Source organism: Pseudomonas sp. TAE6080 (assembly GCF_018732265.1).
GTDB classification, from domain to species: Bacteria; Pseudomonadota; Gammaproteobacteria; order Pseudomonadales; family Pseudomonadaceae; genus Aquipseudomonas; species Aquipseudomonas brenneri.
In genome coordinates, this window is sequence record NZ_JAHIDY010000026.1 from 55,621 (window position 1) to 96,306 (window position 40,686).

Below are 40,686 nucleotides of genomic sequence, written 5' to 3' on the forward strand. Positions count from 1 at the left end.
ACGGCAGGGGCTGCATGACAGCCTTGGGCGAGCAGGGCTTCGATATCTGCCTGCAAGCCGGCGCCACCACTGGGATCATGGCCGGAGAGACAGAGGACAACAGGGCGAGAGCTGTAGATATTCATGGTGCGCGAGCTTACCACCAAACGCTTTTTGCGTGGCTGTCGGGCAGTGCTTGTATTTTGCTTCGGAGTATCAAGAAAAATGGCTATAAGCCATCATTTATTTCTGACGGTTATCGCGCTGAAAGCCCCGGTCTAGAGCCTTTCAAAAAATTATTTCAATGGTGTCTTTTGGCCTTTACCGGCTATGCTAGAGTGGATCCAAACAACTTAATGTATCGCCGGTGTACGTCTTCTCAAAAGGAATGGGGGGCTTTTGACATAACCGGACAGGCCACGCTGGGGCTCTATGCGCTATTTGCTGATGTTTCTCTTGTGCGGGCTGCCGATGCTGGCCGGCGCCGTCGAGTTCGATGAAACCACCCGCAGCCTTCCTCTGGGCCGGGTCATGCAAGTGCTCGAAGACCCAAGTGGCAGCGTCACTCTCGCCGATGCCCGTTCCGTCGCATTGGCCAGTCGCTACACCACCCATGATAAAGACACCCTCAATGCCGGCTATTCGCGCTCGGCGTTCTGGCTCAAGGTCGACCTGCATTACCTGCCCAAGGATCCGCAGGCCCTGCGCACCTGGTTACTGGAGCTGGCCTATCCGCCCCTTGATCATCTGGAGTTGTACGTCCCTGATGATACCGGCGCCTACCGACTGGCCGGGCGCACCGGTGATGCATTGCCGTTTGCCAGCCGCGAGATTCGCCAGAACAACTACCTGTTCAATGTCGATTTCAAGGCCGGTGAACAGAAAACCCTCTATTTGCGCCTGCAAAGCGAAGGCTCGATCCAGGCGCCGCTGACCCTGTGGTCGAGTACCGCGTACCTGGAAGATCAGCCGCTGCGCCTGTATGTGCTGGGCCTGATCTACGGCGTGTTGCTGGGCATGCTGGTGTACAACCTGTTCATCTACCTCAGCGTGCGCGACACCAGCTACCTCTATTACATCCTCTATATCGCCTCGTTCGGCATGTACCAGCTCTCGGTGAATGGCGCGGCAGTGGAGTATTTCTGGCCCGACAACCCCTGGTGGGCGAATGCGGCGACGCCGTTCCTGATCGGCGCGTCGGCGTTGTTTGGTAGCCTGTTTGCCCGCAGCTTCCTGCACACGGCCCTCTATAGTCGCTGGCTGGACCGGCTGCTGCGGGTGCTGGTGGGCACGGGGGCGGTGGTGATGTTGTTGTCGCTGATGACCAGCTACGCGCTGGCCCTGCGCCTGGCGACTGCGCTGGCATTGATTTTTACCGTGACCATTTTTGTCGCCGGGATCAAGGCCTGGTGTTGCGGCCAGCGCGTGGCGCGCTATTTCATCATCGCCTGGTCGGCGTTCCTGATCGGCGGGGTGGTCAATACGATGATGGTGCTGGGCTACCTGCCCAATGTGTTTCTCACCATGTATTCCAGCCAGATCGGCTCGGCCATTGAAGTCGCCCTGTTGTCCCTGGCCCTGGCCGACCGCATCAACGCAATGCGCGAACAACAGGCGCAGATCCTGTTCGAGGCCAGCCAGAAACTGGAAGTGCTCAACCAGCAACTGGCCCACAGCAACCAGTTGAAAGACGAATTCCTTGCGACCTTGACCCATGAACTGCGCACGCCGATGAATGGGGTGATTGGATCGTTAGAGTTGATGCAGACCGTACCCCTGGCCGGGGACCTGGCGCAGTACCAGCACACCGCTGCCGGTTCGGCGCGGGACATGATGCGCATGGTCAACGGCATCCTCACCCTTACCGAGCTTCAGGCCGGTCGCCTTGGCGCGCAGCCGCAGGTGTTCAGCCTGCGCGGGGTGCTCGACACCTTGCGCCAGCAGTTCCTGGGCAATGCCCAGGGCAAGGGGCTGGCGTTTTCCATCGACGTGGCGGGCGAGTTGCCAGATCGCCTGGAGGGCGATGCTGGCAAACTGATGCAGTGCCTGGAGTGCCTGCTGGACAATGCGTTCAAGTTTACCCACGAAGGCGCGGTGCGCGTGCGTGTGGTGGGCTTGCCCCGGGCCGATGGCCATTTGCATCTGACGTTTATCGTCACCGATACCGGGATCGGGTTTGCCCACTTGGATGAGGCGACTTTGTATCAGCGTTTCTTCCAGGTGGACGGCTCGACTACCCGTGAATATGGCGGCCTGGGCATTGGCCTGGCGATCTGCCGGCAGTTGATCGAATTGCTCGGTGGGCGCCTGACCCATCATTCCGAACCACGCAAAGGCAGTCGCTTCCAGTTGGAAGTGGCCGTGATTGCAGTGCCTCCCGAGCCGGCGCGGGTGGTTGATTGGCAGCGCTCGCCCCAGGACTGCACGGTATTGCTGGTGGATGACAACAGCGTCACGCAGTTGGTCTTGCGCGGGATGTTGCTCAAGCTGGGTTACCGGGTGAAAGTGGCAGGCAGCGGCCCGGTGGCGTTGGCGATGTTGCAGGACGAGGCATTTGATGCGGTGCTGCTGGATGTGCCCGAGGATGGTTTCTCCCTGTGCTGCCAGGTCCGGGCCTTGCCAGGCTGTGGCGAACTGCCGGTGATTGCCTTGAGCGACTCACTGCAAGGCAGTGCGCGCCAGCATTGCCACGGCGTCGGCCTTACCGAACAGTTGGTCAAGCCGGTGCGTTTTGAGCTGTTGCAAGCGGTATTGCAGCGGCGCCTGCTGTGTCCGTTAGAGGGTGAAAGCGCCGGCAGTTAGGCGTATATGCCACTTTTTTAAGCGCGGTGACGATGCTTAACTGAAATGAAGGCCTCACTGAAGCTGGCCTTTTATCAGGAGGCCCGTCATGAATCTGCACCCGTTCGCCGAAACCCACGACGTTACCAACCAGCCGCCGTCATTGGATGGCGCCAACCTGTATCGCCTCGACCTGCCCCTGCAGGAATGGTCGCGGCGCTTTGGCGCGGGCTGGGCCGAGGCGCGGATTGATGCTTACGGCGCCCTGGCAGGCGGGCCGCTGATGGCGGCGGGGTTCCTGGCGAATCAGAACAAGCCGGTGTTCAACAGTCATGATCGTTATGGCCACCGGATTGACCTGGTGGAGTTCCACCCGGCCTATCACGAACTGATGCGCACGGCCGTTGAACATGGCTTGCCGTCGTTGCCCTGGGCCCATCCCCAGGCTGGCGCCCATGTCGCCCGCGCCGCCATGACCTACCTGCACAGCCAGGCGGAAGCCGGCACCGGTTGCCCGCTGACCATGACCTTCGCCTGCGTGCCGGCCCTGCGCCTGCAACCGGACCTGGCTGACACCTGGCTGCCGAAAATTCTCAACACCGAATATGACCCGCGCAACGTCGGCATTGCCCATAAGGCCGGCGCAACCATCGGCATGGCCATGACCGAGAAGCAGGGCGGTACCGATGTGCGTGCCAACACCACCCGCGCTTACCCCGTGGGTGCCGGTGGCCCTGGCCAGCCCTATGAGTTGGTGGGGCACAAGTGGTTCTGCTCGGCGCCGATGTGCGACGCCTTCCTGACCCTGGCCCAGACTGACAAGGGCCTGACCTGTTTCCTGCTGCCCCGGCACCGCCCGGATGACACACGTAACCAGTTCTATATCCAGCGCCTGAAAAACAAACTCGGCAATTGCTCCAACGCCTCCAGCGAAGTCGAGTTTCGTGGCGCCCTGGCCTGGATGGTCGGAGAAGAAGGCCGAGGTGTGCCGACTATCATCGAAATGGTCGCCATGACCCGTTTCGATTGCATGGTCGGTTCCAGCGCCTTGATGCGCCAGGCGCTGACCCAGGCCAGCCATCATTGTGCCCATCGTACGGTCGGTGGCCGCGTGCTCAGTGAACAACCCTTGATGCAAAACGTGCTGGCCGATCTCGCCCTGGAGAGCGAGGCGGCCCTGGCCTTGAGCCTGCGCATGGGCCGGGCGCTGGACCATCTGGGCGATGAGCAGGAAGCCAAGTTCGCACGGCTGGTGACGGCAGTGGGCAAGTATTGGATCTGCAAGCGCGCGCCAGCCATGATCAACGAAGCCGCCGAATGCATGGGCGGCGCCGGGTATGTCGAAGACAGCATCCTGCCGCGCCTGTACCGTGAGGCGCCGGTCAACTCGACGTGGGAAGGTTCTGGCAACGTGCAATGCCTGGACGTGCTGCGGGCCTTGTCGAAAGAGCCTGGGGTGCTGGAGACATTGTTTGTCGAATTGGGCGATGGGCATGGCGATAAACGCCTGGCGCGGCATATCGAACAATTGAAATCGGCGTTCATGGACACCCAGGACATCCAGTACCGGGCGCGGCAACTGACCGAAGATATCGCCGTGGCGTTGCAGGCCAAGTTGTTGCTGGAGGCGGGCAACGCCAGTGTCAGCGATGGGTTTATGGCCAGCCGCTTGGGTGAGTCATCAGGGCGGGTGTACGGCACCTTGCCGCGTGGTGTGGATGTGCAGGCCATCGTCGCCCGCTCAACCCCTGTGTAAACGCGATCCCCTGTAGGAGCTGGCAAGCCAGCTCCTACCCTGAATCCCATGCCAATTCAGATTTTGCGTCTGGCGGCGATGCAGGCAAGATGAAGGCCTGCACGTCAGAACACAGGATGCTTACCGTGACCGAAGCTTTTGTTGTCGTCCAAACCGCCGAAGAGGCCGTGGACCGGCTGGCGGCCCTGCATGAGCGGGCCACCGGCGCGCTCAATCAGGCCCTCAAGCAATACCTCAAGGATCGCGTCGAACCCGACGCCGCACAACGTGCACTGTTTCGCTACCCGGAACTGCGCCTGACCTACCACTGCCACGGCGAAGTCCCACAGACCACGCGGGCGTATGCCAAGGTCCAGTTGCCGGGCACCTACAGTGTCACCGTCACCCATCCGGCGGCGTTCCGCAAATACCTGCTGGAGCAACTGGTGCCGCTGATGCACGACTTCACCGTGACGGTAGAAGTGGGCGTCAGCCAGCAGAACATCCCATACCCGTACGTGGTGGAGCAGGGTGACGAGTTGGCCGGCTCCGGCGTGACCGCAGCGACCCTGGCGCGGGTGTTCCCGAGCACCGACCTGTCCGCCGCCACCGATGGCATCGCCGATGGCCTTTATGATTGGGAAAACACCGATCCACTGCCCCTGGCGCTGTTCGATGCGGCCCGCGTGGATTTCTCCCTGCGCCGCCTGGTGCACTACACAGGCAGCGACTGGCGCCATGTGCAGCCGTGGATTCTGCTGACCAACTACCACCGCTATGTCGACCAGTTCATCGTCCATGGCCTGGAGCAGTTGCGCAGTGACCCACGTTTTATCCGCATGGTGTTGCCGGGCAACGTGATCATCGACAAGAACATGGACCATGGCGAAGCGTCTGCCATTGCCGCAGGCGTGGTCTGGCACCGTTACCAGATGCCGGCCTACCACTTGCAGGCCAGCGACGGCCACGGCGTAACCCTGGTCAACATCGGTGTCGGCCCGTCCAACGCCAAGAACATCACCGACCACCTGGCAGTATTGCGTCCACATTGCTGGCTGATGATTGGTCACTGCGGCGGCCTGCGCCAATCCCAGACCATCGGCGACTATGTGCTGGCCCACGCTTATATGCGGCGCGACGGGATTCTCGACCGCGTGGTACCGCCGAACATCCCGATCCCGGCCCTGGCCGAAGTACAGATGGCGTTGCAGCAAGCGGCGGCCAACGTCACGGGCGAGAAGGGCGAAGAGCTGAAAAAGCGCCTGCGTACCGGCACCGTGCTGACCTACGACGACCGCAACTGGGAGCTGCGCTGGGCCCAGGAACGCCCGTTGATCAACCTGTCCCGTGCCGTAGCGGTGGATATGGAAAGCGGCACCATCGCAGCCCAAGGCTACCGTTTGCGAGTGCCTTACGGCACGTTGTTGTGCGTCTCGGACAAACCGCTGCACAGTGAGATCAAGTTGCCAGGTTCGGCCAACGCGTTCTATGAGCGGGCCGTGAGCCAACACTTGAAGATCGGTATCGAGGCGGTGGACTTGTTGCGCACCGAGCTCAACTCGTTGCATTCACGCAAACTGCGCAGCTTTGACGAGCCGCCGTTCCGCTAAATAGCGGGGTGGTTATTTAACGGTCAGGCCACTAGCATGGTCGGTCCTGACCGTTAGATGTTTTGTTGCCATGTCCCGTCCTGCCCGTCCCGATTCGCGCCGCCCTGGCGTGAAACCTCCCCATGCCGCTGCTCGCCGTGTTGCCAAGGCGCCGCCGGCCGAGCCGAAGTTGATCCTGTTCAACAAACCCTTCGACGTGCTGACTCAGTTCAGTGATGAAGGCGGGCGCGCGACCCTCAAGGATTTCATCGACATTCCGGGGATCTATCCGGCCGGGCGCCTGGATCGGGACAGTGAGGGCCTATTGCTGTTGACCAATGATGGCCAGTTGCAGGCGCGGATTGCCGACCCCAAGCACAAGCTGGCGAAAACCTATTGGGTGCAAGTGGAAGGCGAGCCCACCGAGGAGCATCTGCAACGCCTGCGCGCGGGCGTTGAGTTGAATGACGGTATGACGTTGCCGGCTGAAGCCCGGCGACTGGATGAGCCAGAACTATGGCCGCGCAACCCGCCGGTGCGGTTTCGTAAAAACCTGCCGACCTATTGGCTGGAACTGGTGATTCGCGAGGGGCGCAACCGCCAGGTACGGCGCATGACCGCTGCCGTGGGCTTGCCGACCTTGCGCCTGGTGCGGGTAAAAATCGGCGATTGGTCGATTGAAGGCCTGGGCCAAGGCCAGTACCGCGAAGTGCCGGCGCGCTTATAAAGCCCCGGATTCGATCAGGCCGATCACCACGCTCTTGATGATGAACGCGGCCACGCCCAGGCCCAGCACGAAGAACAGAATCATCGAGCCAAAGCGCCCGGCCTTGGATTTCTTCGCCAGGTCCCAGACGATAAAGCCCATGAAAATGATCAGGATGGTGACCAGGCCGGTCATCATCCACTCTTCAAACAGCACGGGGTCAATCGAATTCATTGGGCAGTTTCCGACAAAGGCAGGCGCGAAGTATAAGGCAGCGAGGCACGCTCAAAGTTGACCTGCGTCGGTACGTCGCACCCGGGTGTCACTGCCTGAACACGGTCAAAAAGTGGGAGCTGGTGGTGAGTCTTAGGTCCGCAGATGAGTCAACGGCAACTCCGTGCTGTTAAGTACCTGGTTGAGCACAAAACTTGAGCGCACGCTGGTCACCCCTTCAATCCGGGTCAGGTGGCCCAGCAGCAGTTTTTGATAGTGATCCATATCCGGCACCACCACCTTCAACTGATAGTCGGCATCCATCCCGGTGACCAGGCTGCATTCCAGCACCTGCGGCAAGGTGCGGATGGCCGCTTCGAAGTTCTCGAAGCGCTCGGGTGTGTGTCGGTCCATGCCGATCAGCACGTAGGCCGTGAGGCTCAGGCCGAGCATCTTGCGGTCGAGCAGGGCGACCTGTCGTGAGATGTAGCCGTCGTCCTCCAATTGCTTGACCCGGCGTGAGCAGGGCGAAGGCGACAGGCCGATGCGCTCGGCCAGCTCCTGGTTGGAGATCCTCGCGTCGCGCTGTAATTCCGCCAAAATACTCAGGTCGTATCGGTCAAGTTTGCTCATTGAGATGGCCTTTATCGTAACTATTGCTGCGAATTATCTATCCAGGGTTAAAAATTGCGCAAGCACTGTTTATTGACGCAATCTTCGCAATCATCTATCGGGGCTTCACGCCTATGATTACCAACAGAATCACTGCCCGGACATACAGTCCACAGCAGCCCGCCGAATCAGGCCGGCTGCGGCCCGCCAACCCCACCGGGTTGTGCCGGCCCCCGGGCTACACACTGTCCACAAGACGGCGTGAGGTGAGCCAACGTCATAAGCGTTGAGCCAGGACGAAGTTCTCAAGGGGTGGCCGACGGGCTACCCCTTTTCTTTTGCCGACGAAAAATGTTCGGCTGGCTGATAACCTGTGGCAGAACCGGGCCCGGCTTTTCCAGTCTCATGCATAGGCCCTAATCCGCAGTGAGGAATAGCATGAAGCGCATCTGGCGTTTGGCAGGTGTAGGTGTGTTGATGGTCACCTTGGGTACGCAGGTGATGGCTGACGAGCGAGACAACTCACCCCGCCAGGGGCAAGGCCTGCAGGGCGGTGGTGGCGGGCAGCGAGAGCGTGGCCCCCAAGGCCACGAACCTTCGCGCCCGGCGCCCCAGGCCGGGAGCAATCTGCCGATCCAGGCCCGCCCCGACTCCGTGAACCAGACCCAGGAGCCGCGCCAGGGTAACTACCGTGACATTCCCCGGCGTAACGATGGCAACCCGCACTGGGAAGCCGGCGGTCCCGGTTCGCGCCCTGGCTACAATGGCCACCCCAATGACAACCGCTGGCCGGGCCGCCCCGACGGGCACGGCAATGGCTGGGGCCCCGGCCCGCAATATCGGCCGGGCTACACGGTGGACCGCTTCCCCGAGCGCAATTACCGCGTGCCCTATCGTGGCCAGGATTATTTCTTCTCCGGGGGTTATTGGTATCGGCCCCAGGGCCCGCGCTACGTAGTTGTCACACCGCCCTACGGGATTCGTGTGCATTACCTGCCGGACTATGCGCGGGAAGTGTGGGTGGGCAGCGCGCTGTTTTTCCTCGCCGCCGGCGCCTATTACAGCTATGAGACCAGCACCCAGCAGTACGTGGTGGTGCAACCGCCAGTCGCCAGCCTGCCGCCACAGCCGGCGCCTCAGGGCAATGGGTATGACGTGGTGGCCTATCCCGCCAACGGTCAATCACCCGCCCAGGTGCAGCAGGACGGTTACGATTGCTATCGCTGGGCGGTGCAGCAGAGTGGCTTCGACCCGCAGACCGTCACCTACGCGCCTGCGCCAGCGGTGGTGCAAACCTACCGCCAGGCCCAGGGCAACTGCCTGGGCAGCCGCGGCTATCAGGTGACCTACTAAGCCTTGTTGCCGGTGACCACTTCCAGCGGGTCGGCGTGCACCAGCACCTCGGCCCGTGGGTAGGCCTGATGGATGGCATCGGCGGCCTGGTCGCTGATGCCATGGGCCACCAACAGGCTCAACTCCCCCGGTAATTCCAGGTGCAACTGCACAAACCAGTGATTGCCGGAAATCCGCGTGCGCAAGTCATGGGCGCCCAACACGCCGGGCACGCCACGGGCCAGTTCCAGCATATGCTGGCTGACGTCGGCCGGTAGTTCCTCGTCCATCAGCACGGCAAAACTTTCCCGGGCGATCTGGATCGCGCTCCACAGGATGTAGACGGCGATCCCAAGCCCGAACCAGGCATCGACCTGATGCAAGCCAAAGGCCGCCAGCACCAGCGCCAATAGAATGCTGCCATTGAGCAGCAGGTCCGAGCGGTAGTGCAGCGAGTCGGCACGCACCGCGTTCGAGCCGGTTTCGCGAATCACCCGATGTTGCAGGATCAGCAGCGCCACGGTCAGTGCCAGCGACAGCACAATCACCGCGATGCTCAGCCAGGGTGCGCCCACAGGCTCGGGGTGCTGCAAACGCTGGTAAGCCTGGAAGGCGATCAATACTGCACTGCCGGCGATAAACAGCGCCTGGGCCATGCCCGCCAGGGATTCCGCCTTGCCATGCCCATAACGGTGGTCGTCATCGGCCGGGCGCAGCGCGTAATGCACCGCCAGCAGGTTGAGCAACGACGTCACGCCGTCGAGCAGCGAGTCGGTCAACCCGGCGAGCATGCTCACCGAGCCGCTGTACCACCAGGCGACGGCTTTGCCGATAATCAGAATACTGGCCACGCCGACCGAGGCGCGGGTGGCCAGGCGCAATAGCCGAGCGTGTTCGGTGCTGGTGGTCATGGGGCGATCAAGTCCTTACGCAGCCGGTTGCAGGCCCAGGGTCGCGAGTTGTTGCACGCTACCCTTGAACTGGATCAGGCGCGGGTCGTCCAGCGGTAGGCTGCGGCCGGTTTCGTGCTCGATGATGGTTTGCAGCTTGGTGTTATCCACCTTGCCGTCGGCGCCGATGGCTTGTTGCAGTTTTTCTGGCGCGACCTGGGCGGTCTTGCCGGGTTCGAAATAGATGGCGCCGGTGGCGAAGTCCACACCAAAGGCGATCAGGCCGGGGATGACATAGAACAGCAGGCCGAGCGCATCGAGTACGGCAATCGTCGGGTCGATCTTGCCGTCGATCTGGCCACGGCGGTCAGGATAGAAAATCGAACCGCAGGCGGTCAGTTGGCTCAACAAGGTGACGGCCAGAACACCGCCGATGACACGGGAAGCAATACGCATGGGACTCTCCTGAACACTTTATGGCGTGACTATAAAACATATCTACCGGGTGCCACCGCTCTAATGTAGGAGCATTCCAATCGGAGACGGCACTCCACCGATATCCAGCAGTTCGCCGTTATACTCGCCGCTCTGCTTTGGAGCCAGTATGAATTCGTTGCCAATCGATGATGTTTTACCCGCCCTGCGTGAAGCCTTGGCGACGCGCCATGAAGCCGTGCTCGAAGCACCGCCCGGCGCCGGTAAAACCACGCGGGTGCCGTTGGCGCTGTTGAATGAAAGCTGGCTGGCCGGGCAAACCATCCTGATGCTTGAACCGCGTCGGCTAGCGGCCCGCGCCGCCGCCGAGCGACTGGCCAGCGAGCTGGGGGAAAAGGTCGGGGAAACCGTCGGCTATCGGATCCGCCTGGACAGCAAGGTCGGCCCCAACACCCGTATCGAAGTGGTCACCGAAGGCATCCTCACGCGCCGCTTGCAGGATGACCCGGCGCTGGATGGCGTAGGCCTGTTGATCTTCGACGAGTTCCACGAGCGCAGTCTCGACGCCGACCTGGCGCTGGCCCTGAGCCTCAATGGCCGCGAGCTGTTTCGCGACGAACAACCGCTGAAAATCCTCCTGATGTCCGCCACCCTTGAAGGCGAACGCCTGTCGGGCCTGCTCGACGACGCACCGATCCTGCGCAGTGAAGGGCGCATGTACCCGGTGCAGATGCGCTGGGGCCGACCGTTCCAGCCTGGTGAATTTATCGAGCCACGGTTGGTGCAGACCATCCTTGAAGCCCTGCATGACGAAACCGGCAGCGTGCTGGTGTTCCTGCCCGGCCAGGCGGAGATTCGCCGGGTCAATCAACAGTTGGCGGACGCCTTGGGTGAGCGCAGCGATGTACTGCTCTGCCCGTTGCATGGCGAACTCGACCTCACGGCCCAGCGGGCGGCCATCGACCCGGCACCCGCCGGCAAGCGCAAGGTGGTGCTGGCCACCAACATCGCCGAGACCAGCCTGACCATCAATGGCGTGCGGGTGGTGATCGACGCCGGGCTGGCGCGGGTCCCGCGCTTTGACCCCGGTAGCGGCATGTCCCGCCTCGATACCCAGCGCATTTCCCGCGCCAGCGCCACCCAGCGTGCAGGCCGGGCAGGGCGGTTGGAGCCGGGCGTGTGCTATCGCTTGTGGTCCGAAGACCAGCATGAAGGGCTGGCGGCCTATGGCAGTGCGGAAATTCTTTCGGCGGACCTGGCCGGCCTCGCGCTGCAACTGGCGCGCTGGGGTGTGACGCCGACACAACTGGTATGGCTCGACGTACCGCCCACGGCCGCCTATGCCCAGGCCCAGGACTTGCTGGAGCGACTGGGCGCATTGAAGGACGCGACCTTGACCCCCCACGGGCAGAAAATGGCCAGCCTGCCGGCGCATCCGCGTATCGCGCATTTGTTGTTGCGTGGTCAGGACCTGGGGTTGGCGAACATGGCGTGTGATGTCGCCGCGCTACTGGGCGAGCGCGATATCCTGCGTGGCGCCGGTGCGGATTTGCACAGTCGCCTGGCGTTGTTGTCCGGCGAGGAGCGGGCCCGTGGCACCCAGGGTGGCGTGCAGCGGGCCAGGCAGTTGGCCCGGCAATATCGCGGCTATCTGCGAGGCAAGGCCGAACAGCCCGTCGCCGATCCCGATCACCCGCGTTGGCTTGGGGCGTTACTGGCGCTGGCTTACCCGGATCGGGTGGCCCAGCAGCGTCGCGCCGGGGGCGCCGAATATCGCCTGGCCAATGGCCGTGCGGCGCTGTTTGCCGAAGCCGACAGCCTGATGAAACAAACGTGGCTGGTCATCGCCGACCTGGGCAGCCGTCAGGGCCAGCGTGAAGAGCGGATCTACCTGGCCGCAGACTTTGATCCGGCGTTGTTCGATTCGGTATTGGCCGAACAAGTGCGCTGTCTCGACCAACTGGATTGGGACGAGCGCGAAGGCGTGTTGCGTGCCGAACGCCAGCGCAAGGTCGGTGAATTGGTGCTCAGTCGCGAGCCGTTGACCGGTCTCGACGAGTCCGCCCGCAGCCAGGCGCTGGTCAATCTGGTGCGGCGCAAAGGCCTGGAGTTGCTGCCCTGGACTGCGGAACTGCGCCAGTGGCAGGCCCGCGTCATGCTGTTGCGCCAACTGGACGCCGGCCAGGTCAGTGAATGGCCGGATGTCAGCGACAGCGCCTTGCTCGCCAGCCTTGAACACTGGTTGATGCCGTACCTGGGCAAGGTCTCGCGCTTGAGCCATTTTGCCAACCTGGATCTATCGAGTTTCCTGCATAACCTGCTGCCCTGGCCGTTGCCGCAACGCCTGGACGAGTTGGCGCCGCACCATTTGAAAGTGCCGTCGGGGTCTTCGGTGCGTTTGGACTACAGCGAACAACCGCCGATCCTCGCGGTGCGCTTGCAGGAGCTGTTCGGCCTGGCCGACACCCCGCGCATCGCCGGTGGGCGGCAAGTGGTGAAGCTGCACCTGCTCTCGCCCGCACGGCGGCCGGTGCAGGTGACGCAGGATCTGGCGAACTTCTGGCGCAGTACCTACGCCGAGGTGAAGAAGGATCTGAAGGGCCGCTATCCCAAGCATTACTGGCCGGATGATCCGTTGGTGGCAGAGGCGACTGCGCGGATCAAACCCCGCAAATAACCCCGAACACGCCACCGCTCCCACATTGGTTTTGTAGTGTTGGTTATTGCGCGGCGGACAATAAGAACCGCGCAATCACCGGCAAATGATTGGAAATACGCAACGTATCGTCCTGCCGCACCCGCGCCTCCACTTTCTTCAGCCTTGGGCTGTAGAACAGATAATCCACCGTGCGATCCGGCCCGTCGAGGCTTGGGTCATTGGGGAAGTGAGTCAGCCACTGCGCCCGGTCAATGCCACTGGATTGGCTGTTGCTGGGCACCATCGGGTATTTGTCCCACAGCAGATGCAGCTCGCTGTCTGGCGAATACTGCCCGCGCTTACCGGCCTCCAGGCGCAGGAACTGGCCCAGCGGCAACAGGTTGAAGTCGCCACCGATCAGCCAGGGCGTGCCACGGCTTTCGAATTTATCCAGCAGCTTGATGGTCGCCTGGACTTGTTCGCGCACCGCGCTGTGGCCAGGAGCGGCGTTGTCCAGGCGGGTATTGAGTACCGCCAGTTGACCGCCGTCGCTTAACGGCAGGTAACTGAGCAGCAACGCAGGCTTGGGCTGGAACTGGCGACTGAGCAGGTTGGCCGGGGCCACCGGCAGTTGCAGGCGTTCGGCGTGTTCGATCTGGTAGCGGCTGAGGGTTACCAGCTTGCGGCCGACGCTGCCGAAGATATGCCAGTCGGGAATAAAGTCGGCTTTCCAGTCGAAGGCCTGGACGCTGCAAGGGTAGAGGTCCACCAGTCGCTCCTGGAGCAGCGCCAGTTGGTCCTGGTAATGGGACGGCTTGGCGTCTTCATCCAATTCCTGCAGCAGCAGTACGTCCGGTTGTTCATCACGGATCACCCGCGCCACTTCATCCAGGCTGGAGGCCATGTCTTCAACGGTCGGGCGGTCATCCGGGCCGCTGCCGTCCGGGGTGTCGTACCAGAACACGTAGTTCTTGCCGGCCAGGTACTGCACGTTCCAGGTCATCACCTTGAGCGCCTGGCCGGGCAACAGCGTCGGCGCACGCGGGGCGACGCAGCTTACCGGCAGGATCTCTTTGTCGGCGGGGCGCCAGGTCAGGCTGTAGACCAGGGCGGTCAGCACACCAGCCAGAATCAGCAGGCCCACCAGGGTTGTACGCAGTAAACGGTTCATCGGCTCGCCTTATGGCGCTGCAGGACAGGCACGGAGCATACCCGACCGGCGGCCGGGAGCCCAAGGGCCACGTTAGCGGGCGTCTGCATCACCGGCGATCAGCATGAACAGGCGGAACAGCACCACGCTGGTAAACAACTGCAAGAAGCTGTGGGCGCTGTCGATCAGCACCGCCAGCAGCGGGTTCTGCGGGTCGGGCCAGGCCGCGACGCTCGCGCCCTTGAGCAGCCACAGCGGGGTCATCACGCACAACAGGCAGATCAGGATGCGCAGGAAATGCCCGCGGGTCAGTCGGAAACTTTCCTTCATCGCCGCCAGCGCCGGCATGCCGCGCAGCACCAACAGGTACTCGGCAAACGCCAGAGTGACCATCAGCCACAGCCCCGGCAGGAAGTACAACGACAGCCCCAGCAGGATCAACAGGGTGCTCATGGCGGTCAGCAGCGCATAGCGTGGCCACAGGGTCAGCGCCATGGCCAGCACGTCGGCAGTGCGCGGCGACTCGCCACGGCTGCGGGCATCGAGAAACAGGATCAACGCGGCGGTGTACAGCGGATACACCAGCAGCCCGACGATCATGCTGTAGCCGGTAAACGCCTCCGGGCCCAGGGTGCGATCGAGCACTTGTTGCAGCACGGCTTCGAGGATCACCAAGGGCAGGCACAACTGCACGATGGCGCCCAGGTTGCGCTGGAAGAAGTAGAAAGAGTCGCGCAGAACGGTCAACGGATTCATCAAAGTCATCACAGGCCAAAAAAGCAGCAGACACTTTAACTGATCACCGACAAACGTAAACCTTGGGTAAAGATCATTGAAACGCCACGGGCCAGCCCCATTACTGGTGGCGTACCTTGCCCATTGCGGGCGGGACGCAGATTTTTACCGGCAATCTAACGAGGTCGCCATGAACAACGAAGAGCAAACCCTGATCGATGGACTGTTTTCACGGTTGCAGCAAGCCGAAACGGACTCAGCCCCCCGCGACGCCCAGGCAGAAGCGCGGATCAAGGAGCACATCACTCGCCAACCGGCCGCCGGGTACTTCATGACCCAGGCGATCCTGGTGCAGGAAGCCGCGATCAAGAGCCTGGATGCGCAGAACAAGCAGCAGGCGCAACAGATCCAGCAATTGCAGGATGAGCTGCAACGGGCCAAGGCCGCGCCGCCGGCCGCGAGCGGCGGAGGGTTCCTGTCGAGTATCTTTGGTGGCAGCCCTCGCGACTCGCAACCTGCGCCCAGCACACCGTCGTCATCAAGCGGTGGTTGGCGTGAGCCGAGCCGGCCGGGTTTCAACAGCGCGCCTGCGCCGCAACAGAACGTTCAGCAACCCCAACAGGCAGCACCCGCAGGCAGCAGCTTTCTCGGCGGCGCCCTGAAAACCGCAGCCGGCGTGGCCGGTGGCGTGATGCTGGCCCAGGGCATCAGCAGCCTGTTCAGCCATAACCAACAGCCGCAGGTGGTGGAAGAGATCGTGCGCGAAGAGCCTGCACCGGCCAGTGACAACAGTGACAACAGTGGCTGGGGCGGTGATGAGCAACGTTTCGCTGGCAATGACAGTTATGCCAACGATACCGACAACTTTGCCGACAGTGATTCTTCCTTCTTTAGCGACGACGATTCCTTCGTCTGATACACACAAATCCGGGGCGCGTTGTCGCCCCGGTCTGATTTTTCTCGGAAAGCTCCCCTTGGCTGGCATACTGGCGACCTTTGCGGGCCATCACGCCTGCCAGTGCCATGAGGGTGTGCGGTGAAAAAAATTGCAGTGTTCGCCGATGTCCAGAACCTCTACTACACCGTGCGCCAGGCCTATGGCTGCCACTTCAACTACGCCGCCCTGTGGGCTGATATCAGCCAGCGCGGGCAGATCGTCGAGGCGTATGCCTATGCCATCGACCGTGGCGACAGCAAGCAGCAGCAGTTCCAGCAGATCCTGCGCAACCTGGGCTTTACCGTGAAGCTCAAGCCCTACATCCAGCGCAGCGATGGCTCGGCCAAGGGCGACTGGGACGTGGGCATCACCATCGACATCATGGACGCGGCCGCCCATGTCGACGAAGTCGTGCTGGCCTCGGGTGATGGCGATTTCGACATGTTGCTCGACCGTATCATCCATAAACATGGCGTCGAAGCCGTGGCCTACGGTGTGCCGGGGCTGACGGCCAACTCGTTGATCCGCGCGGCCAGCCGCTACGTGCCTATCGAAGGCGCGCTGTTGCTCAAATAGATTTTCTGATGAGGTTGGAACAGGTTTGGAACGGATAGCGGTCATCGACTTTGAAACCACCGGCATCTCGCCGAGCAGCAGTTGCCGGGCCACGGAAATCGCCGTGGTCATCCTGGAGCGGGGCCAGATCGTGGACCGCTACCAGAGCCTGATGAACGCTGGCGTGCGCGTGCCGGGGTTTATCGAACAACTGACCGGCATCAGCAACGCCATGCTGCGCAGCGCGCCACCGGCCGAGAAGGTAATGAACGAGGTCAATGAGTTTGTCGGCACCACGCCACTGCTGGCGCACAACGCTGCGTTTGACCAGAAGTTCTGGGACTTCGAACTCGGTTTGATCCGCCGCACCCGCCTGCAAAAATTCGCCTGCTCGCTACTGTTGGCGCGCCGGCTGATGCCCGCCGCACCCAATCACAAACTCGGCACCCTGACCTCATTTGCCCAACTGCCCCACACGGGCAAGGCTCACCGGGCCATGGCCGACGCGGAAATGGCGGCCAACCTGACCGCCCACCTGGCCCAGGAACTGCGCCGTGCCCACGGCTTGCGCGAACTCTCCCATGACCTGCTGTGCAGCTTGCAGAAAGTGCCGGCGGCAAAGATCAATGATCATCTGAAGAAACATCGCGGGTTCTGATCTCAACCTTCAGGGCAGCAAAGATCCAAAGTGTGGGAGAGCAAGCCCACACATTGGTTTTGTGGTGGTTATCGGGGGCGTAGACAATCCAGCGATTGGTCCACCACCACCTTGGCCATTTCTACCAGATGCATCACCGCCCTTTGATGCCCGTTCATGGCATCAATGCCTACCTGAGCGGTTGTCACCGCGCAATGCAGCAGATCGGCGGCGCGGGCCAAGGCATCCTCGAAACTGAGGTTGTCATTGATGATGTAAGGGGCTGCGTCTGGCGCGCTGGCTTTGAGGTAGTAATCGATGGCGCGTCGGGTGAGGGGGTTGTCGCTGAGGAAATCTTTGTGGGAGAGGGGTGGATCAGGGGTGATTTTGACCATGTTGTAACTCCTCCGTTAGGTAAGAAACTGCAACCGATCGCTTGCACGCGAATAAGGGTGGCAGCCGTACACAGGTGTGCAAGACCGGGACGGAAGCAGCCCGGCAGATCCGAAGATCTCCCGTGTACAACTGCCATAACAGATGAACGCCAGGCAAAAAACTGGCGTTGAGATGTAAGGCATTTGCGCATTTTCCGTAAGTCGGACTTGCACGTCCGATCACCGAATGTTCGATGACTGGGCGAGACTAGCGAGCTGACTCGACGGAAACAAGGCCGTGGAATTCTCTAGGAAACGTCCCGCAAATGAAAGGGATCGGTCTTGCTTGCCACTGAAATATCGGGGCTTTTACCGGCTTTCTGAATAGTCAGTAGGTTTGGTCCTACTACCAAGTCGGGCTCTTCTGGATTTTCCCTTCTCCCGCCTATCACCCTTTACTGCGACCTAACATCTCGCCTGTCATTTACGTACAGGGACTACGTCATGCAGGAAAGCGATCTTCATTCGGCAATCATTCGAATCCAGTCCGAACTCGAACAAAATGGCATTGATTTCGGCTCAACTTCCAGCATGACGTTTCACTTGGGAAATACGATGGCAAGCTGCCCGGCAGTCATGGTTTTACCTAGTACACCAGGCTGGACGCATGGCGCCAGTTACAAGTTACTCAAGCCCATTCATGCCGACTCTGCGGTGCCGGACACGACGTTTGACGAACTCTGGAAATGCACGCAGCAACACTACGGCTTGACGCTGGCAACGGTCCTCACGGAGGCGGCGGGCATACCCATCAGCAAAATTGCAGTGGGGACCTGGGTCCACGTTGGCTCCAGCAAAACGACAAACCTGGCTAGCCTCATTGGAATGCGCTTTTTCCCTCGCGCTCTGATCAGGCAGCCGACATTGGCCGGCATGGCGAAAGCGACTTTTGGTACCGTCCGGGTGTTTGGCATTATCGGGCGGGGCATTCCCTTTGTTGCTGCGGGTTTGGCTGTTTTTGATCTAATCAGTATTGGTAAGTGTGCCTATGAGGCAAAAAATGGAAAGTAACCTGACCAGAGCCGAAATCAGTGAAAAAGTAATCCGGCTTTTCGTCGATATCATTGGTTTTATCGACCGAAACCAGGTGACGGAACAAACGGACTTCATCCACGATTTTAAGATTATTGATGAAGATCTGACCTGCTTTGTCATGCAGATCAAATGGCAATTCAACTTGCAGGCGACTCAGGATGATTGGAATCACATCACCACTATCCAGCAAGTTGTCGACTTGATTGTTCAATGTCGGCAGTGAGGCAACTGGCGCTACCGCTGGCTTGCCCGTTCAGCCACCGCCATTCTTCCCTTCCAAATGCCCCAGCGGCACCCGCCGCTCTATGGCGCTCGACAAGATGATCGAGGTCTTGCTGAACCCGAACTTCGCCACTCGGTTGATCAGGTTTTCCAATTCCGGCATCGACCCCACCGCCGCCTGCATGATTACGCAGGGGTCGCCGGTGACCCGGTGGCATTCGGTCAATTCGGGGATCTCGGCCAGTGCGTCGTACACCTTCTGGCTGCCGTGATTGGTCAAGCGCAGTTCGATCGTGCACTGGATCGGCAAGCCGATCTTGGACAGGTCAACCTTGGCCTGGTAACCGGTGATTACGCCACTGGCTTCCAACTTGGCCACGCGTTCGGCTACGGCGGGGGCGGAGAGGTTTACCGTGCGGGCCAATTGCGCGTAGGTGGCGCGGCCATCTACGAGCAGGGCGCTAAGGAGCATGCGGTCGTATTTGTCCATGAATAAGGCTCTGGTAATGGGAGGCTTTCGAATACAAGGCTTATAGCCCTGATAACCATGATTTGAAAAGTGTATGGGCACTTTAAACAGGTTTTGTAACTTATGTTTACTGGCGCGGATTTCTAGAATAGCTATCCCCTGTCTTGCCTCAGAGCCGCCCCATGCCTGGCCCACGTCGTTTTCCCTTACCGTTGATCGCCGCTTTTTTTGCGCTGTATGTCATTTGGGGTTCCACCTACCTGGTGATCCGCATTGGCGTGGAGTACTGGCCACCGCTGATGCTGGCGGGGATTCGTTTTTGCACGGCGGGCGTTCTGATGTATGGCTACTTGCGCTGGCGCGGTGTGCCAGCGCCGACCTGGGCACAGTGGAAAGCTGCCGGCATGATCGGCATCTTGCTGCTGACGTTCGGCAATGGCGCGGTGAGTGTGGCTGAACACACGGGCGTGACCTCCGGCGTCGCCGCGCTGGCCGTGGCAACGGTGCCGCTGTTTACCTTGCTCTGTGGTTATTTCTGGGGCGCGCGTAATACCCGCCTGGAATGGGCCGGGGTGATTCTGGGAATGATCGGCATCGCCATGCTCAATATGGGCTCCAACCTGCAATCGAGCCCGTTGGGCGCAGGCTTGCTGTTGTTTGCCGCAGCCTCCTGGGCTTTCGGTTCGGTCTGGAGCCGTCATTTGCCGTTGCCTCAGGGCGCCATGGCCAGCGCCGCTGAGATGCTGATCGCCGGTGTGGTGCTGTTGATCGGCAGCGCACTCAAGGGCGAGCACCTGGAAGCGATGCCGCCAGTGGAAGGTTGGCTGGCCCTGGCCTACCTGACCGTCTTTGGCTCGATCATCGCCTTCAACGCTTATATGTACCTGCTCAAGCATGTGCGTCCGGCAGCGGCCACCAGCTACGCCTACGTCAACCCGGCGGTGGCGGTGTTGCTGGGCATTGTGTTCGTGGGCGAGACCATCGGCCTGGAAGAAGCCCTGGCAATGCTGGTGATCATCAGTGCGGTGTTGCTGATCAGCCTGCCCCAGTGGCGTAAGCCGAAGCCGGAAATAAGGTAAACTGCCGCGCATTGCGACCTTGCGCTGAATTTTTCCTACGGTAAACACATGACTTTCGCCTCCCTTGGCCTGATCGAACCCTTGCTGCGCGCCCTTGAGACGCTTGGCTACCAGACCCCGACGCCGGTGCAGGCGCAAGCCATTCCGGCGGTGCTGGCCGGTCGCGACCTGATGGCTGCGGCCCAGACCGGTACCGGCAAGACCGCAGGTTTCGCGGTGCCGCTCCTGCAACTGCTGACGATGGAAGGGCCGAAAGTCACCGCCAACTCGGTGCGCGCGCTGATCCTGTGCCCAACCCGCGAGTTGGCCGAGCAGGTTCACGCCAGCGTCGCCCAATACGCCGAACACCTGCCGCTGACCACCTACGCGGTGTATGGCGGCGTCAGCATCAACCCGCAGATGATGAAGCTGCGCAAGGGCGTCGACATTCTGGTCGCCACGCCTGGCCGTTTGATCGACCTGTTCCGCCAGAACGCGCTGAAGCTCAATCAACTACAAACCCTGGTGCTGGATGAAGCCGACCGCATGCTCGACCTGGGCTTCTCGGAAGAACTGGCGAACATTTACCGCATGCTGCCGAAAAAGCGCCAGACCCTGCTGTTTTCCGCGACCTTCTCCGACGATATCCGCCTGCTGGCCGGGCAGATGCTCAATGACCCTTTGAGCATCGAAGTCAGCCCGCGCAACGTCGCCGCCAACACCGTCAAGCAGTGGGTGGTGCCGGTGGACAAGAAGCGCAAGGCCGAGCTGTTTGTGCACCTGATGCGCAAGGGCAAGTGGAAGCAGGTGCTGGTGTTCGCCAAGACCCGCAATGGCGTGGATGCGCTGGTAGATAAGCTACAAGGCCTGGGGATCAATGCCGACGGCATCCACGGCGACAAGCCACAAGCCACGCGCCAGCGTGCCCTGGACCGCTTCAAGGCCAGCGATGTGCAGATCCTGGTGGCCACTGATGTGGCGGCCCGCGGTCTGGATATCGAAGATTTGCCGATGGTGGTCAACTTTGACCTGCCGATTGTTGCCGAGGATTACATCCACCGCATTGGCCGTACTGGCCGCGCGGGCAACACCGGCGAGGCGATTTCCCTGGTGTGTGCCGATGAGGTGAACATGCTCTCGGCCATCGAGATGCTGACCCGCCAGACCCTGACCCGCAAAATGGAACAGGACTTCGAACCGGAGCACCGCGTGCCGGATACCGATGCCAGTGGTCAGGTGGTGAAAAAGCCGAAGAAGCCGAAGAAACCCAAGGCGTCGGGTGGTGGCGGCAAGCGCAACCTGGGCAAGTGGGTGGAGAGCGGTGAAGTGGCGGCCGAGCCCTCGATCAAACCAGTGCGCAAGGTGCCGGTGTTCAATACCGGGCCGCGTAAGAAGAAGTAATTTCTTTGGTGCCTGTCAGGGCCTCATCGCAGGCAAGCCAGTTCCCACATTTTGATCTGTGAACACATTCAAAATGTAGGAGCTGGCTTGCCTGCGATGGCGGACCTGAGCTCACCGCAACTATCGGCGCTGGAGCCATTCCAACAGGCCCCGCCCCGCAGCCCTGCCACTGGAAAAACACCCCGTCAGCAAATACCCGCCCGTCGGCGCTTCCCAATCCTGCATCTCGCCGGCACAGAACACCCCCGGCAATTGCTTGAGCATCAAGCGCTCATCCAATGCCTCAAACGGCACGCCACCTGCGGTGCTGATGGCTTCGTCCATTGGCCGGGTTTTCACCAGGGTCAGCGGCAGAGCCTTGATATCGACGGCCAATTTCTGCGGGTCGTTGAAATGTTCGGCAGGCGCCAACTCGCGCAACAGCGCCGCCTTCACCCCATCCAGCCCCAACTGACTGTGCAAATGCTTGCTCATCGAACGTGAGCCACGGGGCTTGGCCAATGCAGACTGCACTTTGTCCAGCGGCTTGCCCGGTAGCAGGTCGATATGCACGGTGGCCGCGCCATCACGGTTGATTGCTTCACGGACCGGCGCCGACAGTGCGTAGATCAAACTGCCTTCGATACCTGTCGTGGTGATCACGCATTCGCCCAACCGAGGTTTGTCAGCTGCCAAACCAATGGCGACATTTTTCAGCGGCGCGCCGGCGAATTTGCTCACCATCAAGTCGCTCCAGGCTGACACCTCGAAGCCACAGTTGCTCGGCTGCAGCGGGGCGCAGGGCACGCCTTGGTCTTCCAGCAACTTGAGCCAGGCGCCGTCGGAGCCCAGGCGCGACCAGCTGCCGCCGCCGAGGGCCAGTAGCACGGCATCGCTGTGGACAGTTTTCTCGCCATCCGGGCTGTGGATAACTAAGTCGCCATCGGCATTCCAGCCGAGCCAGCGGTGGCGGGTGTGGATAACTACCCCTTGGTCGCGCAGGCGCTTGAGCCAGGCCCGCAGCAGCGGTGCGGCTTTCATGTCGGTAGGGAATACCCGGCCGGAGCTGCCGACAAAGGTTTCTATCCCCAGGCCATGAATCCATTCGCACAACGCCTCGGCGCCAAACTGGCGCAACAAGGGGGCGATGTCCGGGGCGCGCTCGGCGTAGCGTGAGAGAAATGCCGGGTAGGCCTCGGAGTGGGTGATATTCATGCCGCCAACGCCTGCTAGCAGGAACTTGCGACCCACCGATGGCATGCCGTCGTACAGGTCCACCCGGACCCCGGCCTGGCTCAATACTTCGGCGGCCATCAGCCCGGCGGGGCCGCCGCCGATGATTGTGACGTGGTGGGGCTGGACTGGGATCTGGGACATGGTGGTGACTGCGGTTCGGCAAAGTAAGCCGAGCATTCTACCCGAGGACCGCAAAACTGCCTGATCAAAAAACGTACACCTTCCTACACGCTATACGCTGTCTGCCTTACAGGTGTTTACGCTCAAGTTATCCACAGGCCGTTCCACAGGCATTGTGGGTAACACTCACGTTTCAATGACAACCTGATGACGTCCAGACCCGCTGCGCGCTGTGGTGCAGGATGCCATGGCGACGGGCCAGGGCAGGGCGGTCCTTGCTGTAGCCGCCGCCAATCACGCCCATCACCGGGATGTCGCGGCCCAGGCAGTGGCGCATCACGCTTTCGTCACGGGCGGCGACGCCGGCGTCTGTCAGCTTGAGGTAACCGAGGGCGTCGTCCTTGTGCACATCGACACCGGCGTCATACAGCACCAGATCCGGTTGATACAACGGCAGCAGGTAGTTGAGGGCATCGTCCACCACCTTGAGGTAGTCGGTATCGCCCATGCCCATGGGCAGCGGGATATCCCAGTCGCTGGTGGCCTTGCGTGCGGGGAAGTTCTTTTCGCAGTGCAGGGACACGGTAATGGCATCCGGCGTGTTGTGGAGGATGCGCGCGGTGCCATCGCCTTGATGCACATCGCAGTCGAAGATCAGCACCCGGTTGACCCGTCCGCTGGCCAGCAGGTAGTGGCTGATCACCGCCAGGTCATTGAAGATGCAAAAGCCCGCCGGGTAGTCGTAATGAGCATGGTGGGTGCCGCCCGCCAGGTGGCAGGCCAGGCCGTGCTCCAGGGCCTGCTCGGCGGCCAGCAACGACCCGCCGACCGCACGCACGGTGCGCCGGGCCAGGGCTTCGCTCCAGGGCAGGCCGAGGCGCCGTTGGTCTTCGCGGGACAACTCACCGCTCATATAGCGTTCGATATAGCCAGGGTCATGGGCCAGGGCGAGGACATCGGCCGGGCATAATTGGGGGCGCAGCAACTGGCTGTCCTGGGTCAGGCCGCTGTCGACCAGGTGATCGCGCAGCAGCCGGAACTTGTCCATGGGGAAGCGATGATCCGCCGGGAATTCGGGACTGTAGTCGTCGTGGTAGATCAGTGGCAAAGGCATGGCAATTTCTGACAGGAACCAGCGACGGATCTTAACAGCGCTGTACACTCACGCACATGGCAAGGGAGGGGAACGATGGAGCCGATACTGGAGTTGGAAAGCGCGCGCCTGGTGCTGCGCCAGTGGCGCGACAGCGACCTGCCGGAATTTGCCCGGATGTGTGCCGATCCGCAGGTGATGCGCTATTTCCCGGCCCCCCTGGACCGCCTGGAAAGTGCGGCATTGATCGGGCGAATACGTGGGCATTTTGCTGAGTATGGGTTTGGCCTGTGGGCCCTGGAGCGCAAGGACAGCGGCGAGTTTATCGGCCTGACGGGGCTGCTGAATGTCGGCTTTGAAGCCGACTTCACCCCAGCGGTGGAAATTGGCTGGCGCCTGGCCCGCGAGCACTGGGGCCTGGGGTTTGCCAGTGAGGCGGCCTGGACCGCATTGCGCTGTGGTTTTGACCGTTTGCAACTGGAGCAGATCGTGGCCTTCACCACCGAGGCCAACTTGCCGTCGCAGAAAGTCATGCAGGCCATCGGCATGCATTACGATCCGGCGGCAGATTTTCAACACCCCAGGCTCGCGGCGGACGATCCGCTGCGCCATCATGTGTTGTATCGCATCACCCGCGCCCAATGGTTGGACACGCTGCACGGATAAGCAGGCGGTAATACTTGTAGGAGCGAGCTTGCTCGCGAAAATCGTCAACGATAACGCGGGGGGGCCTGACACCCTGCGTCGTCCCTGGGTTTTTCGCGAGCAAGCTCGCTCCTACAGTAGAAAATAGAAGGTAGAAACCGTTTTGCTCTGAGGAGAGTGTATGAGCCAAGTGTTGGAAGATCTGGTCGATTTGCTGACCCTGGAACCGATTGAAGAAAACCTCTTTCGCGGCCGCAGCCAGGACTTGGGCTTTCGCCAACTGTTCGGCGGCCAGGTCTTGGGCCAGTCGCTGTCGGCGGCCAGCCAGACCGTCGAAGAAGCGCGGCATGTGCACTCGTTGCACGGCTATTTCCTGCGCCCTGGGGATGCCGGGCTGCCGGTGGTCTATCAAGTGGACCGGGTGCGCGATGGCGGCAGCTTCAGTACGCGCCGGGTCACGGCGATTCAGAAGGGCAACCCGATCTTCACCTGCAGCGCCTCGTTCCAGTACGACGAGGAAGGCTTCGAGCATCAGACCACCATGCCGGTGGTGGTGGGGCCGGAGAACCTGCCGTCGGAGTTGGAACTGACCCAGCAGCGCGCGCACCTGATTCCTGAATCCATGCGCGAAAAATTGCTGTGCCCCAAGCCCATCGAAGTGCGGCCGGTGACTGAAAAAGACCCGTTCAACCCGCAGCCGTCCGATCCGGTCAAATATGTGTGGTTCCGTGCCGATGGCGCCCTGGCCGATTTGCCGGCGCTGCACAAATACCTGCTGGCCTATGCCTCGGACTTCGGCCTGCTGACCACCTCGTTGCTGCCCCATGGCAAGACCGTATGGCAGAAGGACATGCAAGTGGCCAGCCTGGACCATGCGTTGTGGTTTCACGCTGACCTGCGTGCCGATGACTGGTTGCTGTACGCCATGGACAGCCCATGGGCCGGCAATTCCCGTGGGTTCTCCCGTGGCAGTGTGTACAACCGCGCTGGCCAACTGGTGGCCTCGGTGACTCAGGAAGGCTTGATTCGCCATCGCAAGGATTGGGCGTGAGCCTGGCGCACGTCAAACACTGGGTGTTCGACATGGACGGCACCCTGACTGTGGCCGTACATGACTTTGCGGCGATTCGCGTGGCGCTGGAAATTCCGCCCGCCGACGACATTCTCACCCACCTGGCGGCATTGCCTGCGGCCGAAGCGGCGGCCAAGCATGCCTGGTTGTTGGCGCATGAGCGCGAGCTGGCGCTGGGTTCGGTGGCCGCCACGGGCGCGGTGGAGTTGGTGCGTGATTTGGCGGCACGGGGCTATCGCCTGGGGATCCTGACGCGCAATGCCCAGGAGCTGGCGCACATCACCTTGCAGGCTATCGGCCTGGCCGACTGTTTTGCCGTGGAAGATGTGTTGGGCCGCGACGACGCCCCGCCCAAGCCGGATCCCGGTGGCCTGCTGAAACTGGCGCAGGCGTGGGATGTAGCACCCGCCGAGATGGTGATGGTGGGTGACTATCGCTTCGACCTCGATTGCGGCCGGGCGGCGGGAGCGCGGACAGTGTTGGTGAACTTGCCGGAAAACCCTTGGCCGGAATTGGCCGATTGGCATGCCAAGGACTGCGCGGCATTGCGCCAGATGATCTAAACCAAGCACCACCTTTCTGATTGGGTTTTGTCTGACGGATTAGTGGAACAGGGCCGCCTGCCCCTGCGGCGAGGTAAACATCTTGTCGCCGTCATGCCCAACCCCTGGCACTTCAACCAACCGCTGGCTCAACTGCGGATGCCGCTGCTTGAGGTAGTCGAAATAGTTGTGCCCGCGAATCAGCCGATAAGCGCCCTGGGCCTCGGCGGCGCAGCTCTTGTCCAGGGCCGGGTGGTTGGGGTCGGTGTCCTGTTGGCCCAGCAGGTAGGTGATATCGCGTGCGACGTAGGCTTTTTCCAGTTGCTCGGGGCTTTGGCCGTTGGCGTAGGCCGGCAGCTTTTGCATGCCGTACTTCCAGTCGTTGAACCCTGAGCAACTGGCCGGCGCGAATTGCACCGGGCGTTGCGGGCTGAAGTAGGCGTAGGACGACGGGTTGGCGATCACATAACGCAGGCTGATCCCCGCCGCTTGCAGGGCCGGGTGGTCATGGCCGGTCAGGGCAAAGCGTTGCACCACCTGGCCACCCCCGGAATGCCCGGCGATCACTATTTCCTTGAGGGCCGGGAATAGTTTGCGGTTGCCCAGGTGCTTGATGATCTGGTCCAGGGCGCCGTAGGAACTGATCTGGCCATGGCCGACAGATGTCTCGCCAGCCATCCACGCATTGCCGTGCCAGCGCAGCACGCTATCGCCCAGGTGATGGCGCTGGATATCCGCATCGTTGAGAAACTGCGGCGCGATCACCAAGGTGTTGGCGCCTTGCCCGGCGTGGGCAGCGGCGTCCTCGGCGCTTTTGAGGTAGGTCTGGGCATTGCGCAGCCGGCCATGCACGATAATCAGCGCGCGGGTGACCTGCGGCAGCGGCTGGCGCCAGTCCTGGCTAAGGCCCAGGCTCAGGTCGCCGGCTTGTAGGGTGAATCGATCGGGGCTGATCACCTTGACCGCCTGCCCGGCGGCCAGGGTGGCGGTCGAGCAGGTGATCAGCAGGCCCAGCAGCCATGCGCATCGACTGTTCATTTACAGACTCTTGGCCGAAAACGTGTCGCATTGGCTGATCTGGCCCTGGGCAAACCCGGTCTTGAACCAGCGGACCCGCTGTTGCGAAGTGCCATGGGTGAACGAGTCAGGTACTACGCGGCCTTGGCCCTGCTGCTGCAAGCGGTCGTCGCCGATGGCGTTGGCGGCGTTCAGCGCTTCTTCGATGTCGCCCGGTTCCAGCCAGTTCAGGCGCTTTTGCGCACGGTTGGCCCAGACCCCGGCGAAGCAGTCGGCTTGTAGTTCCTGGCGGACCAGCAAGCCACCATCGCCTTGCATCTGCCGGCCTTGCTGGCGCGCGACCTGGATCTTCGAAGAAATCCCCAGCAGGGTTTGCACGTGGTGGCCGACTTCGTGGGCGATCACATAAGCCTGGGCAAAATCGCCGGCCGCCTGGAAGCGCTGGGACATTTCCCGGAAAAAATCCAGGTCCAGGTAGACCTGCTGGTCGGCCGGGCAATAGAACGGGCCGCTGGCGGAGGTCGCGCCACCGCAGGCGGAATTCACCCGGCCACGGAACAGGATCAGCTTGGGATTCTTGTAGGCCAGGCCGTTTTCCTGGAACACCTGGCCAAAGGTGTCTTCGGTGTCGCCCAGCACGGCACGCACAAAGTCTGCCTGCTCATCGTTGGCGGGCGGTGCCTGGCGTGTTTGCGGGCTGACCGAAGGCGCCTGCTCGGTCATCTGGCCGCTCAGTTGCCCGAGGATCTGCATCGGGTCCTGGCCGGTCAACAGGCCGATGCCGACGATCAGCACGATGGCGGTCAGGCTCAGGCCCTTGCCGCCACCAAAGCGCATGCCGCCACCGCCGCCACCACTGTCATTGCGCGCGTCGACCACGTTGTCGCTGCGCCGACCCTTTTTCCATAGCATGTGGCAATCCTCTTGATGATCGTGTTGTTAATACCGTGAGTGAGTATGGCCGTTATTGGCGGCAATACCCTTCGCCCGTATTGACCACCAGGCAGTCTTTTTTATCAGCCAGCCATTTCAGACCAGTGGCTGCACCGTCGCCAGCACGCAGCACTTGCGGGCCGTCCGGGCGGTTGAAGGTGATGCCGTCTTCGCCAGCCTCGCCCTTGAACGTGCCGGAGGCGTCGGCATCAAGGCCGTATTGCATGGTCAACAGGTAATGCCCGCGGCCGATGCTGTCGTCCTTGCTGACGGTCAGGTGCAGGCCTTCGACGCCGACCCACTTGCCGACCCATTTGTCGGTGGGCAGGGTTTCCGGCACCAGGGTCGCTTGTACCGAAGGCGGCGCCGGTTTCGGGGCCTGGGGGGATTTATCGCAGGCGCTGAGCAGGGCGAGGGTCGAAAGGATCAACAGGGTTTTTTTCATTGGGGAGTGGCCTTGGTTAAACAGCATGCAATGGCAGGCTGGCGTGCAGCGTTGGACTGGGTTTGGGCAATTTAGTGCGCTGATCGCCCGCTGTTTGGTTATGCTCTTGAGACCGATGCACCACCCGCTCTAGATTAGCGCGTTGAGTGCCACTGCTTGCGGCGGTCATTTCAGCCTGTCACGCACGAGAATTCAATGACCCTCAGCACCCCTCTTTCCGGCGTCAACCATCCCTTCAAGGGCATCGCGCTGATTGTACTGGCGACGCTCCTGTTTTCCAGCCATGACGCCTTGTCCAAATACCTGGCCGGCTTCTATCCGATCGTGATGGTGGTATGGGCCCGGTACATGGTGCATACGCTGCTGATGGCGGGGATTTTCCTGCCGCAATCGGGCCTGCGGGTGCTGCGCAGCAAGCGCCCGTTGTTGCAGGTCGCCAGGGCCTTGTGCCTGCTGGGTACCAGCCTGTTTTTTACCGCCGCCCTGCATTACATCCCGCTGGCGGAAGCCACGGCGGTGAACTTCCTCGCGCCGATCCTGGTGACGGCCCTGTCGGTGCCGCTTTTGGGCGAGCATGTGACGCGGGGCCAGTGGTTGGCGGTGATTTGCGGTTTTGTCGGGGTGATCATCATCGTGCACCCCGGTGGTGAGTTGTTCACCCCGGCGGTGTTGTTGCCCTTGGTCTCGGCGTTGTTCTTCTGCTTCTACCAACTGCTGACCCGCATCCTCAGCCAGTACGACAGCCCGACCACCAGCAACTTCTTCGCCGGCCTGTGCAACACCCTGGTGATGAGCGCGCTGGTGCCGTTCTTCTGGGAAGTGCCGACCCTGGGCCATGGCCTGTTGATGCTGGCGCTGGGCAGTTGCGGGATGACCGCACACTTGATGCTGACCCAGGCCTTCCGCTTCGCTGCGCCGGCCTTGCTGGCGCCGTTCGGCTATTGCCAGATCGTGTTTGCGGGGTTGCTGGGCTGGCTGGTGTTCAACCACACCCCGGACCTGACCACGGTGGTCGGGATCGGGGTGATCTGCCTGAGCGGGTTGGCCGCTGCCTGGCAGCAGCGGCGGCGGTGAATCAGACCTCGACCGTCGGGATCTTGCGCGGTGCCATGAAGTACATCCAGGTCAGGGCAAGGAAGTACATCGCCGGGATCAGGGTGAACAGCACGGTGTAGTTGTTGTTGGTCACGGTCAGGATATGGCCGACGATCTGCGTCATGAACATCCCGCCGATGGCCGCGCACATCCCGCCAAAACCGAACACCGTGCTCATCATGTGCTTGGGTGTGTAGTCCATCACCAGGCTCCAGATATTGGCGGTCCAGGCCTGGTGCGCGCCGATGGCCAGGGAGATGGCAAACACCGCGACCCATAGCTGGCTGGAGCCTGCAGCCATGATCACGCCGACGATGCAGCAGGCAAACAGCAGCATCGACAGCAAGCGCGCCTTGATCGGCTGCATGCCACGACCGATGAGGAACGAGGACAGAATCCCGCCGCCCACGCTGCCGAAGTCTGCCGTCAGGTAAATGATGATCAGCGGGATGCCCATCTGGGTCACGTTGATCCCCAGGTTGTATTGCTGGTTGAGAAACGGCGGCAGCCAGTACAGGTAGAACCAGAACACCGGCGCGGTCAGGGCGTAGGCAATGGCGAAGGCCCAGGTGCCGCGCATGCGCAGGATGCGGCTGAAGGGCACGCGCGGTTGTTCGGGCTCGACTTCCTGTTGCACGTAGTCCAGTTCCGATTGCTTCACGCTTGGATGGTCTTCGGGGTTGTAGTACTTCAGGCCCCAGAACACCAGCCAGATCCCACCCAGCGCAGCCATGCACAGGAAGGCAGCCTGCCAGCCCCACACATGCAGCACCAATGGCAACAGCATCGGGGTCATCATGGCGCCGACGTTGGTGCCGGCGTTGAAGATGCCGGTGGCTACCGCGCGCTCACCTGCGGGGAACCACAGGCGGGTGGTCTTGACGCAGGCCGGGTAGTTGGCCGCTTCGGTCAGGCCGAGGATAAAGCGGCAGACCATAAAGCCCACTGCTGAGGTCGCCAAGCCGTGGGCGCCGGTGGCGATGCTCCACAGCAGTACCGCGCAGAAGAACACGCGCTTGACACCGACCCGGTCGATCAACCGGCCTTGCAGCACAAAACCAATGGCGTAGCCGACCTGGAACCAGAAGTTGATGTTGGCGTAGTCCATCGCCGTCCAGCTCATCTCCTTGGCCAGGATCGGCTGCATCACGCCCAGGGCGGCGCGGTCGATGTAGTTCAGGGTGGTGGCGAAAAACACCAGGGCCAGCATGCCCCAGCGGGTTTTGCCGACGGCGAGGGCGCCGCGAATCTTGTCGCCAATAGCCGCTTGCGGGTTGCCGGGGCGCGGGGCCACGGCGGAATTTTGCGAAGGCATGAGAGGTACCCGTTTTTTGAAATTTTTATGGTGTGTTCTGGGTCGTGATCACAGGTGCACGCCGATAAAAAGCGGTCCTGGATGCGCAATCGATGGTGCGCAGTGGCTAAAAAATCGTCAATTCGCCAATCGCCATTGTGTTCGATAATCGCCCATAAAACTAACCGGTTCGTACATTTTGAATTGCTGCTTTATTGCGCGCGGCCAATAATTTGCCGCAAACAAGACCAGCCTTCATTGCCGGGAGTCACCCCATGCAACGTTCCATCGCCACAGTTTCCCTGAGCGGCACCCTGCCGGAAAAGCTCGAAGCCATTGCTGCGGCTGGGTTTGATGGGGTGGAAATCTTCGAGAACGACTTGCTGTATTACGACGGCAGCCCCCGCGAAGTGCGGCAGATGTGTGCCGACCTGGGCATTGCCATCACGCTGTTCCAGCCGTTTCGTGACTTTGAAGGATGCCGCCGCGAACGCCTGGCGCGCAACCTGGAGCGGGCCGAGCGCAAGTTCGACCTGATGCAGGAACTGGGCACCGACCTGGTGCTGGTGTGCAGTAATGCCTCGGCGGACTCCACGGGCGAACATTCGATCCTACGCGATGACTTGAGTCTTTTGGCCGAACACGCCGGCCGCCGTGGCTTGCGCATTGGCTACGAGGCCCTGGCCTGGGGCCGGCACGTCAATACCTGGCAACAGGTCTGGCAACTGGTGCGCGAGATCGATCACCCCAGTCTCGGGGTGTTGCTGGACAGTTTTCATACCTTGTCGCTCAAGGGCGATCCGACGGCGATCGCCCAGATCCCTGGCGACAAGATCTTTTTTGTGCAAATGGCCGACGCGCCGATCCTGGCCATGGATGTGCTGGAGTGGAGCCGGCACTTCCGCTGCTTCCCCGGCCAAGGCGAGTTCGACTTGCCGGGCTTCTTGGCGCCAATCATCCAGAGTGGCTACACCGGGCCGCTGTCCCTGGAGATTTTCAACGATGGTTTTCGCGCCGCGCCCACCCGGGCCAACGCGGCGGATGGTTTGCGCTCGTTGCTGTACCTGGAAGAGAAGACCCGCCAACGTCTGGCGCAGCAAGCCACGCCTGTCGATATCCTGTTCGAAACCCCGCCTGCCAGCGAGTACGACGGCATCGAGTTCCTGGAGTTCGCGGTGGATGAAAACCTCGGCGCCCGGCTCACGCAATGGCTGCAACGCCTGGGGTTCGTCAAGGCCGGGCAGCACCGGTCCAAGAGTGTGAGCCTGCTGCGCCAGGGCGACATCAACCTGATCCTCAACTGCGAGCCTTACTCCTTTGCCCACAACTTTTTCGAGGCCCATGGCCCGTCGTTGTGCGCCACGGCGATCCGCGTCAAGGACAGCGCCAAGGCCCTGGAACGGGCAGTGGCCTACAAGGGTCAACCCTATCGCGGCCTGGTCGGGCCCAATGAACTGGAGCTGGCGGCGGTGCGTGCGCCGGATGGCAGCCTGATCTACCTGGTGGACCAGCACGCCGGCGGGATCTACGACACTGATTTCAACCTGCAAGCGTCCAGCACCAGCGGCGGCGGCTTGCTGCGTATCGACCATATGGCCATGGCCCTGCCGGCCGACAGCCTCGACAGTTGGGTGCTGTTCTACAAGAGCCTGCTGGATTTCGAGGCCGACGATGAAGTGGTGCTGCCGGACCCCTACGGCCTGGTCAAGAGCCGGGCGCTGCGCAGCCGCTGCAGCTCGATCCGCCTGCCGCTGAATATTTCCGAGAACCGCAATACGGCGATCTCCCACGCGCTATCGAGCTACCGTGGCTCCGGGGTGCATCACATTGCCTTCGATTGCGCGGATATTTTCGCCGAGGTCAGCCGGGCCAAGGAGGCGGGCGTGCCGCTGCTGGATATCCCGCTCAACTATTACGATGACTTGGCGGCGCGGTTTGATTTCGATGATCAGTTTCTCAGCGAGCTGGCGTACTACAACGTGTTGTACGACCGCGATGCCCAGGGCGGTGAGTTGTTTCACGTGTACACCGAACCTTTCGAAGGGCGGTTTTTCTTCGAAATCATCCAGCGCAAAAACGGCTATGCGGGTTATGGCGCAGCCAATGTGGCGGTACGCCTGGCGGCCATGGCCAAGTCGCGCAGCGGTGCGGTGCGTCAGGCCAAGTTGTAGGGGGTTGGCGCTTCCTTCGTACGACGTGGCGGCCCATAATCACGGCCTGCATAAATGGCCGTGAGCGCACCATGAACCCGACGTCCGAACTGCCCGACGCCCCCCTGGCGCCGCGCAAGAGCCGCAAGAACAACCCGGAAAAGACCCGCGAGAACATTCTTCAAGAGGCCATTGTCGAGTTCGTGCAGCAGGGGCTTTCCGGTGCGCGGGTGGATGCCATCGCCGAGCGCATCCACACCTCCAAACGCATGATCTATTACTACTTCGGCAGTAAGGAACAGCTGTACGTCGAGGTCCTGGAAAAGCTCTACGGGGATATCCGCAACACCGAGACCCGGATGAACCTCACCGAGCTGGAACCCCGTGAAGCGATCCGGCGCCTGGTGGAGTTCACCTTCGACCACCATGACCAGAATGTGGATTTTGTGCGGATTGTCAGCATCGAGAACATTCACAACGCCGAGTATGTGAAAGAGTCGGATGCGATCAAGGCAATGAACAGCAACATCCTTGAAGCGCTGGGCGCGACCTTGCGCCGGGGGGCGGAACTGGGGGTGTTTCGCGCAGGGCTGGAGCCGTTGGATGTGCATCTGCTGATCAACTCGTTCAGCTTTTACCGGGTGTCCAACCGGCATACCTTCAGTGAGATCTTTCAGATCGAGTTGTCGGATGAGGCAATCAAGCAGCGGCATCGGGCGATGATCTGCGAATCGGTGCTGCGTTACCTACAGGCCTGACTCCCCCGCCGAACTCAATGTGGGGTGGGCTTGTGTGGGAGCAGGCCTGCCAGCTCCCACATTAGGAACCGGTTTCTACAGTGAAGTATTCATGCTCTGGAAATGATCGAGCATCCTTTGTGCATCTGCTTTCTTGCCACTGAACAACTCAAACGCCTTCACCGCCTGGAACACGGCCATATTGCCCCCATCCAGCGTGCGACAGCCCAAGGCCCGGGCCGTGCGCAGCAGTTCGGTTTCCAGCGGGAAGTAGACGATTTCCGCGACCCACAGCGCAGCGCGTAGCAACCGCGCTGGCACTGGCATGCCCGGCAGCTTGGCCATGCCCATGGGCGTGGTATTGACCAGGCCGTCAGCCGCCGCCATCGCGCTGTCCAGATCACTGCCGGCCTGCGCGCGGCCGGGGCCGAAATGCTGGTTGAGGTTATCCGCCAGGCTTTGCGCGCGGCCATGGTCCACATCGAAAATACTCAACTGCCCGACACCCTCGGCCAACAGTGCGTGGGCCACTGCTGCGCCCGCGCCACCGGCCCCCATCTGCACCACGCGCTGGCGCGCAGCCTCATGCAGGCCACGGCGAAATCCTTCGGCAAAACCCAGGCAATCGGTGTTGTGGCCGATGCGCTTGCCGTCGCGCCAGATCACGGTGTTGACCGCGCCGATGCCCCGGGCTTCGGGCGACAGTTCATCAAGCAGCGCCAGGATCACTTGCTTGCACGGGTAGGTGATGTTCAACCCGGTGAAGTTCATCTGCTCGGCGGCCTTGAGCAGGTCGGGCAGGGCGCTGCTGTCCAGGCGCAACTGATCCAGATCGATCAGGCGATACAGGTAGCGCAAGCCTTGGGCATCGCCTTCCTGCTCATGCAGGGCCGGCGTGCGCGACGCTTGGATGCCGGCACCAATCAGGCCGGCGAGGATACGTGGCTTCATTTGAGTTCCCGGCTGAAATGCTCAAGGGCCAGGTGATAGCCGTGGCTGCCAAACCCGGCGAGCACGGCCTTGGCGATAGGCGAGACGAAGGAATGGTGGCGGAAGGGTTCACGGGCGTGCACGTTGGACAGATGCACTTCGATCACTGGCAATTCACTGGCTACCAGGGCGTCGCGGATGGCCACCGAGGTGTGGGTCCAGGCCGCCGGGTTGATCACAATCCCGGCACAACGGGCGCGGGCGCCGTGGATCCAGTCCAGCAGTTCGCCTTCGTGGTTGGTCTGGCGAAACTCCAGTTTCAGCCCGAATTGTTCAGCGCTGCGCCCGCACAGCGCGGCGACGTCGGCCAGGGTCTCGTGGCCGTAGGTGGCCGGTTCGCGGGTGCCGAGCAGGTTCAGGTTGGGACCGTTGAGGACCAGCACAATAGGTGGCATAGGGATGTCTCCACTGTTGTTTTTATTGATCGAGATAAAATGTACTGAATAGTTAATTTGGTCAATTGACGAAGTGTCGCGCTGTGGATAACCGTTCGATTATCGAACGCTGAATAAGGTTTTCCAGCACTGCCCAAGAGTGGATATCAATTGAAAATCATTCTCGATAACGCTTAAGATGCCCGCCTGTTTCCTTTACATCCCCAGGGAGTCGGTTTGTCGGACGTGGATCTCAAGGGCCTGTTTCTCAAGCATGCCGATACCCTGCGCCGGTATCTGCTGCGCAAGGTGCGGGACCCTCAGTTGGCTGCGGACCTGGTGCAGGAGAGTTTTCTGCGCCTGGCACAAAAGCCGTCCAGTGAACGGATCGACAACTCCCAGGGCTATCTCTACCGCACGGCGAGCAATCTGCTGATCGACCATATCCGCCAGGAAGCACGGCGCAAGACCGACTCCGTGCCCCATGAGGCGCTGGCCGAGATTGAAGATGAAGTGGCCGGGTTGGAGGCTCAGGCAATGGCGCAGCAACAGCGACAGGCATTGAAGCAGGCGTTGGCGGAACTACCGGAGCGTACGCAGCAGATTTTCCGCCTTAACCGCGTTGAAGGCATGACCCACGCCCAAGTCGCGCGGCACCTTGAAATTTCCGACAGTTCAGTGCAAAAACATCTGGCCAAGGCGCTGGCACATGTCATGCAACGTTTGCGGGAGGGCGATGTGACGCCAGCCGACGAATGAATTACTGGAAAAACGCTGCTCAAACGTCACTGTTTCATACAACGAGAATTCGAGACTCACACGTGAATAGCCAGGAGTCGCAACAGCCCAACATTACTGAGACCGCCGCCGATTGGGCAGTACGCCTGCATGCGGGTGGGCTGGATGTGCAGGAGCAAGCCGAACTGCAACGCTGGATCGACAGCGATAGCCGTCACGCTGCGGAACTGGTGTATGCCCAGCAGACCTGGGCGGCGCTGGGCGACTTGCAATTGGACACGCCGGTGCATCGCCAGCGTCCGCCTTCGGTTGGCGTGCCTGTGCGTCGCGCCCAGCGTCGGCGGCCATGGCGCGTGGCGGCAAGTGTCGCGCTGTTGCTGGTGGTCGCCGGTGTTGGCTGGTTGCAGGGGCCGCAAGCCTTGTTGCAGATGCAGGCCGACTACCTGACCGCCAAGGGCGAAGTGCGCATGGTCCGCCTGATTGACGGCAGCACTGTGGAGCTGGACTCCTCCAGCGCCATCCGCCTGGACTTCGACGGCGAGCAGCGCCGGATCAGCCTGTTGGCCGGCTCGGCGATTTTCGACGTGGCGCCCATGGCTGGGCAGGAAACCCGACCATTCGTGGTGCAGAGTGTCGGCGGGCAAACTCGGGCGCTGGGCACGCGCTTTGTGGTCGGTCGCGAGGCAGACGACCAGGCGTGGGTGGGTGTGCTGCAACACAGCGTGGCCGTGACCCAGCAAGACCGACCGCAAACCACGGTCCTCCAGGAAGGGCAGGCCGCCCGCTACAGCATGCAAAACGGTGTGGTTGAGCTGCCCAACCTTGACCTGGCCCGGGCCACCAGTTGGCGGCGCGGGGTGCTGGTGTTCGATCGCCAGCCGCTGGCCAAGGTGGTTGAAGAGCTCAATCGCTACCGCCCCGGCCGGGTGGTGCTGACCGATGCCGAGCTGGGCAAGCGTGAAGTCAGCGCGGTGGTGCGCCTCGACATGCTGGACAAGGCGCTGGGCACCTTGACCGAAGAGTTGCAGGTGCGGCGCTTTGATCTGGCGGGTGTCAGCCTGATCTACTGACACACCGCAAACCTCCCTGTGAACGGGCGCTTTTGTGTGGGAGCTGGCTTGCCTGCGATAGCATCACCTCGGTCTGCCTGGTAGACCGAGTTGCCCGCATCGCAGGCAAGCCAGCGCCTACAAAAGCCTGCACTCCTGGCTGATCTTCCAATAATTTTCAGAAACACTTACTGAGTCCCAGTCTCTGACGCGTCTTGCTAATCGAGAAGTATTCGCATAGACAAAAAACGCTCAGCGAAGGGATCACAACAATGTCTGCAATCAACAAAGGGCGCACCACCGGCAGCCGGTTGGCCCTGGCCATTCACTTGGCTCTGTTTGCCAGCGCAGGGCAGGCCTACGCCGCCGCTCCTGTGGCCGGCGCTTCGCAGCCTGCGACGCTGATGTTCGATATTCCTGCCCAGCCCCTGGGCGGCGCAGTCCTGGCCTTTGCCGACCAGGCCGGCTTGCAGGTGTTGTTCGACAGCCCGCGCCTGCAAGGCCTCAGCAGCACCGCGCTCAAGGGCCAGTACAGCGCCCAGGAAGGGTTGGGGCGTTTGTTGGGCAGCGCACCGGTGGAGTATCGCTTTACCGGCGAACGCCAGGTCACCCTCAATCGCGTCAGTGTCGAACAGGACGGCGCGTTGACTGTCGGCACCACCACCATCAACGCCACTACCAACGGCAAGCCCAGTGACTGGGTGTACGAAACGCCGCGCTCGGTGGCGGTGATCACCCGCGAGCAGATCGATAAGCGCCCACCCCGGCACGCCGCCGACATGCTCGAAGAAACTGCCGGTGTCTACACCGCCGTCAACCAGCGTGACCCTGGCCTGTCGGTGAATATCCGTGGGGTGCAGGACTACGGCCGGGTCAATATGAACATCGATGGCATGCGCCAGAACTTCAACGTCAACGGCCACCAGCAACGCAACGGCACGATGGTGATCGACCCGGAGTTTGTCTCCAGCATCGAGATCGACAAAGGCAGCCAGTCGGGCATGGGCGGCGCGGCGGTGCTCGGCGGGATCGCGTCTTTCAAGACCCTGGACGCCAGTGAGTTTTTGGCCGATGGCAAGGAGTACGGCGGGCGTCTGCGCGCGGGTAACGGCATCGGTAAACTGGGTAACGGCACCAACTTCAACGGCAGCGGCGTGTTTGCCTTTGGCGATGAACGTGGCGATGTGCTGCTGGGCTACAGTGAGCGGCACTTTGGCGATTACCGCGCCGGTACCAACAACGACCAGAAACTGGGCACCAACCTGCGCGCGCGCAAATACCAACCCGAAGCGTTTGACGATTGGTTGAACAGCGAAGTCGGCGATATGGGTAGCGTGACCCGTTCACAGATCGTCAAGCTGGGCTTGAACCTGCCCAACGATCAGCGCGTGCAACTGAGCTACCTGCAAACCGACAGCGACAGCAACGACGCGTGGGCCTATACCGCCGATGATGCGCAAAGCGTTTACTACCAGCGTGTGAGCAAGAACAACCTCAACGCCAAGAACGTCGCGCTGGACTACAGCTACACCCCGGACAACCCACTGATCGACTTCAAGGCCAAGGCGTACTACGTCACGACGCAATTGGAGCGGACCAATGCGCCGAACCTGGCGACGCCGGGCACGGGCAACGAGGTCGGCGGCTACACCGACCACTTCCAGACTGATACCTGGGGCTTGCAGGCCGACAACACCTCGCGCTTCGATTTCAATACGCTGGGACGGGTCAAATGGAACTACGGCCTGGAGATGTACCAGGACGAATTCAAACCGCGTACCAACAAGGTCGAGGCGGTCAACCTCCAGGGCTTGCTGCCGTACGTCGAAGGCGCTACCCCGGGCGGCAAGCGCACCATCGCCAGCCTGTTCAACAACCTGCAATACGAATACGACAACTGGCTGACCCTGGATGCCGGCCTGCGGTACGACCGCTACCGGCTTGAAGGCCAGACCGGGATGACCCTGTACAAACGTGACCGTTTCTACAACAGTCTGGTAGGCGCCAAGCGGGTGGCCGAGGTGTTTGATATCGATAATGAAGAGGGGCACTTCTCGCCCACCTTTGGCATCGGTATCAAGCCTGGGCTGGAGTGGATGCAACTCTATGCGCGCTGGGGCAAGGGCTGGCGCCCGCCGGCAGTCACGGAGACCTTCATGACCGGTCGGCCCCATGGCGGTAACTCGTCAGAGCGGGTGTTTCCCAACCCTTATCTGAAGGCTGAAGAGTCGCGGGATTGGGAAATGGGCGTCAACGTGTTCAAGGAAGGGCTGTTTTTCAACGACGACCGCCTGGGCATCAAGGTCGCCTACTTCGATACCAAGATCGAAAACTTCTCGTTCCTCAACCACAGCGTCAGCTTGCCGGAAACCAGCGTTGGCGGTTTCCTGGGGACCATGGCCTACGTCAACAACACGGCGCCGACGCGCTTTCGCGGCATGGAATACCAGCTCAACTACGACATGGGCCGGGCCTACGCCAACCTGAGCTACACCCACATGATCGGCAGTAACGACTTCTGCTCGAAGAACTATTACATGGGCGGCGCCAAGACCAGCGGGCCGAGGACTACGCGTATCGAATCCTACATTCGTCCGGATGGCCGCCCAGGCATCCGGCCGGTCACGACCTATGAAGTGCTGGATGACGATGTTGCCAACAATAAGGAAAGCTGCGGCCGGATCATGGGCAACGCCACTTATATGCCAGCAGATCGCGGCTCGTTGACCCTGGGCGCGCGGTTCCTGGAAAAGCGCCTGGATACCGGAGTGCGAGTGCGCTACAGCTCGGGCAACGGCGCCAACCTCAACCAGCAGGGCTACGAGTTCATCGACCAGGCACTGTGGCCGCAATACACCCTCTACGACCTGTACGCCAGTTACTGGATGAGCGATCATTTGAACCTTGGCCTGGCCCTGGAAAACGCCACTGACGAAGCCTATTTCGTTGCCATGGGCGACGCCAACAACCTCAGCCTGGCGCGCGGTCGCACGTTGAGCGGGATGCTCGAATACAAGTTTTGATCAAGGTGTTTGAGCCCGTAGGTCCTGGGCATTCGCGGTAATGGCTCAACCGATAAGCGTCTACAACGTAAACCCGATGTCCCATTTCATGGGCGAGTTCAGCTGTGTCCAGGTGGTAAGTGCTGGTGGCTTCCAGGGCAATTGAGCTGTTGGCAGGTAGCGTTTTGAGCCAGCGGCCAAGAGCATCGCGGTCGTTGGTAATGGTTTGAATGGCTTTGAGGTCTTCGCGGTAGGCGACGACGTCGGCCTTGGCCACATCGATACCCAGAACCGTTGGTGAAGTAAGGATTGTCATAACAAATCCTCGGAGCGAGTGTTTAAGGGTTTGTCGGGGTCTATCCCAGCGCTGGCTTGCCTCTATCGTCGGTTTTCCCGATGAATTCCTTATCGGCGCTTGGGGTAGAAAGGGCGGGACGAGAAGTCTCCCACGGTCCGTACTGGCTAGAGTCGGAATCGGGCTTTTAGTCACCGCCCACCCCTTCAAGTTTAAACATACAAGCGGGCTTGCTCGCGAAAGCGGTGGGTCAGCCAGCTACTTGGCAACTGATCCACCGCCATCGCAGCCTCGCCGGGGCTCGACAGCTCCCACCTTTGATCTTCATCCAGACCGA

At 61.3% G+C, this 40,686-nt stretch carries 40 protein-coding genes and 1 pseudogene (1 of these 41 only partly in view); 23 read left to right on the forward strand and 18 right to left on the reverse strand.

The genetic code is table 11. The features are described 5' to 3' along the window. Nucleotides 1-125: the 5' portion of a hydroxymethylpyrimidine/phosphomethylpyrimidine kinase gene (locus tag KL786_RS19190; protein WP_215518620.1), read on the reverse strand. Its footprint begins 673 nt before the window's first position; 125 of the gene's 798 nt are visible here — the first part of the coding sequence; the start codon lies at nt 123-125; the stop codon falls past the left edge of the window. Here KL786_RS19190 and KL786_RS19195 point away from each other — a divergent pair. The 5 genes from KL786_RS19195 to KL786_RS19215 all read left to right on the forward strand — a co-directional run bounded on the left by KL786_RS19195 (nt 15) and on the right by KL786_RS19215 (nt 6,811). Next, nucleotides 15-479: a hypothetical protein gene (locus KL786_RS19195; protein WP_215518646.1), complete on the forward strand. Its 465-nt coding sequence runs from the start codon at nt 15-17 to the stop codon at nt 477-479. The genes KL786_RS19190 and KL786_RS19195 overlap by 111 nt on opposite strands. Then, on the forward strand, nt 412-2,781 hold the full coding sequence (locus KL786_RS19200) for a hybrid sensor histidine kinase/response regulator (RefSeq protein ID WP_215518621.1): 2,370 nt from the start codon (nt 412-414) through the stop codon (nt 2,779-2,781). Before KL786_RS19195 ends, KL786_RS19200 begins: the two co-directional genes overlap by 68 nt. An 88-nt stretch (nt 2,782-2,869) precedes the next feature. Then, nucleotides 2,870-4,516 (forward strand): acyl-CoA dehydrogenase family protein, encoded by a 1,647-nt coding sequence (locus KL786_RS19205; RefSeq protein WP_215518622.1) that lies wholly within the window; start codon nt 2,870-2,872, stop codon nt 4,514-4,516. 89 nt (nt 4,517-4,605) lie between these two features. Then, on the forward strand, nt 4,606-6,105 hold the full coding sequence (gene amn, locus KL786_RS19210) for an AMP nucleosidase (RefSeq protein WP_215518623.1): 1,500 nt from the start codon (nt 4,606-4,608) through the stop codon (nt 6,103-6,105). A 70-nt stretch (nt 6,106-6,175) separates the two neighbouring features. Then, a complete protein-coding gene (locus KL786_RS19215) occupies nt 6,176-6,811 on the forward strand; it encodes a pseudouridine synthase (protein WP_240344666.1) in 636 nt (211 codons plus the stop codon). On the opposite strand, the gene KL786_RS19220 is transcribed toward KL786_RS19215, so the two are convergent. Together KL786_RS19220 and KL786_RS19225 are read right to left on the reverse strand one after the other, a co-directional pair. Then, entirely contained in the window at nt 6,806-7,015 is a 210-nt protein-coding gene (locus KL786_RS19220) for a DUF2788 domain-containing protein (RefSeq protein WP_032861950.1), read from the reverse strand. The two genes, KL786_RS19215 and KL786_RS19220, sit on opposite strands and share 6 nt — an antisense overlap. Before the next feature lie 141 nt (nt 7,016-7,156). After that, entirely contained in the window at nt 7,157-7,636 is a 480-nt protein-coding gene (locus KL786_RS19225) for an Lrp/AsnC family transcriptional regulator (protein ID WP_003176264.1), read from the reverse strand. Between the two features lie 417 nt (nt 7,637-8,053). On the opposite strand from KL786_RS19225, the gene KL786_RS19230 reads away from it, so the two are divergent. Next, entirely contained in the window at nt 8,054-8,968 is a 915-nt protein-coding gene (locus tag KL786_RS19230; protein WP_215518624.1) for a DUF6515 family protein, read from the forward strand. On the opposite strand, the gene KL786_RS19235 is transcribed toward KL786_RS19230, so the two are convergent. Both KL786_RS19235 and pmcY read right to left on the reverse strand, forming a co-directional pair. Beyond that, the gene (locus tag KL786_RS19235) at nt 8,965-9,858 is read right to left on the reverse strand and encodes a cation diffusion facilitator family transporter (protein WP_215518625.1); all 894 of its coding nucleotides are present in this window, start codon (nt 9,856-9,858) and stop codon (nt 8,965-8,967) included. The two genes, KL786_RS19230 and KL786_RS19235, sit on opposite strands and share 4 nt — an antisense overlap. Nucleotides 9,859-9,873: 15 nt before the next feature. Further along, on the reverse strand, nt 9,874-10,293 hold the full coding sequence (gene pmcY, locus KL786_RS19240) for a periplasmic Zn2+ metallochaperone PmcY (protein WP_215518626.1): 420 nt from the start codon (nt 10,291-10,293) through the stop codon (nt 9,874-9,876). A 148-nt stretch (nt 10,294-10,441) separates the two neighbouring features. On the opposite strand from pmcY, the gene hrpB reads away from it, so the two are divergent. Next, a complete protein-coding gene (hrpB, locus tag KL786_RS19245; protein WP_215518627.1) occupies nt 10,442-12,949 on the forward strand; it encodes an ATP-dependent helicase HrpB in 2,508 nt (835 codons plus the stop codon). Between the two features lie 43 nt (nt 12,950-12,992). Here hrpB and KL786_RS19250 read toward each other — a convergent pair whose 3' ends face one another. Continuing rightward, entirely contained in the window at nt 12,993-14,081 is a 1,089-nt protein-coding gene (locus KL786_RS19250) for an endonuclease/exonuclease/phosphatase family protein (RefSeq protein WP_215518628.1), read from the reverse strand. Between the two features lie 72 nt (nt 14,082-14,153). After that, nucleotides 14,154-14,816, reverse strand: a complete 663-nt coding sequence (locus KL786_RS19255) for a YciC family protein (RefSeq protein ID WP_032861781.1) — start codon at nt 14,814-14,816, stop codon at nt 14,154-14,156. 169 nt (nt 14,817-14,985) lie between these two features. Between KL786_RS19255 and KL786_RS19260 the strand changes: the two genes are divergently transcribed. From KL786_RS19260 to KL786_RS19270, 3 genes are all read left to right on the forward strand, one after another. Beyond that, complete coding sequence (locus KL786_RS19260) at nt 14,986-15,711, forward strand: DUF2076 domain-containing protein (protein WP_215518629.1); 726 nt, start codon at nt 14,986-14,988, stop codon at nt 15,709-15,711. Nucleotides 15,712-15,831: 120 nt separating this feature from the next. Beyond that, the gene (locus KL786_RS19265) at nt 15,832-16,308 is read left to right on the forward strand and encodes an NYN domain-containing protein (protein WP_032861784.1); all 477 of its coding nucleotides are present in this window, start codon (nt 15,832-15,834) and stop codon (nt 16,306-16,308) included. 25 nt (nt 16,309-16,333) lie between these two features. Then, nucleotides 16,334-16,945, forward strand: coding sequence for a 3'-5' exonuclease (locus KL786_RS19270; protein WP_215518630.1), 612 nt, complete (start codon nt 16,334-16,336; stop codon nt 16,943-16,945). A gap of 68 nt (nt 16,946-17,013) precedes the next feature. Here KL786_RS19270 and KL786_RS19275 read toward each other — a convergent pair whose 3' ends face one another. Continuing rightward, complete coding sequence (locus tag KL786_RS19275; protein ID WP_215518631.1) at nt 17,014-17,319, reverse strand: DUF6124 family protein; 306 nt, start codon at nt 17,317-17,319, stop codon at nt 17,014-17,016. 483 nt (nt 17,320-17,802) lie between these two features. Between KL786_RS19275 and KL786_RS19280 the strand changes: the two genes are divergently transcribed. Both KL786_RS19280 and KL786_RS19285 read left to right on the forward strand, forming a co-directional pair. Next, a complete protein-coding gene (locus KL786_RS19280) occupies nt 17,803-18,369 on the forward strand; it encodes a hypothetical protein (protein WP_215518632.1) in 567 nt (188 codons plus the stop codon). Next, nucleotides 18,359-18,616: an acyl carrier protein gene (locus tag KL786_RS19285; protein ID WP_032861788.1), complete on the forward strand. Its 258-nt coding sequence runs from the start codon at nt 18,359-18,361 to the stop codon at nt 18,614-18,616. Before KL786_RS19280 ends, KL786_RS19285 begins: the two co-directional genes overlap by 11 nt. A 30-nt stretch (nt 18,617-18,646) precedes the next feature. Here the strand turns inward: KL786_RS19285 and KL786_RS19290 are convergent, their stop codons facing one another. Next, nucleotides 18,647-19,105: an Lrp/AsnC family transcriptional regulator gene (locus KL786_RS19290; protein WP_215518633.1), complete on the reverse strand. Its 459-nt coding sequence runs from the start codon at nt 19,103-19,105 to the stop codon at nt 18,647-18,649. A 161-nt stretch (nt 19,106-19,266) separates the two neighbouring features. Between KL786_RS19290 and yedA the strand changes: the two genes are divergently transcribed. Next, the gene (gene yedA, locus KL786_RS19295; RefSeq protein WP_032861792.1) at nt 19,267-20,163 is read left to right on the forward strand and encodes a drug/metabolite exporter YedA; all 897 of its coding nucleotides are present in this window, start codon (nt 19,267-19,269) and stop codon (nt 20,161-20,163) included. A 48-nt stretch (nt 20,164-20,211) separates the two neighbouring features. After that, on the forward strand, nt 20,212-21,543 hold the full coding sequence (rhlE1, locus tag KL786_RS19300) for an RNA helicase RhlE1 (protein ID WP_215518634.1): 1,332 nt from the start codon (nt 20,212-20,214) through the stop codon (nt 21,541-21,543). A gap of 120 nt (nt 21,544-21,663) precedes the next feature. Here rhlE1 and KL786_RS19305 read toward each other — a convergent pair whose 3' ends face one another. After that, nucleotides 21,664-22,935: a TIGR03862 family flavoprotein gene (locus tag KL786_RS19305; RefSeq protein ID WP_502937846.1), complete on the reverse strand. Its 1,272-nt coding sequence runs from the start codon at nt 22,933-22,935 to the stop codon at nt 21,664-21,666. Between the two features lie 136 nt (nt 22,936-23,071). Then, complete coding sequence (locus KL786_RS19310; protein ID WP_215518636.1) at nt 23,072-23,992, reverse strand: histone deacetylase family protein; 921 nt, start codon at nt 23,990-23,992, stop codon at nt 23,072-23,074. 75 nt (nt 23,993-24,067) lie between these two features. Here KL786_RS19310 and KL786_RS19315 point away from each other — a divergent pair, with 75 nt between their 5' ends. The 3 genes from KL786_RS19315 (at nt 24,068) to KL786_RS19325 (ending at nt 26,251) form a co-directional block, all read left to right on the forward strand. Continuing rightward, nucleotides 24,068-24,637, forward strand: a complete 570-nt coding sequence (locus KL786_RS19315; protein ID WP_215518637.1) for a GNAT family N-acetyltransferase — start codon at nt 24,068-24,070, stop codon at nt 24,635-24,637. A gap of 160 nt (nt 24,638-24,797) precedes the next feature. Further along, a complete protein-coding gene (gene tesB, locus KL786_RS19320; RefSeq protein ID WP_032861807.1) occupies nt 24,798-25,667 on the forward strand; it encodes an acyl-CoA thioesterase II in 870 nt (289 codons plus the stop codon). Then, the gene (locus KL786_RS19325; RefSeq protein WP_215518638.1) at nt 25,664-26,251 is read left to right on the forward strand and encodes an HAD family hydrolase; all 588 of its coding nucleotides are present in this window, start codon (nt 25,664-25,666) and stop codon (nt 26,249-26,251) included. The genes tesB and KL786_RS19325 overlap by 4 nt, the downstream gene beginning before the upstream one ends. 39 nt (nt 26,252-26,290) lie before the next feature. Here KL786_RS19325 and KL786_RS19330 read toward each other — a convergent pair whose 3' ends face one another. Genes KL786_RS19330 through KL786_RS19340 form a run of 3 tightly spaced genes read right to left on the reverse strand, consistent with a single transcriptional unit; the run spans nt 26,291 to nt 28,625 of the window. Continuing rightward, nucleotides 26,291-27,268, reverse strand: coding sequence for an alpha/beta hydrolase (locus tag KL786_RS19330; RefSeq protein ID WP_215518639.1), 978 nt, complete (start codon nt 27,266-27,268; stop codon nt 26,291-26,293). After that, the gene (ypfJ, locus tag KL786_RS19335; RefSeq protein WP_032861813.1) at nt 27,269-28,159 is read right to left on the reverse strand and encodes a KPN_02809 family neutral zinc metallopeptidase; all 891 of its coding nucleotides are present in this window, start codon (nt 28,157-28,159) and stop codon (nt 27,269-27,271) included. It abuts the gene before it with no gap. Nucleotides 28,160-28,211: 52 nt separating this feature from the next. Then, nucleotides 28,212-28,625 carry a hypothetical protein gene (locus KL786_RS19340; protein WP_032861815.1) on the reverse strand — a complete coding sequence of 138 codons (414 nt, stop codon included), beginning with the start codon at nt 28,623-28,625 and terminating at the stop codon, nt 28,212-28,214. A gap of 195 nt (nt 28,626-28,820) precedes the next feature. Between KL786_RS19340 and KL786_RS19345 the strand changes: the two genes are divergently transcribed. Beyond that, a complete protein-coding gene (locus tag KL786_RS19345; RefSeq protein ID WP_032861818.1) occupies nt 28,821-29,699 on the forward strand; it encodes a DMT family transporter in 879 nt (292 codons plus the stop codon). A 1-nt stretch (nt 29,700) separates the two neighbouring features. Here KL786_RS19345 and KL786_RS19350 read toward each other — a convergent pair whose 3' ends face one another. Continuing rightward, nucleotides 29,701-31,035 (reverse strand): MFS transporter, encoded by a 1,335-nt coding sequence (locus tag KL786_RS19350; protein WP_032861820.1) that lies wholly within the window; start codon nt 31,033-31,035, stop codon nt 29,701-29,703. A gap of 254 nt (nt 31,036-31,289) precedes the next feature. On the opposite strand from KL786_RS19350, the gene quiC reads away from it, so the two are divergent. Then, nucleotides 31,290-33,185 (forward strand): 3-dehydroshikimate dehydratase QuiC, encoded by a 1,896-nt coding sequence (gene quiC / locus KL786_RS19355; protein ID WP_215518640.1) that lies wholly within the window; start codon nt 31,290-31,292, stop codon nt 33,183-33,185. Between the two features lie 71 nt (nt 33,186-33,256). Next, nucleotides 33,257-33,922, forward strand: coding sequence for a TetR/AcrR family transcriptional regulator (locus KL786_RS19360; protein WP_032861824.1), 666 nt, complete (start codon nt 33,257-33,259; stop codon nt 33,920-33,922). A gap of 75 nt (nt 33,923-33,997) precedes the next feature. Here the strand turns inward: KL786_RS19360 and KL786_RS19365 are convergent, their stop codons facing one another. Next, nucleotides 33,998-34,852 (reverse strand): shikimate dehydrogenase, encoded by an 855-nt coding sequence (locus KL786_RS19365; protein WP_215518641.1) that lies wholly within the window; start codon nt 34,850-34,852, stop codon nt 33,998-34,000. Next, a complete protein-coding gene (gene aroQ, locus KL786_RS19370) occupies nt 34,849-35,286 on the reverse strand; it encodes a type II 3-dehydroquinate dehydratase (RefSeq protein ID WP_032861827.1) in 438 nt (145 codons plus the stop codon). The genes KL786_RS19365 and aroQ overlap by 4 nt, the downstream gene beginning before the upstream one ends. Before the next feature lie 216 nt (nt 35,287-35,502). On the opposite strand from aroQ, the gene KL786_RS19375 reads away from it, so the two are divergent. From KL786_RS19375 to KL786_RS19385, 3 genes are all read left to right on the forward strand, one after another. After that, the gene (locus KL786_RS19375) at nt 35,503-36,024 is read left to right on the forward strand and encodes an RNA polymerase sigma factor (protein ID WP_215518642.1); all 522 of its coding nucleotides are present in this window, start codon (nt 35,503-35,505) and stop codon (nt 36,022-36,024) included. Nucleotides 36,025-36,086: 62 nt separating this feature from the next. Continuing rightward, nucleotides 36,087-37,073 (forward strand): FecR family protein, encoded by a 987-nt coding sequence (locus KL786_RS19380; protein ID WP_215518643.1) that lies wholly within the window; start codon nt 36,087-36,089, stop codon nt 37,071-37,073. 251 nt (nt 37,074-37,324) lie between these two features. Continuing rightward, entirely contained in the window at nt 37,325-40,075 is a 2,751-nt protein-coding gene (locus KL786_RS19385; protein WP_215518644.1) for a TonB-dependent receptor, read from the forward strand. A 22-nt stretch (nt 40,076-40,097) separates the two neighbouring features. On the opposite strand, the pseudogene KL786_RS19390 reads toward KL786_RS19385, so the two are convergent. Then, nucleotides 40,098-40,370: pseudogene (locus KL786_RS19390) on the reverse strand (IS110 family transposase); the annotation flags it as partial. Nucleotides 40,371-40,686 lie beyond the last annotated feature (316 nt).

What these genes read in the sequence shown, in the direction of transcription:
- KL786_RS19275 (WP_215518631.1), bottom strand. Translation starts at nt 17,319, where the DNA reads ATGGTCAAAATCACCCCTGATCCACCCCTCTCCCACAAAGATTTCCTC.
- KL786_RS19260 (WP_215518629.1), top strand. Translation starts at nt 14,986, where the DNA reads ATGAACAACGAAGAGCAAACCCTGATCGATGGACTGTTTTCACGGTTG.
- aroQ (WP_032861827.1), bottom strand. Translation starts at nt 35,286, where the DNA reads ATGCCACCTATTGTGCTGGTCCTCAACGGTCCCAACCTGAACCTGCTC.
- KL786_RS19200 (WP_215518621.1), top strand. Translation starts at nt 412, where the DNA reads ATGCGCTATTTGCTGATGTTTCTCTTGTGCGGGCTGCCGATGCTGGCC.
- KL786_RS19315 (WP_215518637.1), top strand. Translation starts at nt 24,068, where the DNA reads ATGGAGCCGATACTGGAGTTGGAAAGCGCGCGCCTGGTGCTGCGCCAG.
- KL786_RS19310 (WP_215518636.1), bottom strand. Translation starts at nt 23,992, where the DNA reads ATGCCTTTGCCACTGATCTACCACGACGACTACAGTCCCGAATTCCCG.
- KL786_RS19225 (WP_003176264.1), bottom strand. Translation starts at nt 7,636, where the DNA reads ATGAGCAAACTTGACCGATACGACCTGAGTATTTTGGCGGAATTACAG.
- rhlE1 (WP_215518634.1), top strand. Translation starts at nt 20,212, where the DNA reads ATGACTTTCGCCTCCCTTGGCCTGATCGAACCCTTGCTGCGCGCCCTT.
- KL786_RS19350 (WP_032861820.1), bottom strand. Translation starts at nt 31,035, where the DNA reads ATGCCTTCGCAAAATTCCGCCGTGGCCCCGCGCCCCGGCAACCCGCAA.
- KL786_RS19305 (WP_502937846.1), bottom strand. Translation starts at nt 22,935, where the DNA reads ATGCTCGGCTTACTTTGCCGAACCGCAGTCACCACCATGTCCCAGATC.
- amn (WP_215518623.1), top strand. Translation starts at nt 4,606, where the DNA reads ATGAAGGCCTGCACGTCAGAACACAGGATGCTTACCGTGACCGAAGCT.
- KL786_RS19360 (WP_032861824.1), top strand. Translation starts at nt 33,257, where the DNA reads ATGAACCCGACGTCCGAACTGCCCGACGCCCCCCTGGCGCCGCGCAAG.
- KL786_RS19345 (WP_032861818.1), top strand. Translation starts at nt 28,821, where the DNA reads ATGACCCTCAGCACCCCTCTTTCCGGCGTCAACCATCCCTTCAAGGGC.
- ypfJ (WP_032861813.1), bottom strand. Translation starts at nt 28,159, where the DNA reads ATGCTATGGAAAAAGGGTCGGCGCAGCGACAACGTGGTCGACGCGCGC.
- hrpB (WP_215518627.1), top strand. Translation starts at nt 10,442, where the DNA reads ATGAATTCGTTGCCAATCGATGATGTTTTACCCGCCCTGCGTGAAGCC.
- KL786_RS19250 (WP_215518628.1), bottom strand. Translation starts at nt 14,081, where the DNA reads ATGAACCGTTTACTGCGTACAACCCTGGTGGGCCTGCTGATTCTGGCT.
- KL786_RS19205 (WP_215518622.1), top strand. Translation starts at nt 2,870, where the DNA reads ATGAATCTGCACCCGTTCGCCGAAACCCACGACGTTACCAACCAGCCG.
- quiC (WP_215518640.1), top strand. Translation starts at nt 31,290, where the DNA reads ATGCAACGTTCCATCGCCACAGTTTCCCTGAGCGGCACCCTGCCGGAA.
- tesB (WP_032861807.1), top strand. Translation starts at nt 24,798, where the DNA reads ATGAGCCAAGTGTTGGAAGATCTGGTCGATTTGCTGACCCTGGAACCG.
- KL786_RS19230 (WP_215518624.1), top strand. Translation starts at nt 8,054, where the DNA reads ATGAAGCGCATCTGGCGTTTGGCAGGTGTAGGTGTGTTGATGGTCACC.
- KL786_RS19285 (WP_032861788.1), top strand. Translation starts at nt 18,359, where the DNA reads ATGGAAAGTAACCTGACCAGAGCCGAAATCAGTGAAAAAGTAATCCGG.
- KL786_RS19340 (WP_032861815.1), bottom strand. Translation starts at nt 28,625, where the DNA reads ATGAAAAAAACCCTGTTGATCCTTTCGACCCTCGCCCTGCTCAGCGCC.
- KL786_RS19365 (WP_215518641.1), bottom strand. Translation starts at nt 34,852, where the DNA reads ATGAAGCCACGTATCCTCGCCGGCCTGATTGGTGCCGGCATCCAAGCG.
- KL786_RS19255 (WP_032861781.1), bottom strand. Translation starts at nt 14,816, where the DNA reads ATGAATCCGTTGACCGTTCTGCGCGACTCTTTCTACTTCTTCCAGCGC.
- KL786_RS19385 (WP_215518644.1), top strand. Translation starts at nt 37,325, where the DNA reads ATGTCTGCAATCAACAAAGGGCGCACCACCGGCAGCCGGTTGGCCCTG.
- KL786_RS19235 (WP_215518625.1), bottom strand. Translation starts at nt 9,858, where the DNA reads ATGACCACCAGCACCGAACACGCTCGGCTATTGCGCCTGGCCACCCGC.
- KL786_RS19290 (WP_215518633.1), bottom strand. Translation starts at nt 19,105, where the DNA reads ATGGACAAATACGACCGCATGCTCCTTAGCGCCCTGCTCGTAGATGGC.
- yedA (WP_032861792.1), top strand. Translation starts at nt 19,267, where the DNA reads ATGCCTGGCCCACGTCGTTTTCCCTTACCGTTGATCGCCGCTTTTTTT.
- pmcY (WP_215518626.1), bottom strand. Translation starts at nt 10,293, where the DNA reads ATGCGTATTGCTTCCCGTGTCATCGGCGGTGTTCTGGCCGTCACCTTG.
- KL786_RS19330 (WP_215518639.1), bottom strand. Translation starts at nt 27,268, where the DNA reads ATGAACAGTCGATGCGCATGGCTGCTGGGCCTGCTGATCACCTGCTCG.
- KL786_RS19195 (WP_215518646.1), top strand. Translation starts at nt 15, where the DNA reads ATGACAGCCTTGGGCGAGCAGGGCTTCGATATCTGCCTGCAAGCCGGC.
- KL786_RS19215 (WP_240344666.1), top strand. Translation starts at nt 6,176, where the DNA reads ATGTCCCGTCCTGCCCGTCCCGATTCGCGCCGCCCTGGCGTGAAACCT.
- KL786_RS19280 (WP_215518632.1), top strand. Translation starts at nt 17,803, where the DNA reads ATGCAGGAAAGCGATCTTCATTCGGCAATCATTCGAATCCAGTCCGAA.